Raw genomic sequence first — 57,671 nt, forward strand, 5'->3', positions numbered from 1 at the left:
GCACGGTGTGGAGTTCCCGCTCCAGATGACGATCGGCGTGACCGACGGCGGACGCGTATGGGCCTTCCGCTACTCGAGCCAGGGCCGGTCGCGGTCGTTGTTCTACAGCACCCGCGTGGACACCCTGCGCAAGCTGCACCCCGACGCCGCGTTCCTGGAACAGGTCTCCGACGACACCCGCCTCGTCGTGTCCGAACCCCTGGGCGACCTGCCCGGCGCCTGGAACGAGGTACCGGAGAGCACGTACGGCGTCATCCAGGACGGCATGGACGACCTGCACCCGTTCGTCCCGGAACCGGTGTGACGCGACGGCCGTTGCCCGTCAGCCGCTCCCGGCCCTCCTGGCGCCGGTACCGCTACGACCGGACTTGGCGGGCACGCTCTTCTTCCTCGTGGCCTTCTCGGCGGTGGCGCTTGCGGGCTTCCCCGCGGTGGGGTTCGCGGGCTTCCCCGCGGTGGGGTTCGCGGACTTCTCCGCGGTGGGGTTCGCGGACTTCTCCGCGGTGGCGCCCGGCTGCGACGGCGTGGTCCTGGGCGCCCGGCCCGATGTCGACCACTTGAACTCGATCTCCAGCTCGACCTCGCCGTCCCCCACCTCGACCTCCACCTCGGTGCGCAGGTCATCGGGAATCCGCAGACGCAGCGTCGCCCCGGAGCCGACGTCCACCTCGGCCTCCCCACCGTCTCGCAGCGCAGCGGCAAGCGCGGCCAGGCGGTCAGCCGCCTCGACACGTGACAGTGAGCTCTTCTGCTCGAACTTGAGATCCTTCACGAGCGCCTCCCATGAGGAACAAAAGCGACATAACGCCAATTCTGCTGCACCGGGCGGGATCGGACATCCTCACGGTCCCGGTGTCAGGACCAGGGCGCCGCGAGGACGAAGGAGCGGCTGGCCCGGTACGCGGCCGTGTCCTGGGCGGGGTCGAGCCACAGCTGGAGGTCGTCGCGGTGGCGCAGGTAGCGGCCCGGGTAGTTGTACGACTCCAGGGAGACCGATCCGGGCGTGGAACCGGCACGGGGGCAGAACGTGGCGTCCTTCCGGAAGAGGGCGGAGGCGTCGTAGGTGTCCAGCCGGATGCGGAAGGCGTAGTGGCGCAGGTACCTGCCCGCGGCGTCCTTGAGCGAGTAGCAGTGGGGGTCGGCCAGACCGGGCACGAAAGTGAAGGTCGCCGCCTGCCGAGCGGCCTCGGAGCTGGTGGCGCCGACCGGTCCGAGGATGCCCAGCCGGTCGGACTGGCTCGCGTAGTCCCCGGGCCGGTCGACCGACCGCAGGACATGCCGCCCCGCGAAGCGCGGCTCGGTGGTCGTCACGGAGGCCGCCTTCGGCGCGGGCGCATGCGTCCGGGGCGGTGTCGGAGCCGGGGTCGGCGTCCGTGAGGCGGAGGTGCGCGGGGACGGCCGCACGGACGAGGTGCCGGGCGACAGCGCGCCCGCGGCAGCGTGCCGTGGGCTTGGTTCGTGCGATCCGGTGGCGGCGTACCAGGCCGCTCCGGCGACCGCGAGCGTGACGGCCGTCGCGGCAACCGCCGTCACGGGCTTGGCGGCGAGCCTGCCGGTGGTCCTGGCGGCCGGCCTGCCGGTGGTCCGCGTCGTACGGCCCGCACGGGCAGCCGTCCGGGTGCCCGCACCGGCGCCCGCCCCGGTGCCCGCACCGGCCGAGCCCGCCGCCGGCATCCGGGCCAGTACCAGGCCGGCCAGACCGATGGGCACCGGCACCAGCGCGAGGCCTGCCAGCAGCCCCTCCGCCGGTATCAGGTCGGACCCGCTGCGCAGACACGTCGGACAGTCCCGGACGTGGCGCGCCAGCCGCTTGCGCCACAGCCCGGAGGGCCGCCCGTCCCAGGAGCCGAGCACAGGGGCCAGCTCCGGGCAGCGCGGCGAGGCCGTCACGGCCCGTACGACGGCGCGCGCCGTCTCCAGTCGTTCCTTGACGCGCTGGACCCGGACCGCGGCGTGGCTCGGTGTGAGGCCGCAGGCCGCCGAGAGCTCGCCGCGGGTCAGTTCACCGGCGCTCTCCATCCACCACAGCGCGAGTACCTCGCGCTCCTCGTCCTCCAGCCAGCGGGTCGCCTCGACCGCCTCGCGCCGCTGGCCCGAGAGGGCGAGCCGAAGAATCGCCAGATCGGCGAAGTCGGGCTGCGCCTCCCCCGCGTCGGCGTCCTCCAGGGGTTCCGACGTGAGCCAGGTGCGCCCGGTGCGCCACCGGTCACGTATCTGCCGCACGGTGATGGCCACGAGCCAGGACCGGAACCGGTCCGGTCGCTCGAGTCCGGGCAGACCGTCCAGGACCCGCACCATCGTCTCCTGGACCACGTCGTCGACGTCGCCGTGCCCGTGCAGCGCCCGTCCGACGATGTTGTAGACCAACGGCAGACAGTCCCCGACAAGTTGTTCCGCGGCCTGCCGGTCCCCGTCCCGGGCCGCCGCGACGACGGCGACGTCCGGCCGTTCCCGAGTGTCCCGCGAGCGCACTCCGCCCACCCGTCCCCTCGCCCTGCCGACATGTCGAGGCGACAGTGTGCCAGGAGGCCGCCGTCCGCACCGAGCCAGGTGCGCCGGCCTCCGGCCGCGCAACGCACGCTCGGCCGACCGTCAGCCCTGCGCCGCGGCCTTCTTGATCGCTTCGCGGATCCGGGAGTAGGTGCCGCAACGGCAGACGTTCTCGATGCCGTCGATGTCGGCGTCCGTCGGGTGGGACGTCTTCTTCAGCAGGGCCACCGCGGCCATGATCTGGCCGGGCTGGCAGAAGCCGCACTGCGCGACGTCACAGTCGAGCCACGCCTGCTGCACGGGGTGCAGCCGGTCGCCGTCGGCCAGGCCTTCGATCGTGGTGACCTGCCGGTCCGCGCAGTCCGCGACCCGCACGACACAGGGCTGGATCTCCTCGCCGTCGAGGTGACTCGTACAGGCACGGCAGACACCGACTCCGCAGCCGTACTTGGGTCCCGTGACGTTCAGCAGATCCCTCAGGACCCACAACAGGGGCATGTCGGACGGGGCTTCGACGGTGACCGGCTTCCCGTTGAGGAGGAAGGAGTACGACGGCATCAGCACCCTTTTCGGAGGTCGGGTTCTCGGAGACGGGGTTCTCGGAGACGGGGTTCTCGGAGACGGGGTTCTCGGAGGTCGGGCTTTCGGAGGTCGGGCTTTCGGAGGTCGGGCTTTCGGAGGTCGGGCTTTCGGAGGTCGGTCAGAAGTGGAGCGGGAAGCGGCGGGGCCTGGTCCCGGTCGCCCGGGCGTAGGCGTTGGCGACGGCGCCGGCCGCGGCCGGAACACCGAGTTCGCCCGCCCCGCCCGGTTCCCGCCGGGAGGGCATGATGTGCGCCTCGAAGCGCAGCGGGGCGTGCCGCTGGCGGGCGTAGCGGAAGTCGGCGTAGCTGCTCTCGCGGACGGCGCCCCGGTCGATGTGCAGACCGGCCGTCAGGACGGTGGAGATGCCGTCGATCGCGGTGCCCATGAGCTGGGCCTCCAGCCCGCGCGGGTTGACGGCCGTACCGACGTCGGCGGCCATCACCACCCTGGTCACCCGGGGGTTCTTCGGGTCGCCGGCGTCGATCTCGACCAGGCAGGCCACGCAGGAGCCGTACTCCTCGTGGACGGCGACGCCCTGTGCCCGGCCCGCCGGCAGGGTCCGGCCCCAGTCACCGGCGGCCGCGACCTTGTCGAGCACGGCTTTGACGGACTTGTTCCTGAGGGTGGTGCGCCGGAAGGCGACCGGATCCTTCCCCAGGCTCCTGGCGACCTCGTCGACGACGATCTCCTCCGCGGCCCGCATCGTCCCCGAGTCCACCGACCGCCAGGCGCCGAGAGGGATGGCCAGGTCGACCGATCCCGAGTCCCCGGACACCCGGCCGAAGTTGTACAGGCCGTCGTCGCTGGGCAGCGGGCCGGCCGCGGTTGCGAAGGCAGGTACCACCGCGTTGCCGGCACCCCCCTGAGCGGAAAGGAGGCTCGTCCCCTCGTAGGACTCGCTCACGGAGGCCATCACATGGCTGAACGCCACCACCCTGCCCCCCGCGTGGCTGGCCCGGATCCGGTGGTGGCTCGCAGGGCGCATCCGGCCGTGCCGGATGTCGTCGGCGCGGCTCCACATCAGCTTGACCGGCCGGCGTGCCGCCTTCGAGATCAGGGCCGCCTCGATCGCGGCGTCGTGGTTCAGCCGTCGGCCGAAGGAACCGCCGCCCCGTATGACATGGACCTTCACCTTCGCAGCGGGCAGCCCGACCGCCGAGGCGATGCTGTCCCGCGCGTCCATCGGCGTCTGCGAGGAGAACCAGATCTCGGCGCGGTCCGTGCGCACGTCCGCGACCGCCGTCAGCACCTCCATGGGGGCGTGGCTGACGAACGCGAACTCGAACTCGCCCTCCGTCTGCGTCGATCCGCGCGGCGGGGTGCCGAGCCGTGGGACGGCGGCCCGCAGCCGCGAGCGGATCTCGGCATCGGAGAGCGACGCGAGCGGACCTGGTGCCCAGGTGATCCGCAGGGCGTCCCGCGCCTGGAAGGCGTGGTGGAAGGAGTCCGCCACGACGGCGACCCCGCCGGCGGCCTTGACGACGGCGTGGACGCCGGGCATCGCGCGTGCCGCCCGGGAGTCGACCGAGACGAGCTTCCCGCCGAGCGTCGGCGGCCGGGCCACCACGGTCGGCTTCGCCCCGGCCACCGCAAGGTCCCCGGCGTACTCGGCCTTGCCGGTGACGATGTCACGGGCGTCGATCCGGGTCGTCGGTCGCCCGATCACACGGTGCCGGGATGCGGGCTTGGGTCGGCTCGACACGGTCGGCCGGGTGATCCGGGCGGCGCTCGCGGTCAGCGAACCGAAGGTGGCCGACCGCCCGTCCGGTGCGAACACCCGGGTGTTCCTCGTGTACAGGAACCGCGCGGGAAGACGCCATTGCCTGGCCGCCGCGGTCACCAGCTTGGCGCGCGCCAGGGCGGCCAGCTCACGGGCCGGACCGTACAGCGAACTCACCGAGCTCGAACCGCCCGTGAACTGGTTGCCCCGGGAACGGGCGCCGGCGAGCGGGATCTCGACGTCGGCGATCCGGGCGTCCAGCTCCTCGGCGATCATCATGGCGACCGCGGTGGTGACGCCCTGGCCGACCTCGACGCGCGGCAGTCGTACGACGACCTTGTTGGCCTCGGTGACTTCGAGGACCAGCATCTCCTCGTCGGCGCCGGTCACCAGGACGTCGGAGGAGCGGCGCGGCGACGGCGCGGTGGGCTCGGCGCCTTCCGCCGGCGCCGCGTCACAGCCGAGCGGCGCGGCGACGGTCAGCGTGGACGCGGCGAGCGAGTAGACCACGAACTTCCTGCGAGACCACTGGCGGGCCAATGAACGCTCCTCTCCGAGTATCCAGGCCGTTCGACTGGTAGGAGGGAGCAGCGCTCTTCGGGGTTGCCCGCGGGAACCGATCCGCGCGGATGCCCGCCTGCGGGAGCCGATCCGCCCGGATGCCCGCCTACGGGAGCCGATCCGCCCGGATACCCGCCTACGGCAGCACCCGCTCGCTTTCCCTGCGCGTGAGGACCCCCTCCAGCCAGGCCAGCAGGTCGGCCTCGACTTCGGCGCGGTTGGTCTCGTTGAACAGTTCGTGCCGCGCTTCGGGGTAGACCCGGTAGGTGATGTCGGTGAGCCAGGCCTGCCGGTAGCGGTCGACGACCAGATCACTCAGCGCGAGCCCGGCGTTGAGCGGGTCCCGGTCGCCGACGAGGACGAGGACGGGAAGGTGTGCCGGGATGCCCCGGGGCCGCGCGAGGGCGGCCGAAGCGGCGGCGACCTGCCGCATCCCCTCGGCGTCGAGGCTGGAGCCGCAGAGCGGGTCCGCGAGATAGGCGTCGACGGCTGCCGGGTCACGGCTGAGCCAGTCGAACGGTGTCCGGGCGGGCTCGAAGCCCTTGTTGAGGGCGACGAGCGGGTCCCCGGTGTCGGCCGCCTGGTGGGCGATCATCACGTCGACGGCGGTGGTGCCCGCCAGGGCCAGGGCGTCGATCAGGTCGGAGTGGTGCAGTACGTACTGCTGTGCGGCGAAGGAACCGAGGCTGTGGCCGAGCAGTACCAGGGGGAGGGTGTGACGACGCAGGCCGGAAGGCGCAGACTGCCTCGGCGCTCGCTGGAGGAGACCCGGGCCCTCATGCTGGAGGCGGCGACCAAACTCGTCTGCGCCGGAACCGCCGACATTAGCGAGGCCGCGGTCTCCGCGGCACTGGCCCACGTGCGGGTCAAGCAGGTGACGGAGGAGGCCACACGCATCATCCGGGACCGGCTGGGCGACACGGCGGCACCGGCGGTCACCACGGGATCGATCTACCAGATCTGGCCGGCCCAGGCCGGCTTCCAGGCAGAACTGCTGTTCCACCTCACCTCACGGCAGGCGGAACTGGTACCGGATCTGCCCGACAGCATCCGGCGCTTCCGGGAAGCCGTCGAGCAGGGCATCACCTGGCAGGAAGCCCTCAACGACGTACTGACCGACAACCACCGCAACCACCGGGTGGACCCGATCTACCGGGTGATGCTCGGTTTCTACGCCAGCGCCGCGAACCCCCGTGTGCGTGAGGCCCTCGGGCACTACGGCGCCTCGTTCACGAAGGTGGCCTGCGAGGCGTACCAGTCCCTGCTCGACACGTACGGGCTGCGCATGCGGGCGCCCTACCAGGTCGACCAACTCGCCACCAGTACCGCGTCGTTGCTGGACGGCTTCCACATGCGGTGGATCGCCGGCTACGTGGACCTGACGGACCCGCACGGCGACGAGAACTGGACCCTGGCCACCAGGACCGCCGTCATGCTCTTCGACCAGTTCACCGAACCCGCACCGGCGGACGGCACTTCCTGAGGAACCCGGCCAGGACCAGTTCGCGGCGGAGTTGCTTCAGATGTGCGTCGTCAGCCGGCGTGGCCGAGCTGGGTGAGGGCCAGGTCGAGCATGTCGGCGAAGAAGTCGGCCGCGGTGGTGTCGATGCACAGCGGTGGTTTGATCTTGAGGATGTTGAGGTGGTCTCCGGTCGGCTGGACGATCACGCCGAGGTCGAGCATGCGGTCGCAGAGTTCGGCGGTCTCCTCCGTGGCGGGTTCCAGGTCGGCACGGTCCCGGACGAGTTCGAGGCCGAGGTAGAGGCCCGAGCCGTGAACGGCGCCGATGATGCCGTGGCGGTCGGCCAGTGCCTCGAGCCGGCCTTTCAGATGGCCACCGACCCGCGCCGCGTTGCCCTGGAGGTCCTCGTCGCGCAGGGTGTCCAGGACGGTGAGGCCCACGACACTGGAGACGGGACTGCCTCCGGTGGAGGAGAAGAAGTAGCCCTGGTCGCGGTACCGGTCCGCGACCTCCTTGGACGTGATGACGGCACCGAGGGGGTGTCCGTTGCCCATGGCCTTGGCGACACAGACGATGTCGGGCACGGCCTGCTGCTGCTCGAACCCCCAGAACCAGTGTCCCAGGCGGCCGTATCCGACCTGCACCTCGTCGGCGACGGCCAGGCCGCCGTGACGCCGCACCGCCGCGTACACCTGGGCGAGATAGCCGTCGGGCAGGGCGACTCCTCCGGCGTTGCCGTAGAACGTCTCGCCGATGAACGCTCCCGCAGGGCTGCCTGCGGCGGCCAGTTCGTCGATCACCGCGACGGCCTCGGGTGCGTAGCGCACGGCGTCCGGCCCGCGCCGGCGGCCGCGGTAGGAGTTGGGCGAGTCCACGGTGTGCACCCAACTCGGCCGGGTGGCAAGGGCGTTCGGGTTGTCCTGGAGCGAGGTGGAGACCGCGTCGGAGGCGTACGTCCAGCCGTGGTAGGCCTCGCGCAGCGCGACGACGTCGTGCAGGCCGGAGGCCCCGATGGCCAGGCGAAGGCCCAGATCCACCGCCTCTGAACCGGAGTTGACGAGGAACACCGTGTCCAGAGGGTCGGGGAGGAGAGCGGCGAGGCGCTCGGTGAACTCCACCACGGAGGCGTAGTGGAAGCGCGAGTTGGTGTTGAGCCGCCGCAACTGCCGGGAGACCGCCTGCTCGACGCGGGGGTGGGCGTGGCCCAACGGCGTGACGTTGTTGACGATGTCGAGGTACGACCGGCCGTCGGTGGACAGCAGATGGTGGCGCCAGCCCCGTTCGATACGCGGAGGGTCGGCGTAGTAGTGCCCCTGCACGGTGGCGAACGCGGCGGCACGCCGGTCGAGCAGGTCCGTCTCGGGCGTACGGCCGGATTCGGCCGGGAGGCCGAGGAGCGGGGCGGGGTCGGCGGTGAGCGCGAGCCAGCCGGCGGCGTACTCGGGACGCACCAGGCGCGGGGCGGCGGGCCCGTCGGCGTCGCGCAGCGCGACATGGACCGCGGCACCGGAGGTGAGGTGGGTGAGGTCCTCGCCCGCGCGCACCGTCGCACCGGTGGCGACCACGGGCCGGACCGTGCGGGGGAAGGACAGCGACAGCACCTGCGCACCGTAGGCGAGTTCCACGTGGCCCGGCGCCGCGGCGAGGACCTTCCCCGCGGCGGGCGCCTGCACCACGACATCCCGGCCGAGCCAGAGGTCGGTTCCGGTGGGCACCGTGGCGGTGGACACCGCCGACAGCGCCGGTGTCCCGGTGAGTCGCGCACGGGCGTACCGGGTGGCGACGGCGGCCGCTCCGTCCGCGAGCGCCGAGGCCACCAGCCGGGCCTCGGTGCCGGCGTCCGTCCAGGCGCCCTGGTCCATGGAATCGGCGTCGGTGGACAGGTCGAGGAGGGTGATGTCGGCGGCGGCGAGGTCCCGCAGGAGGGGGCGCAGCGGCGCATGGGCGCCCCGCTGGAGTGGGCGTACTGGCGTGTCGGCGACCCGCCGGAGTGGGCGTACTGGCGTGTCGGCCGACGCGGTCCGGGCGGGCACGGCTGCCGTTCCGGTCGCGTCCTGGACGAGGCGGATCATCACCGGCAGGGGCAGCGAGGTGGCCTGTTCGAAGATGCGCCATTCGTGGTCGAGCGCGGCCGTGGCGTAGGCGTTGTCCCCGTCGACGGCGGCCTGGTGCCGCCCGCTGGCCACCAGGACGGCGGCGCGCAGCACCACGAGCGGCCACACCGCCTCGGCCTCCTCGGGAGAGAGCGGGCGAACGGCGTGGAAGGCCCGGACGGCCGGCAGCACATGGTGAGGCTCGATGCCGTCGTGGTGGAGCATCGAGGACAGAGACACGGCGAGTTCGCCGACCGCCCAGCTCGTGGTCACGTCACCGAAGTCGATGACCCCGTCCGGCATCGGCGGACGGCTGCCGGGCGAGCGGACCAGGTTGTCGTCGGTGAGGTCCAGGTGCACGGCCTGCGACGGCAGCGCCGCGGCGAGCTCGTGGACGTGCGCCCACGCCTCGGCGGTCGCGGTCCGGACGGCGGTGCGCCGGTCGGGTTCGTCGATGTGCCCGGCGAGCCTGGCGACGACACGGTCGGCGTGCCGCGGGTCCCACTGGAGCACGCGGTCGAGGCCCGGGTGCCGGAAGTCGCGCAGGGCGGTGCTGACCTTCCCTGCGATCGTGCCCATGGCGGCCACGGTGCCGGGTGACAGATGCCGTGGTCCCGAGAGCGTGCCGCCGGCCAGGTGGCGCAGCAGGCGCGCGACGGCCGGACCGCTCCCGGTGTCCACCGTCGTCCGCCGCGGGGAGCCGTCGGGGCGGCGCAGGACCGTGGCGATGCGCAGCTCCGGGCAGGCCGAGGCGATCAGGTCGGCTGCCGCGTCCTGGGCTTCGATCTCCACTGGGCCGAAGGCGGGGTTGGCGATCTTCAGAACGGCCGCGGGCGTCCCGTCACCGGTGTGCAGCAGGAAGTTGGCGTCCTGCTGGCTGCCCAGCGACTGCGCGCGAGCGGTGACGCCGAGGTGCTCGGCGGCGATGAGCTCGGCCTCGGCCGGCGCCACGCGGGGTACGGGAAGGGCGTCCTCGGTGAAGAAGTCGATCGTGCGGTGCTCGTCGGGCAGCATGCGGGGGTTCCTCGGCTGGTGTGAACGGACAGGGCTGGACTTCTCGGCTGCCTCAGTCGACGTGCCACAGGAAGCGGTGGGTGTGAATCCCGAAGTAGGGGAAGTTCTCCACGGACGCGACCCCCTCGACGGGCCGCACGACGTCGTTGATGAAGTCCAGCAGGTCCCGAGGCTGAGGGCACACCACTTCCGCGAACAGGTCGAAGCCGCCGGCCGTCAGGACCGTGTAGACGACTTCGTCATGCCGGGACAGCTCATCGGCGACCGCCCGGGGATCGCCGTCGATGCGCAGGCCCAGGAGTGCCATCGTCTGCCGGCCCATGGTCATCGGATCGGTCACTCCGACGACCTGGACCGCCTTGGCGTCGATCAGCCGCTGCAACCGCAGCCGCGCGGCCGAGGGCGACAACCCCACCTTCGGCCCCAGATCGGCGTAGGGAATCCGCCCGTCGACCTGTAGCTCCCGCAGGATGGCCCGGTCGATGTCGTCCATGCAGCACCTCCCACTCCTGCACGAACGGCAGGAGTCACGCGTGTTTCCAGCACGATGACCGATTTCCGCGCTCGATTCAAGTGTCAGTACGACAGAATCGAGCGAAGAGCAGGTGCGCGCCGACAGCGGCGCTCAACCGACGTGACCGCAGGTTCCAGTCCTTGAGTCCCAACTGCGTCCCTACACCGCCTCGGACGGCCGGCGACGCTGGAATGTCGGCGCCGTGCACGAAGGCACTGCACCTCCGGGCGCAGTGCGGTGTTCAGGTGGTCTGACGGCGGTGGCGATGCTGGGCGTGTTGACACTGGAAGCCGGCATCCTCAGGGGCACTGGGAGCCGCGCTGTCGGCGGTGCATCCGCCGTCATCCTGCTGGGGCCGCCTGAGCGAGGCTCTCCGTGCGGGCCGGGCCCGAAGGCTGGGTGAAATGACGGGCGGCGGCCGGCAGGAGGACCACGAGGGCGGCCGGTGCGGCGAAGGCGAGACGGAAGTGGCCGGTGGAGCCGAGGAGTCCACTGACGGCACCACCGGTGAGGACACCGACGTAGTTGAAGAGGTTCAGGCGGGCCAGGACCGCCTCCGATGCCGCGGGACGCAGCCGTGCGGCGGAGGCCAGGCACAGCGGAGCCAGGACGGACGCTCCCAGGCCCGCCGCCCCGGCCGCGAGAACGGCGAACGGCCAGCTCGGCGCGGCGGCCAGGCCTGCCAGGGCGCCTGCGGTGAGCAATGACGCGGTGCGCACGACGGCGACCGCCCCGCGCCGCCGTACGAGCCGATCGGCGCCGGCACGGCCGATGACCGTACCGGCCTGGTAGGCCGCGTAGGCCAGCGGCGCCACCGTCAGGGCCGCGGCGAGGGTCTGCCGAAGGTAGACCGCCGACCAGGCCGAGACGGTGGATTCGACCACGTAGACGACCAGGAGAACGCATCCGAACGGAATGAGCCGGACCCACACGCGGCGCCCGAGCGGCGCCTGCGGGACGGCGTCCGAGGGCCCTTGGGTGGCTGGGAGGGCGTAGGTCCGCAGACAGACGGCGAGCAGCAGGACGACGCCTGCCTGCAAGGTCAGGCCGGCGGCCACGGACCACCCCAGCCGGGCCACCCCTGCGGTGAGCAGCGCCGCGGCCACGCCACCCACGCTCCATGCCGTGTAGAACGAGCCGAAGATGCTGCGCCCGTAGGCGCGTTCGATCTCGGCGGCCCGGGTGTTGGCGCTGACATCGAGGGCTCCGACAGCGAGCCCGAAGAGGAGGTAGGCGCCGGTGACGGCGAGCTGACCAGGGGCCCAGCCGATCAGCATCAGTGCGGCGACGGCCGTCAGCATGGCGCCGCGCATGGTGGCGACGGGACCGGCGCGGCGGATCGCGGCCAGGCCCAGGAAGCTGCCGACCCCTGCCGTCAGGGCCACCGCGACCAACAGGGCGGTCGTCAGGAGCGGAGCCAGTTGCAGGTGTTCCGTCACGGCGGGGACGGTCGTGTACACGGCGGCGACACAGGCGCCCTGCGCGGCGAACACGACGGTCGCGGCCCGCCGGGCGCCGACCTTGGAGACTGGGCGCCCGAACGGCGTCTCGCATGATGCATCAAGGGACATGTGCCTTCGCGCCTTCGATCCTGTGCGTATGGAGAGGGTCGGCGGGTCAATGCGATGGGGATTTCGGAAACCGTAGCCAGGTGTGGAAGGGCGCGCGCAGGACGCCAGGGGCCGTACAGGGGACTCGGGGGGCCAGGTCCGCGACCGGTCCTGCCCGGCTGCCTACAGTGGTGGCCGAGGAGAAGGTGAGTGCGATGTCCCTTGCCCCCGACCCGGCGAGCCCGCCGGGGACCAGCCGCAGCACATCGGCGACGATCCAACCCAACATTCTGCGCCATCTCGTCGCGGTCGCCGACGCGCGCGGCATCGACCTGCGGCCCCTGCTCAAGCAGGTCGGGCTGGACGAGACCGTCATGCGCTCCGCCGCGCTGAGGGTGTCCTACCGGCAGGGCAGCGCGGTGATCCGTCGCGCGCTGGAGCTCACCCAGGACGAGCACCTTGGGCTGAAGGTCGGTGCGGCACAGCATCTGACCGCGTGGGGCCTGCTCGGCTTCGCCCTGATGGCCGACGACACTCTGCGGCACGCCATCGAGACAGGGGTGAAGTACCAGAACCTGTCCGGGGCGATGGTGGTGTGGTCTGCCGGTACGAGCAAGGAGGACGACGCCTTCGTGCTGCGCGCCGACCTCCCGGACCCGGCCATCGACCCTGCTGTCGCCGTCTTCCTGATCGAGGAGGGGCTCGCCTCCGTGATCACGCTGTCCCGGCTGTCCGTCGGCCCGGCCTTCGCGCCGAAGGTGGTGGAGTTCGCCTTCCCTCCGCCGCGCCGGAGCGACCTGCACGGTGCCCTGTTCGGCTGCCCGGTCCGTTTCGGCGCCCCGGCCAACCGCATGGTCATCGACCGCGCGTGGGCCCGGGCTCCGATGCCCGGCCGGGATCCGGTGGCCTACGCGTCGACCCTGGAGATGCTCGACGCGCAGATGGCCGCGCGCCGTGGCCTCCAGGACCTGCTGGAGGTTCTGGAGATTTCCGTCGCCCAGAGCCTCCCGGTGATCCCCTCGTTCGCCGAGCAGGCACGACGGCACGCGACGAGCGAACGGACGCTGCGTCGCCGGCTGGCCGACTGCGGCACGACGTACGAGGCACTTGTCGAGGGAGTGCGCCGGGAACGCGTCGAACAGCTGCTGCTGCGCCCCGAACTGACCTTGCGTGACATCGCCCGCCGGGCCGGGTTCTCCGACGAACGCGCACTGCGCCGCGCGGTGCACCGCTGGCACGGCACCTCGCCGGTCCATCTGCGCGAGCAGATGCGTTCGGATCGCCTCTGAGTCCCGAGTCCCCGATCCTGAGTCCTGAGTCCTGAGTCCTGAGTCCTGATGCACGCGAGAGGCCCTGGGTCAGCGGGTGCGGATCCAGACCGTCTTCTCCCGGGTCCACTGGTCGAAGGCGTTGGTGGACTTCTCCACACCGCCGAATCCGGACTGCTTCCAGCCGCCGAAGGGCGTGGTGATGTCGCCCTCGCTGTAGGCGTTCACGGAGATCACACCGGCCTCGATACCGCGTGCCAGCCGAAGCGCGCTGTCGAGGTCCCGGGTCCAGACGGACGCGGCGAGCCCGTACTCGGTGGCGTTGGCCATGCGTACCGCCTCGTCCTCCGAGGTGAAGGTCTGAACGGTGACGACGGGGCCGAACAGTTCCCTTACGAGGACGTCGCTGCCGTCGAAAGCGCCGGTGATCACGGTGGGCGGATAGTAGGCGCCGCGCGGAGGCAGCCCGTGGGGCAGTCCCCCGGTGTGGATCCGGGCCCCACCCGCCCTGGCCGCGTCCACCGCTCCCGCGACCCGGTCGAAGGCGGCACGGTTGATCAGCGGACCCAGCTGTGTGCGCGGGTCGGCCGGATCACCGATGACGAGTTCTCCCGCCGCGGCCGTGAACCGCTCCAGGACCTCCTGTGCGATGTCGCGGTGGACCAGGACACGCGAGCCGGCCGTGCAGTTCTGCCCCGTCGTCAGGAACGCGGCCTCGATCATGTTGTCGATCAGCTCGTCCCCGTGGTCGAGCGCATCGGCCATCAGCACCTGGGGGCTCTTGCCGCCCATCTCCAGTGAGACCCGCTTGAAGTTGCTCTCGGCGGCGTCCTTGAGGATGCGGCGGCCGGTCGTGGTGGACCCGGTGAAGGAGAGCGCCCCCACAAGAGGGTCACGGGCAAGGGCCGCCCCGGCTTCGCGGCCGTACCCGGGCAGGACGGTGAGCACCCCGTCGGGCAGTCCCGCCTCGGCGGCGAGCGTGGCCAGGTGCAGGGCCGAACGCGGGGTCGCCTCGGCCGGCTTGACCAGCAGACAGTTGCCCGCGGCCAGGGCGGGCCCGACCTTCCACGCGGTCATGGCCAGCGGGTAGTTCCACGGCAGGATCGCCGCGACCACCCCGACCGGCTCGCGGATCATGAGACCCAGCCCGTCCGGGCCGCTCGGCGCGACACGGCCGAAGACCTTGTCGGCCGCCTCGGCGAACCAGCGGATCGACTCGATCGCGCCCGGAACGTCCCCCGTACGGCACTCCGTGATCGGCTTGCCCGCGTCCTCACTGTCCAGACGGGCGAGGATCTCGGCTTCGCGTTCCATCAGGCCGGCCAGCCGCACCAGCACGGCACTTCGTTCGCGGGCCGGCAGCCGCGCCCACACCCCCGCGTCCCAGACCTGCCGGGCCCGCTCGGCGGCCTTGGCGACGTCGTCGGCGCTCGCGGCGGGCAGGGTGGTGACCGGCTCCCCGGTGGCGGGGTTGACGACATGCAGCATCCCGTTCGTGGTCATGCTTCCTCCACCAGCTCCCAGCGGCCGTCGGTCCGGCGGGCCAGTCCGCGGCTGCGGAGTTCCTCCAGATAGCGGGCCATGCCTCGATCACCGCGCTTGCGGAACAGCGGAAAGACCTTGGGCAGCAGGTTCGGTGCGAGCATCGCGAACCGCACCAGACGGGACTCACCGGTCCGGGGATAGGCCTCGAGGCGGGGCTTGTCCAGCAGGCTCACCACTGCTGCGACGACGTCGGCGGGCTGCTGCGGGGGATCCTGGAACTGCATGGAGTTCCCGCCGTCCACGGCCTCCTGACGCAGCATCCGGGTGTCGGTCGCCGACGGCAGCACCGAGCCGGCCAGGATGCCCTTGCCTCTGAGGTCGAGCCCGATGGCGAGCATCGCGCCGCGCAGGCCGAACTTGGAGGCCGTGTAGATCGGGGTCTCGCCGAGGGGGAAGATCCCGCCCAGGGAGACGGTGGTGACCACCCGGGCATCCGGCGAGGCCTGAAGCAGGGGGATCGCGATCCTCGTGGTGATCAGCGGGGAGGTCAGATTGAGGGTGATCTCCCGCTCGATGCTCTCGACGCTGCGGACGTCGAAGCGTTCGGCGCTGGTCATACCGACGTTGTTGACGAGGACATCGAGGCACCCGTAGTCATCGGCGACCAGCTCGAACAGCCGCTCCACCTGGGCGCGATCTATCAGATCGCAGCCGATCCCCCGGTGCCCGGCACCCGGAAGCCCGGCGGCGACCTTCTCGGCCCGGGCCTCGTCGATGTCGACGACGACGACCCGGGCGCCGCCGACGGCGAAGCGGCGGCACATTGCACTGCCGATACCACCCGCGCCGCCGGTGACCAGCATGACCTTGTCGGTGAAGTCGAACCCGCTCATGCCCTCGCCTCCGCGCGTCGCGGGGTACGTGTCGTCGACGGCGCCCGGCCCTCGGTACGCCAGCCCATCTCCCCCGCGACCTTGCCCAGGTACTTCACGAAGGCTCCGCTCTCGACGTAGCCGGTGTGGCGGGGCGATGCGACGAACTTCAGCCCGCCGGACAGATCCGGGCGGTCGGCGCGGATCATGCGGGCGAACCGCTCCGCGTTCGGCGGCCGGTGCCGCGCGTCGTGGAGGTATGCGGCGATCATCTGCGCCTGGGTGTCGAAGAGCTGGTACGCACCGGAGTTGGTCTCCACGAAGCCGACGCCGAACAGGCCCTGGTGCTCGCGCGAGAACGACGACAGGTAGAGGTCCGGGTGCTGCTCGTCTCCGAAGTACTGCTGCGCGACCGGCACTTTGTGGACGTACCCGGTGGCCAGCAGGACGAGGTCGAAGTCGTCGCTCGTGCCGTCGGTGAAGTGCACGGTCCGGCCCTCGGCGCGGGCGATGCCGGGCTTGGCCGTGATGTCCCCGTGCTGGAGGTGGTGGATCAGCATCGAGTTGATGGCCGGGTGGGTCTCGAACAGCTTGTGGTCCGGCTTCTGCAACCCCAGCCGCGTCGGATCGCCGTTGAGGACCCGCAGAAGGGCGCCGAAGACCCGCTGGGCCAGCCACATCGGCAGGTGCGGCCCACTGTCGGCGATGGTGTCCACCGGTCGGCCGAACAGGTGCTTGGGGATGAACCAGTACCCGCGCCGCATGCTGATCACCGCGTGGTCCGCGGTCCGGGCCGCATCGCACGCGATGTCACATCCGGAGTTCCCCGCCCCCACGACCAGGACTCGTTTGCCCCTCAGCTCCTCCGCGCTGCGATAGCCGACGGTGTGCCGGACCTCCCCGCTGAACTCCCCCGGCAGCTCTGGGACGTTGGGGTGCCACTGCGAGCCCGTGCACACCACGACCTGCCCGTGCACGCTCTCCCGGCCGTCGGACCGGGTGACCGTCCAGGTGCCGTCCGCGTTCTTCTCGACTCGTCCGACCTCGACGCCGAACTCGATGCGGTCCGTCAGCCCGTAGGCATCGGCGAAGGACCGCAGGTACGAGAGGATCTGCCGGTGCGGCGGGTAGTCCGCGAAGTGGCCGGGCATCGGGAACCCGCCGAATCCCGACAGGGTCCTGCTGGAGATGAAGTGGGCCGACTCGTACATCGGGCTTCCGGGATTGTCGATGTCCCAGATACCGCCGGGCCCGGTGTGCCGCTCGAGATGCGTGTACGGCAGCCCCCGCTCCGCCAGAGCCCGCGCGACCGCCAGCCCGGCAGGTCCCGCCCCGATCACACACGTGTCCAACTGGCTGTCCTTCACGGGCCCGCCTCCTCGTTCGTCCCGCTTCACGGTGCGGGTGCTGGAGGAAAACGTATGCACCCACCGTTCGACGAACACTGACTCGGGCGGCCACGAACCGGACCCCGGCGGCCGCGCCACCAGGGCATCCGTGTGCACGAGGGCTGACCTGTACGGCGTCGGCCGCCAGATCCGACGTCGAGCCGACGACGGGACGTGCTCCTGCTGGAAGAGCGGGATGCCGCGGGTGACGAGGCCGTCCCGTTCCGGCAGCGCACCCTGAAGGCGCGCCTGATCGCGATGCTTCTTGCTGCGGGCTTGGACGTACACCTCGCGCACGGCTTCCGGCTCGCCCGGGCATAGCTCGCCGACGCCGATTCCGATCGTCAGAACGCAGAAGTCGGCCCCGCGCACGCGGGAATTCCTTGTGTCCAACCTGCGTCCAGAACGCGTCCTGGGCGGACAAGTCAAGCCGGCTTCCGCGCGATCGCTCCAGCTCGGCAATGAGCGATGGACGCGCGAGCAGCGGATTCGCCTTCCACCGCGCACAGCCCGCGCCGCCCCCGAGGGGGATGTGCGGACCTGGACCGTGGACCAGGCCCGCGCCCTGCGCGTCTCGCGCCGCCGGGCTCCCGCCCGACACGCCTGGCGGGTGGTCCGGCGGAGGCGGTGCCACTCGCCCCGCCAGGCGGGCGGGTCCCCGTCGATCCGGTGGCGGCCCCGTCGGCGATCTAGCGGGGGGACCCGGTGTGCTCCCGCACAGTCGCCGTCCCGCTCGCCGTCGCCCCGGCCCCCGGCTCGGCATCCTTCTTCGCGAACCCGCGCCGGCCAGGCAGGACCGCGAGGACGATCAAAGTCCCGGCAGCCATGATGATCCCGCCGATGAGACTGGTCTGGGCGACTCCGTGGGCGAAGGCCTGGTGGACGGCGTCCACGGCGGCCCGGGCCTGCTGGGGCCCGGCAGAGGGATCCTGCGCGACCCGCTGCGCGACGGCCAGGCCGGCGCCGACCGAGTCCTTGGCGGTCTCCATCGCCTCCGCGGGGAGCCGGTTGCCCACCAGATCGGTCAGCTCGTCCCGGTAGGCCGTGCCCAGCAGCGAGCCCAGCACCGCGATGCCCAGCGCCCCGCCCAGCTCGAGCGCGGTGTCGTTGACACCGCCGCCGACGCCCAGCTCGGACTCGGGGAAGGAGCCCATGATCGTGTCGGTCGCCGGGGAGATGGCCAGTCCGAGCGCGAGGCCCAGCATCATCAGCGGCACCAGGAAGTCCCCGTACGTCGACCCCTTGTCGATCTGGGTGAGCAGGAACATGCCCGCCGTACCGATCGTCAAGCCGGTCACGGCCATCACCCTCACCCCCAGCTTCGGGGCGAGCACCCCGGTCACCGCGGACCCGAGGAACACCGCTCCGCCCAGCGGCAGCAGCCGTAGGCCTGTGTCCAGGGCGTCGTAACCGAGGACGAACTGCATGAACTGCGTCGCGTAGTAGAGCACGGCGAACATACCGAAGAAGAAGAACATCACCGTGAGCATCGAGCCGGTGAAGGGCCGCAGCGCGAACTTCCGGACGTCCAGCATCGGGTGCGGGTGCCGCAGCTCCCAGGCGACGAAGGCGACCAGACCGACACCGGCGACCACGGCGGCGGTGACGGGGCCGACGCCCCAGCCGGCGTGCGGGCCCTCGATGGCGGCATAGATCAGGGAGCCGATGGTCACGATCGACAGCAGACCACCGACGTAGTCGATCCGGCCCATGCCCTCCGCCTTGGACGGCGGTACCAGGGCGAGCGCGCCGAACACGGCGAGGACGGCGATCGGCACGTTGATCAGGAAGGTCGAGCCCCAGGCGTGGTCCTCAAGCAGCCAGCCGGAGACCAGCGGGCCGACGGCCACCGCCACCCCGGAGGTCGCGGCCCAGGCGGTGATGGCCTTGGACCGCTCGCTGCGGGGGAAGGTCGCGACCACCAGGGACAGCGTGGCCGGCATCACGACCGCGGCACCGATACCCATGATCGCGCGGGCCACGATGACCAGCGCGGTCTCGTCGACCAGGCTCCCCATCACCGAGCCGCCGGCGAAGATCAGCAGGCCCATTACCAGCGCGCCACGCCGGCTGTACTTGTCGCCGATCGCGCCCAGCACCAGCATCAGCGCCGCGTACGGAACGGTGTAGCTGTCGACGACCCATTGCAGATCACTGCTGCTCAGGCCCAGGTCGGTGGTCATGTCGGGGGCGGCGACGATCAGCGACGTGTTCGCCATCACCGTGATCAGCAGGCTCAGGCACAGCACGAGCAGCGCCCACCAGCGCCGCGCGTAAGGCCCGGTCATCTTCTCCACGGGGGTGTTCACAAGGAAGGACATCAGTAGCTCCTGAGGGGAACGGGGCGGACGCGCGGGATCACTTGACTGCCCGTGAGGCGAGCGGGCGACGGGCTGAGACCTCGGCCCTCGAAGATCACGCTGTGGCCCCTTGTCGGCGTCCCTCGGTGATCCCCCGGAGGGCGGCGTCGGTGTCGGCGATGGCCAGTTTCTTGTTGATGTCGATGCCGGCGAGTGCGCCGGCCGCTGCGGAGGCCCCGACCTGGGCGGCCGGATCGGTAACGTTGCCGGCCACCCACACACCCGGCACCTCGGTGGCGCCGTCGGCACCGGAGGCGAAAGTGCGGCCTGTGGGCAGGTCCTGCACCGGCAGGTTCAGGCCTTCCAGGCCGTGGGTGCGGGCCTGCATCTGCGGGACGACCCCGAGGACGCGGCGGGCCACGACCTGGCCGTCGGCCAGGCGCACCCCGGCGAGGGCGCCGTCCTCATCGCTGAGGACCTCGGTGACCGGGGTGTCGATGACGCGGATGCCGCGGGCGGCGAAGCGGGCGCGGCTGTCCTCGTCGAGGTCGGTGCCGTGGGTGAAGTAGGTCAGGTCCTCGGTCAGTTGACGGAACAACAACGCAGGGCCGATGGAGGCCGGGCCGGTGGCGAGGACGCCGATGGGCTCGTCGCGCACCTCCCAGCCGTGGCAGTACGGGCAGTGCACCACGCTGTGTCCCCAGTGCTCGGCGAGGCCGGGCACTTCCGGCAGCACATCCTTCACGCCGGTGGCGACCAGGATGCGGCGGGCGGTGATGCCGCGGCCGTCGGCCAGGGTGACGGTGAACCGCAGGTCCCCGTCCGCCGACGGGGCGGCAGGCTCGGCCGAGGCCACCTGGCCGTGGATGACGCGTCCGCCGTACTGGCGCACCTGCTCCCGGCCCCGTCGAAGGAGTTCGGACGGCGGGGTGCCGTCCAGTGCGAGGAGGCCGTGCACGGCCTCCGCGGGCGCGTTGCGCGGGGAGCCGCTGTCGATCACGACGACCGAGCGGCGGGAGCGGGCGAGGATCAGTGCACCGTTCAGCCCCGCGGCGCCCCCGCCGATCACCACCGCGTCGACGGTCCCCTCGGGCAGAGCGTCGCTCGCGTACGGAGGAGTCGCCGCAGCCACGGCCTCCTGCCTTTCCTGATCAGTCATGGTTCGGTCAGTCCTTCGAGTTCTGGGTGGTTGGAGGGAGGAGCCGTTCAGGAAGCGCAGGATGCGGGCGGCGACCGTCTTGGGCTGTTGTGAAGAGTCCGGCCCGGTTCGCCGGGGTCGTTCGTGATGTACAGATCCAGTACGTCGATGAACGCCGTCGCCGGGATCGCGAGGATCAGAGCGTGCTTTATCGGCCTGGAGGGCATCGCAACGCCAGGTCGGCACGCAGCCTGTCCGGTGAGCCCAGGACGTTGTGTACTAAACAGTCAGAAACCTAAGCGGTTCTGTACCGAGTTGTCAAATACGGCGGGCCAACCCTCGCCCACCATGGCGATGCCTGGAATGCCGAGAACGGACTTCTTGGTGATCGCACGCCTGGTAGGCAGCAGCAATGCGCCGACCAGGGCGGGGCACCTGCATACGCCCGCGAGCATCACGGCCTGCTGGGGCCGTGCTCGCTGCACCTCCACCAGCGCCTCTGACCAGGCCGGACAGCGTGAACTGCACACTGCACGCGGCCGGAGGCGGTCTCGTAGATCGCGGCGCGCAGCGGGGCGTACAGGATGATGCCGGGGTCGTGCCGGAACATGGTTTCCGCGATGACGTGGGGGTGCGGTCGGCGGTGTATGCCTGCACCCGTGCAAGGTCACCTGTTGCGGTCACTTCGACGAGTTCGGCGAAATCGACGGCGGGCACCGGCGATTCGTGGCGCCGGCGGACGTCGTCGAAGGAGTCGTTCGGGGTCGATGACAAGGGCGGTTGACGAGGTGGGGAACGGCCTGGGTCATGGCTCTTTCCCATGCCTGGAGGGGATGGGCGGCGGGTGCCGACAGCTGCTGGTTCAGGTCAGGCCGCGTCGAGCAGGATCCGTGCCATCTCGTCGGGGCGCTCCAAGGCGGAGAAGTGGCCGGTGCGGGGCACGGTGATGCGGTGGACGTCCGTCAGCGCGTTGGCCACACGGTCTCGTTCGGCGGGCCGGGACCAGTCGTTCTCGCTGTAGACGAGGGTGACGGGTGCCGACACGCGGGCATAGCGTTCGCGGGCCCGGTCGAATCCCTTGAGGCTGCGGAAGATTCCCCGGGCCACCTTGTCGTAGCCCTTGCGGCGGCCGCTCCTCAGCAGCTCGGTGATGAAGTCCTCGGGCAGCTTGGTCTTGTCGACGTAGCCGCCACGCAGAATCGCGCGAAAGACGGGCCGCGGCTCTTGGGTGGCGAAGAAGGGGCCCACCACGGGCATCCGCACGCTCGAGATGATGAGTCGGGCGATCCAGTTTCCCCGCTCCCCGCCCTGGGGGTAGTCGTAGCTGTTGAACGCCACGACCCGGCTGACCCGGTCCTTCAGGTCGATCGATGCCGACAGGGACAGGGCGCCCCCGAGCGATTCGCCCGACAGGGCGACGTCGTGCAGGTCCAGTCCACGGACGAACTCAACGACGGCGGCACGCAGTTGCGGCTCCTCGTACTGTGCGCCGGGGACGATGTCGGACCATCCCATCCCGGGCAGATCCAGCGCGTAGACCGTGTAGTGGTCCCACAGCAGCGGGATCACCCGCTGGAAGTAGTCGAGTTGGCCGCGCACGGTGTGCAGCAGCACGAGGGCGGGGCCGGTGCCCACCGTGTAGTAGCGAAGCCGCGAGCCATCGGACCGGGTGAAGAACCGCACCTCGCCGCGGCCGTTGCTCCAGGTTCTCGCGTACGTCGCGTCGGGAGACTCGTTGCGTTCCATGGTTCCGCCCTCTTCGGTGAGGTGAATGCCCAACTACCGGCATTCACACTGTTTGACTGGTTCGTGACGTTGATCAGGTGCAAAGCAGTGCGGTCGCCCCCTCGGTCACGAGGGCTCCTGAGCCGGGTCGGAGATGGCGTCGGGCCCGATGCCGGGGGCGGTGGCGGTGAGGGGGAGCAGCACCTGGAAGCGGGTGTCGCCGGGGACGGACTCGACTTTCAGGTCGCCGTGGTGCTTGTTGACGACGATCCGCCAGGAGATGTCCAGCCCCAGCCCGGTGCCCTCGCCGACCGGCTTGGTGGTGAAGAACGGGTCGAAGATCCGGCCGCGGACCTCGGCCGGCACTCCCGGGCCGGTGTCGCGGAACTCCACGAGCAGCCGGTCGTGTTCGAGGGCGGTCCGGACGGTCAACGTCCCTTCGCCGCCCGCGCTCTTGATGGCGAAGACCGCGTTGTCGATCAGGTTGGTCCACACCTGGTTCAGCTCGGCCGGGTAGGCCGGAATCCTCGGCACCGAACGGTCGTACTCCTTCACGACCTTGACCTGGGGACCGGTCTTGCCCGACAGCATCAGCAGCGTGCTGTCGAGGAGTTCGTGGACATCGACGACCTGGTAGGGCGCGCGGTCCAGCTGCGAGTACTGCTTGGCGGCATCGACGAGGTGCGAGATACGGGTCGTGGACTCCTCGATCTCGGACATCAACAGCTCGGTCTCGACCGTGTAGGTGAGCCACCCGATGGCACTCGGCAGGATCTCCTCCCGGTCGCATGCCGCCGCGATCTGCTCCAGCCACTCGACGTCGAGACCGCCCTGCACGAAGGTCGGCGCGATCTGCCAGCCGTCCCGGACACCGTGGTCGTCAAGCCAGTCGGCGAGTGCGTCCTCGCGGTCGGACGCTTCGAGCGGGCTCAGTGGCGGCGCCTTGGAGACCCGCTCGGCCGTACGCTCCTGGAGGTCGACCAGGGCCTTCAGGGCATCGCCGTCGTAGGGGCCCGAGGCGATGACGCCGAGCTTGTTGCGCATGTGCGCGACCCGGTCCCTGAGTGACGCGGTGGCCCGTACGGCCGCCGCGGCCGGGTTGTTGAGCTCATGAGTGAGACCCGCGGACAACGAGCCCAGCGCCAGCAGCCGTTCGCGCTGTCCGACGGCCCGCTGAAAGGTCTGCGAACCGAGGAAGAGCCCCTCCAGGAGATGGATCGCCATCGGAAACCACTCGTGCATGAAGTGCGCGAACGCTTCGGCGGGCAGGACGAAGAACCGCGACGGCTCGGTCACCCGCAGCGAGTTCATGTACCGCTGCGGTTTCCCGTCCCCGATGTACGCCATTACGGCCCCCGCGTACACCCCTGGCTGGGATGTGCGGCTCACCTCGACGTCGTCGCCGCCCACCCGGCGCGCCATGACGACCGCGCCCTCGATCATCACGTAGAAGCAGGCCGCCGGGTCACCTTCGGCGAACACCGGCCCGGGGTCGAACAGTTCGACCCGTCCCTCGCTGCACAGCCTGTCGATCTGCTCGGCGCTGAGCTTCTCGAAGAGGAACAGTGAGCTGATCTCGGCCACGTTGCAGGGCATCCGCCGCCCGCTCATGACTGCTCCAGGTATCGGTGTACGAGCATCACGGCCATGGCTCCTTCTCCGACGGCGGACGCGACCCGCTTCGCGGACTCCGCGCGCGCGTCCCCGGCGACGAACACGCCGGGGATGTTGGTCTCCAGGTGGTATGGCGGCCGGTCCAGCTCCCAGTTGGCCGGCGGTCGCCCGTCGGGGCTGAGGTCGGGCCCGGCGAGGATGAACCCGCGCTCGTCCCGCGACACCGTGCCGTCCAGCCAGTCGGTCAGCGGGGCCGCGCCGATGAACACGAACAGCCACTGCGCGTCGACCCGTTCGGTCTGCCCGCTCGTCGTGTCGCGCAACGTCAGCTGTTCCAGGTCGTTGTCGCCGTGCGCGGCCTCGACGACCGTGTGGGCCCGCACCGAGATGTTCGGCGACTCGGCGATCTGCTGGATCAGGTAGTGCGACATCGACGCGGTGAGGTCCGCTCCGCGCACCAGCAGGGTGACCGACTTGGCGCCCCGCGACAGGTACATCGCCGCCTGCCCGGCCGAGTTGGCGCCGCCGACGATGTACACGTCGTGCCCCTGGCAGGCGGCGGCCTCGGTGAGCGCGGACCCGTAGAACACCCCGCGGCCCGACAACTCGTCGGCACCCGGCGCCTGAAGCTGCCGGTACGACACACCGGTCGCCAGGATCACGCTGTGCGCCGCGATCTGCGACCCGTCCGAGAAGCGCACGGTGCGGGCCGCGCCGTTGGCCTCCAGGCCCGTCACCTCACGGGCGGAGAGGATCTCGGCGCCGAACTTCGTCGCCTGCCGACGGGCCCGGTCGGTGAGCTGGGCGCCGGACACGCCGTCGGGGAAGCCCAGGTAGTTCTCGATCCGGGAGCTCTGTCCGGCCTGCCCGCCGGTCGCCGAGCGCTCCACGAGCACGGTCCGCAGCCCCTCCGAGCCGCCGCGGCCAGCAGCCGCCGCCCCTCGGGCTCGTCCGTCGAGTACCAGCGGTACGGCACCTGGTTGCGGGCCAGGAACTCCCGTACCTCCGACGAGCGCGCCGACCACCGGTGACCGACGACCTTCGTGCTCGGCACCGGCCGGAAGTCACTGCACCGCCACGCCTCCAGCAGGTCGTCGATCACCGGGTACAGCTTCTCCTCCGGCGGGTCCCACGGCTTGAGGAGGTAGTGGTCGAGGTCGACGACGTTGATCGCGTCGATCGCCGCGTTCGAGTCCGCGTACGCCGTCAGCAGCACGCGCCGGGCCCCCGGATACACGTCCAGGGCCTGTTCGAGGAACTCGATGCCGTTCATCTGCGGCATCCGGTAGTCGGCCAGGATCACCGCCACCAGATCACCGCGCAGCTTCAGCTCCCGCAGCGCCTCCAGCGCGGACTCGCCGGACTCCGCGCGCACGATCCGGTACGAGGCGCCGTAGCGCCGCCGCAGGTCACGGGCGACGGCACGGGACACCCCGGGATCGTCGTCCACGGTCAGGATGACGGTCCGCGCAGCATCCAAGGGCGGTCTGACGAGAGATGCTGACACCGACTGCGGTGTCTCTGGTTCGGACATGTGCGTCTCCTCGGGCGCCGCCCCGTACTGCGGGGTCAGCCGGCCAGTCGGTTGAGCTTGCGGATCTGTCCGTCGAAGGCGCGCGAGGGCACGATCCGGCGCAGGAGGCTGACACGTCTGGCCATCGGGCCGGCGGTGTACCGGAGCTTAGGTCTGGAATCGGTGGCGGCCGCGACGATCACCTTCGCTACGACGTCCGGGCCGTCGGCGTTGCGAACGGCCGTGGCCAGCACGTCCCGGGAGACCTCCCGCTGCGCGGCGTAGACCGGCAGGGGCGAGTCGGGTGCCATGCTGCTCGCCTCGAAACTCGTGCTCGTGTAGGCGGGCTCGACCAGCAGCATCCGGACGCCGTGCTCGCGCAGTTCGTGGTCGACGGACTCGGAGTAGCCCTCGACCGCATGCTTGGTGGCCGCGTAGACGGCCATGAAGGGGGCCGGGATCAGACCGAGCACCGAGGAGACGTTGACCACGCGGCCACCGCCCTGGGCGCGCATGAGGGGCAGCACTGCGTTGGCCATCCGCATCACGCCGAAGACGTTGACGTCGAAGACCTCCGTGGCCTGGTGGATCGAGCTCTCCTCGCCGGCTCCGACCGCGCCCACGCCCGCGTTGTTGACCAGGACGTCGATCCGACCGAACCGATCGATCACCTCCCCGACCAGCGAGCGGACCGACTTGTCGTCGGCCACGTCGAGATCGAGGAACGTCACGCCGGCGATCGGCTCGGCGTTCGCCGCGTTGCGGCTCGTGCCGACCACCGCGAAGCCGGCGCCCACCAGGGCGAGCGCCGCCGCCCTCCCGATCCCGGAGGAGGCGCCCGTCACGAGGGCTACTCGGTTAGCTGTCTGCATGGTGGTTCCTCGGGTTGTGGGCATGGCTTCGTCGGGCACCATCCGGCGAGCTCAGGACGGTTGTTTACTGAACAGTCCGAAACCTAGGCAGTTCTGTACTGAGTTGTCAAGAAGGGTGGGTCGGCTTTACGGTCTTTGTATGGCGAGACCACGAAGCTTCGACCGCGACCACGTCCTCCATGCTGCCGAACGGCAGTTCCGCACCTCGGGCTACAACGGCACGAGCGTCGACGACATCAGCGCCGCCACCGGCCTGGGCCGCGGCAGCCTCTACGGCGCGTTCGACGGCAAGCACGGCGTGCTGCTGGAAGCGATGTCCGGCTACTTCGGCCGGCTGGCGCAGGGTCCGCGGAAGATGCTCGACGGACCGGACGAGGGCGCCCTCGAACGACTGCACCAGTACTTGCTCCGCGCCGTCCACGGGGTACCACTCGCCCCCGACGTACCCCCCGCCTCCGACCGGGCGGGGGCGGCCTGCTTCGCCGCCAAGATGGCCCTGGAGATCGGCGCCTCCGACCCCGAGGTGAAACGCCTGGCCAACGAGTGCTTCTCCGTGGTCCGGTCGGCGGTGGCCGAGTGCGTGCGAGCGGCGCAGCGCAACGGCGACATCGACCCCGACGCGGATCCCGACGACCTCGCGTACCTACTGCTGACGATCATCCGCGGGAGCGATGTGGTGGGCGCGTACGGCCACGGCCCCGACCGCCTGACCTCGATAGCGGAGAGCGCGTTCGCCTTGCTGCCTCGCCCGCGCCACCCCTGAGAAGGGCGCGGCCTGCCTCGTTGCACGGACATCTGCCGTGAGCGTGGCAGCAGGCTCCTGACCAACGCAGGGGTCGGCCGCGGGACGACCGGTGCGGGCGGCGACAAAGCAGGTCCTCGGGCGATGGCTGGGTGCCCATCGGCCCGCGGGGCCACTGCTCCCACCCTGCGCCAGGACGTCACGTTCCCGGGGGTTGCCAGAGGCCGGGCCCGGTACCGAGGCCGTGGCGGAGGTTGAGCCAGTCCGCCGGCCATGCCGAGAAGCCGACCACGCAGATCACCTCCGGGGACATGATGGACCAAGCGCCATAACTCGGCATGAGCCTGACGGAATTCTCCGAGCGGCACTGCTCGCCGACGGCGCGGCATGCGGCAGGCGCAGACGGCGGTGGACCTCGTCACGGACGACCGAGTCGGAGGCCAGTCACCGGCAAGCACCCGCGACCGCTTCGGCCGCCCGGTCCGCGAACAGGGCCGGGCCGGCACGACAGGTTCCGTAGAGCACCCCGCCGGAGACCGGTGGCACTGACACGTGGCCATGATCGTGAGGCTCGACGGCCGCCTCGCCGTCTCACAGCGGCGCACGCACCCCGGCATGAGACAGCGCACTGGACCGTTCCCGGTACGGGCCGTTTTCCGCGCGATCACCTGAGCCACCGCACGGCACTTGCGATTCCTCGTGACCAGCCGGCGTCCGGAACCGGGCGTCCAACCCCTCGGAAACGTCGGCCATGGAGGCGTGCCCAACACTCAAGCCATCACATCAGCACAGGTCAGAGCCATTCGAACTAACGCCCCCAACCGCAGACTTGAAGTCACGCGCAGCGGATTCGACCCGTTCAGGCGAAGTTGACGATCCGACAGGGCAAATTGAACGTTTCCGCAGGTCAGAAGCCTGCACAAGTGGGGCGGGTGGGACTCGAACCCACGGCCGACGGATTATGAGTCCTTTGGGGATCTTGGCGGTCCTTGCCGATCAACGCTCATTCTTGACGTTTTCACAGCTCAGATGCGGTTATCCGTGTTTGGGCTAGTCAGCCCTTGTCAGTCTGTTCCTGTCCTTGCGGCCTCAACTCGGCCTCAATGAGGCCCGACAGGGTCGCGCCGAAGGCATAGAGGACGATCGCGCCAGCTCAAAAACGGGAATCGAACCCGCGCGCAGCGGATTCCGCTTCCAACGCGCAGAGGCTCCGCCCCGGGCGCCGGGGCGGAGCCTCTATGGCAGTGACCATAGGTCAAACGGCAACGCCGAGCCTAGCCGAGTTCCATTGCGGCCAACCGTTAGGCCGCCCGCTTCAGTCCTTGAAGGCCAGACAGAGGAAGGCGTGCGCCGATCACCTCAAGGCGTTGCTGAGTGCGCATGTGGCTGGCGATGACATCGGGACCTTCAGCAGGACTGCGGGGCGCGGATCACGGGCGGTACGCGCCCGAACGATGTCGACTGCGAACTGAAGCCTCGTGTGACCAGCACCGGGATGCCGAGGGCGGCGAGCCAGTCGGTGGCGCAGGGCGCCCCAAGGGCGTTCGAAGGGGAGGTACGGAGCTCTGCTGACGGGCCAGTGGCCCTAAAGCCCCGTGACCGGACGGGGGATGACATACAGGACCAGACGTCTCCACTTCCCCGCGTGTTGTCCTGGCACAGGAGGCCGGTTCTTTGCGCGGGCCAGGCAGATGTGCCGGCAGTTGTCTTGGCCAGTCACATGCCGAGCACACGTCGCGTCTCGGCGGCGATCTGCTGTGTCTCGCCGGTTGCGACCACGAGGACCGGGACACCGCTCCCCGCCTGATCGATGCGTCGGAGGCCTTCCCGCATCAAATCTTCCAGTTCGGGGACGAGTAGCCCGCCTCGTATACCGAGAACAGTCATGCCCGAGCAGATCTCTTCGCGTACCTCGGGTTGGTCTTCGCCGATCTCCCCGGTGAAGACCAGCGCGTCCAGCCGGTCCAGCGAAGCGGCCATCGAGGCGATGCCCCTGCGGCAGCTGAGTGTGAACGTCGCCAGCGCCAACGCGGCCGCGGCATCACCCTCCGCGCGGGCACGCACCAGGTCCCGGGTGTCTCCCGATGTACCGGAGAGGCCGAGCAGACCGGAATGCCGGTGGAGTGCGGCATCCAATTCGTCCGCGCTCAGACCGTGCCGCCGCTGCAGCCACAGCAGGGCGCCGGGGTCGAGGCTGCCGCTGCGCCGGCTCATCACCAGGCCTTCCAGCGGCGTAAGGCCCATGGTGGTGTCCACGCTGCGTCCGTTCCGGACGGCGCAGGCCGAGCAGCCGCCGCCCAGGTGCACCAGCACGACCTGCAAGTTGCCGACGGGTCGGTCCAGGGCCTGCGCCGTCCTCTGCAGTGCCCACGCGTAGGAAAGCCCGTGGAAGCCGTACCGGCGCAGCCCGTATTCGGCTCGCCATCTCTCCGGCACGGCGTACGTGCGCGCCTCTGCTGGCAGGTCCTTGTGAAAGACAGTGTCGAAGCAGGCGACATGAGGAACGTCAGGCAGGAGTTCTCGTGCGGCATCAACGACAGGCAGGGCAGGGGTCACGTGCAGCGGTGCGAGGTCGGCGACATCCGCCAGCAGAGCCCGTACGCGTGCGTCGATCAGCGTATGTCGGGGCAGGTGCGGGCCGCCGTGGACGATTCGGTGACCGACCGACGCAGGAGCGGGCGCTTCCCTGAGGAAGTTCCGCAGTTCAACCACCGAAGCAGGCCCCGGGGACTCCGAGGCGTCTCGAGCCGCCACCATTTCACCGTCCGCCGCGAACAGAGCGATGTGCAGGCTCGAAGAGCCGGCTGCGAGGACCAGTACATGACCACCAGAGCTCTCGTGGGAGCGGTCGGCACTCATCGCACACCTCCAGTGCTCACGTCCTCCGGCCCGCTGCGCCCGCCACTCAGCAACGGGCCCGGCACGGGCCCCGCCATCCCTTCACGCCGCTGCGGCAAGGCCGCAGGTTCCTGCGGTTCGTATCGCGTCGGGCTGCCTCATAACGCCTGTCCTGCCGCCGGTAGGCCTCGGTGATGTCGCGCATCGCCGCTTCCTCAGGCTGCCACCCCGAAGAGGGGTCCGCTCGTCCACCCCGTTCGCCCGCACACGCCGCGCGACAGGCAGGGGCACCCCTGGCATGCCGACACACCAACCGGAGAGCAGCCCTGCCAGGCCCGAGCAGTTCGACGCCCCAGTGCAACCCATCTCACGGTACGTATGGCGGTGCTCGACGCCGTCGGGAGACCACTAGCCGCTCCAGGAGGTGCGGCGCTCCCCGTGGCCTGAACCGTCACCCACAGCGGTGCGCGGGTCCCGATCCGTCACCTTCAGCCACGGCCGCCCGCACCCGTTGCTCCTCGCGAGCGGAGCCGATGTCCCGTTCCAGGGGTGTGCGGCTCACGGCTGTCGTGAGGTCCTCCAGGGCCCGCTTCTGTAGTTCCGCCCCGCGCCGTAGCACCGGGTTCCGCTCCCCGGATGCGGCTCCGTCCCACGCATCGAGCGCTTCCTCCACTCGCCCCCAGTCCGGATTCCTGTGCTCCCGCACGTCGACTGCCGCCTGCGCTGTGTCCGCCTCCAAGGCCTCTGCGACCCGCTCCGCCTCGGGGGTGGAACGGCTGTCGGCCTGTGGGACATGGCTCTCCATGAGCATCGCCGCCCGGTCGAGTTCCTCGAGTGCGTCCTGCGCCTGCTCCGCCTCGCGCGATGTCAGACCTCTGGGGCGGACCGGTTCCTGCTTTGCCTGGTCGTACGCCTCCTGCCAGGCGGCACGTGCCTCCCTGCTGGCCAGCAGGGCCCTGCGCATGTCGGCGAGATGCTCCCGGGTCGGTTCGGCGTGGCTGCGGAGCACTGCGGCCGCGTAGCGGCCGTCGGCGGCGAGCCAGTCCGCGAGCCGGCCCGGCAGCCGGGGGGTCTCCCATGCGGGGAACACCAGGTACGCCAGCATGGCCAAGGCCCCGCCGAGCAGGGTGAGCACGACCCGCTCCGGGACCGTCTGCTCCCATGCCTGGCCGCCCATGCCGAGCAGGAAGACGACGTACGCGGCAGTGAAGCACTGGGAGTAGGCGTAGCCGGTACGGTTCAGCGTGTACGACAAGCCTACCGAGACGACCGCCAGCGCGCCGAACACATGGGCGTCCGGGCCCAGGGCCCGCACCATCGCGGTGGCGAGCGCCACCCCCACCAGGGTCCCGGCGAAGCGGCCCACCGCGCGCGCATACGTCCGGTGGAAGTCGGGCCGCATCACCATCACCGAGGCGATGGGCGCCCAGTAGCCGTGGCCCACGGGCAGCCGGGAAGCGATGAGATAGCCGAGCGTGGCCACCGCCGCCAGGCGGACGGCGTGCCGGAACACGGGCGAGTCCCGGCGGAGCTCACGGCGGACGGCCCGGACGACGACCGGGAGCAACCGGAACATCGTCGGGCGCACCCGGAAGTGGGCGCCCGCGGTGCCGGACGGCGTAGGCGCCCTGTCGCGCGCGCCGCCGCTCCCGGCGATCTCCAACGCCTCGGCGAGCAGTTCCACGAGCCGTTCGGCGGCCTGCCGGGCGGGCCCCTCCAGCACTTCGTGCTCCTCGTCGACGCGCAGGACGTCCGCGCTCCCGGGCGGCACCTCGGCGGGAGTGCCGCGGCGGATCGAACGGGCTGCCGCGTCCAGTACGTCTGCGGCCGTGCCGAGCAGCTCTCGCGCGCGGTCCCGCTCGGGTCCCTCCGCCGGGGCGCCGACGTCCGGGTCGGCGAGCGCGGCGAGGACCGGCAGAATGCGCTCGGCGAGGCCCCGGGGGCCGTGGAGGACGGGGGGACGGGTGCGGGCCTGTGAAGGCGTCACGGCGGCCGCGTCCCGGGCCGTCATCAAGGGCACCGGGTCGAACGGGGCGGCCGGGTCCTGCCGCAGCCGGCGGGCGTAGTCCGCCACGGCGGCCAGGGCGTCGGCGAGCGCGTCACGATGCGCCCCCCAACGGCGGATCGGGAACAGCAGGATCAGCACGGCCTGCGTCACGCCTCCGAGCGCGATGACCCCGGCGTGTTCCAGGGCTCGTCCGACGCTCGTCGGCAGGGTGATGGTCACCAGCATGCTGCCGACCGTCGTCGCTGCGACGATGCCGGCGGTCGAGCCGAGGGCCCATGCCATCCCCGCGGCAAAGGCCCATACGGCCAGCAGCGGGAGGAACGTCACGAGGCGCCCCGCCGTCAGATAGCCCACGAAGGTGCTGAGTGCCAGACCCGCGCCCGCACCGAGCGCGATCACCTTGCGCGGACGCCAGGTCCGCTGGAAGGTGGCCCCACCCGCGGAGTAGGCACCGAGGGCGGCGGACGCGGCGTACGCAGGGGAAACCAGCCACAGCGCCAGCCCGATGACGATCGCCACCCCCGCAGCCGTGCGGAGCGCGAGCAGGGGCTCCAGCCGCGTCTCCTCGATCGTGAGCCCGGATCGCACGACCTCCCTGAAGGTCCGCAGCCACCTCACCCCTGTGAGCCTAGCCCGAACGCCCTGCCGGGGCCCGTCGGCCGCTCCGCCGCCTCCTGACGGCCCCGCGCTCCGACGCCTCGCTGCTCGTCGTGCCGGTAGTCGGTTCATTTCGAGGGCGGATCATCGTGATCTTGGAGCATGCGGCGACGTTCCTGTTCGCGCTTCGAGTAGGCGGCTGCCCGGATCGCGTCGTCGCTTTCCAAGCCTGATCCCAGCGCGCCGCCCACGGTGGCGACCGAAGCGACGAACCAGGACAGCGTCACGTACTCGTCGGCGTGCAGGGGGGTTCGTGTCACGGAAGCGAACAGTTGGTCGTTGAGGATGAACAGCGCCCACAGCCAGTTGATGACCATCAGACCCACGTAGCAGACGAGCACACCGATCCCCACGGTCACGACCGTCGAGGCGTTGTAGAGCCGCGCCCTCTGCCTCGCCTCCGGCGAGCTCTCCGGTGGGCGATGCCACAGCTCCGCGTCCACGATCAGCCAGCCGATCATGAGCGCGACAGATCCGACCGTGGCGATCACGAGGCGTGGCGTGCTGAGGGACGCGGCCAGGCTCCAGACGGTGGAGTTCACGGTGGCCACTGCTCCCGTGGCGAGTGCGGCCGCCAGGGCTTTCGACAAGCCCGGCACCAACCGCCACGGCCGGTTGGCGCGGACCATACCGACGAGCACCCGCAGGTAACCGCGCGGCCCGTTGACGACGTACCGAAGATCGTCGGTCTCCTTCTCACCGGGTGGGCCCGGATGAACAGGCGCGAGACGATGGACGAAGGGCCCCGGACGCGGCTGACTTCGCGGAGGTCCTTCCGCCCCGGTGGTCCGTGGAGCCGCCAAGCGGAGCACGGCTTCTTCGACGGCCCGACGGGCCCTCACCGGCAGCCGCAGGCCTCCCAGTGAAGGCAGAGAGAGCAACGCCAAGCCGTGTTCGTGATTCAGGTTCACAGCGAGCCTGCGCCCGTGCGCGTGCAGCGGAAGGTCGGTGAGGGCCACGACGATGTCCCAGTTCTCCGCACTCCCGCGGTCCATGATCCGGCGCATCAAGGTGGGCGGGTCCTCGGTCCCCGACGTGAAGGGCTCACTGACCACCTCGACGTCGAACCGTCGCCCCTGGCCCGACTTGTCGGCGAGCCGAGCCGGAAGGGTCCGGGCCATGCGCTGCGCGATCTCCGTCGGCGCGTCCGGATCCGCCAGGAGAGCCACGACCGTAACGTCCTGCGACGACTCCCGCATGGCTGGACCCTCCTCGTCGGCTGTCCCGCGATCCCAAGTGCCCACAGACGCCGCCCAGGTAACGTCGACGCCGCGTGACACACCGGGCCCCGCCGGCAGGTGCAGGCCGTACGGCCAGATCACAGGGCCTGTTCCCAGCGCCGGGCCACAATCGCGTCCCCCACCGCGAAGACCCGCTCGGGCAGCACCCCGGCACCGTGTCCGCCCGGGAGCCGGAGTCCGGCAAAGAGCTGCGACACCCATGGGTGGGATGGGCCGCGTCAACCAGCCCTGGCTGCCGTTCACCGGCCTCTCCCGAGCGCTCTCGGCCCCGCTGTCGGCCGCACGCCCGTCCGACCACCCGGACAGTCGAACGCATGGGCCTGGCAGGGCAATGCAGGGAGGCTAATTGGGCCCCACATGCGCATGCGTTCACGCGCCCCCGTCGGCCAGGCTGGCTGGGAAGCCCAGGGGCCGGGAGCCACCCGGCTCCCGCAGCCGGAGGTTGCCGTCATGACCGTGATGTCCATCGCCAGATTCGAGAAGTTCTTTCGCGCGGCCGCAGGTCTGAACGTCGACAAGAACGATCTCAAGCGCTACAGCGACTTCGTCGACGCCAAGCTCTACGATCTGCTGACCGTCGCCCAGGCCACCGCCAAGGCCAACGGGCGCGACATCATCCAGACCTGTGACCTGCCGATCACGAAAGGCCTGCAGGAAAGCATTCACCACTTCAGGAAGATCGACCAGGAAGTGGAACTCAAGCCGATCCTGGAACAGCTCGCCACCCATCCCGCTCTGGACCGCACTCCCGATGAGGAGACCGAGGCGGCCTATCCGGACATCATCGGCGGACTCAGCCTGGCCCTTGCCCAGAGCTTCAAGATCCTCCACCCCGACCTGAAGAACCCTCAGACCCAGCACTGGGACGAGGCTCGAGCCGTCTTCGACCTCCTGCTGTGAGGGGGCTGCCCCTGGCCGAAGGCCTTGGCAGGGGCTCAGTCCGCGAGGTCGGCCTTGCCGAACAGGGCCGCGTAGCTGGAGGGGAGTTGGCTGATGACCTGATTCAGCTCACCGCCGGTCACCGCGTCGGCAACGGTGGTCAGGACCGCGCTGGCGTCCCACTGCGCCGTGCGCGGCCGGGCAGGGGTGCGCTCGGCGACCCGGCGGTAGAACTCCTCGATCCCGAAGCTCTGCGCCTGCTGGGGCGTTGCCTGGTTCAGAACCTGTCCCAGCGGGCCGGGCAGCTGGGATGCGAGGTCCCTGACCTCTCCCGGGCTGATCCGTTGGGCCAGCACCTCCAGTACGGCGTTGGTGACGTTCGCGGCTTCGTCCTGGTCGTTGTATTCGCCTCGCTCGCGTACATGGGCGAGGAATCCGTCGTATTTCATCGCTGCCTCCTTCTGTGCCGGTCGCCGCTGTCATGGGGGTCACCCGGGACTACCGCTCGAACTCACTGAGCCCACGGCGGAAGCGGCCGGGGCAGCCGGAATCCCTCCCTACGGGATGACGTCGCGCCGCCGTACGGCGAGCCTCGCCGGCCCGGCCGCGGTGCCGGACGGGCGTCCGGAACCGCGGCGCTCGCCTCTCAGCCGCTGCTCCCGGTGCTTTCACCCGTCTCGCTGATCTCGATGTGCCGGGGCTTCGCGACCTCGGCCTTGGGGACGGTGACGGTGAGCACCCCGTCCGAGATCTGCGCATTGATCTTCTCGGTGTCGACCTCTCCGGGCAGCCGCAGCCGGAACTCGAACGCTCCGGTGCGGCGGGTGCTCCGGCGCAGGACGCCTTTGCGTTCCTTCTCCTTGATCTCTCCGGTGACCACCAGCTCCTGGCCGTTCGCTTCGACGTTGATGTCCTTGCTCTTGACGCCGGGCAGTTCGATCCCGACGTGGAAGGCGTCGTCCGTCTCCGTGACATCCGCCAGGGGTGTCCACACGACTGCGGGAGCGGCACCTCCCACCGTGGACTCGATCAGTCCGCTCATCTCGCTGAGCAGTTGGTCGAACTCTGTCAGCGGATTGCGTGCCCAGCCAAGGGGCCTGTCCTGCAAGGCGCCACCGCGGTGGCGTCGGACGGGTGTGGCCATTCCCCTGCCTCCTTCTCCTTCTCGTGATGTCGTCGCCCGCTGGGTGTCATGCGAGCCAAGCGGACTCCTTGGGACGGGTGTTCGGGGAGCTGTCGGTGCCGCCGGGTGCGGCCGTCTGGCCCAGGTAGCGGTGCACGAAGTGGATGCTCATCGCGCCTTCGCCGACCGCGGAGGCCACGCGCTTCACCGAGCCGCTGCGGACGTCGCCAGCCGCGAACACGCCGGGCAGGCTGGTCTCCAACGTCAGGCAGTCGCGGCCCTGGCTCTGCCACAGCTCGGGAACGGAGCAGGCCTGCGCCTCCGCGCCGGTGAGAACGTAGCCCCGCGCGTCGAGGGCGAGCGCGCCGGACAGCCAATCGGTGTGAGGGTCCGCGCCGGTGAAGACGAACAGGGCCCGCACTTCGAGGTGGCGGTGCTCGCCCGTACGGTGGTCGACCACGGTGACCGCCTCCAGCTCCTTGTCGCCGAGTGCCTCGGTCACCTCGGTGCGCAGCAGGACGCGCACCCGCGGGTGGCGCTCGATCTGATCGATCAGGTACCGGGACATGTGAGCCTCGAGGCTCGGCCCACGGACGAGCAGATACACCTGTGGTGTGTACCCGGCCAGGAACAACACGGCCTGGCCCGCGGAGTTGCCGCCGCCGACCACCGCCACCGGGTCGGTACGGCACTGCTGGGCCTCGTAGACGGTCGCCGAGTAGTGGACGCTCGCGCCCTCCAACGGCTCGATGCCGGGCACTTGGAGGCGGCGGTAGCGGGCGCCGGTGGCCAGGACGACGGTACGGGCGGTGATCTCGCTGCCGTCTGCGAACCCGACGGCGTAGTGGCCGTCCCGCCGTTCGAGCCGGGCCGCCTCCGCAGGGAGGCTGATCCGGGCGCCGAACTTGTCCGCCTGGAGCACGGCGCGTTCGGTGAGTTCGGCGCCGGAGATGCCGGAGGGGAAGCCGAGCAGATTCTCGATGCGGGACGACGTGCCGGCCTGGCCGCCGGTGGCCATCGCCTCGACCACGGTCGTGCCGAGGCCCTCCGAGGCGGCGTTCACCGCGGCGGCGAGACCGGCCGGACCGGAGCCGACGATCAGGACATCGCCGCGGCCGTTGCCCGATCCCAGGGACGGCAGGCCGATCAGCCGGGCCAGTTCGGCGTTGCTCGGATTGCGCAGCAGGGTGGTGTCCCGCCAGATCACCAGCGGCGTCTGATCCGGACCGACCCCGAAGCGGCGCAGCAGAGCCTCGGCCTCCTGGTCCGTCTCCAGATCGATCCAGCGGTGCGGCAGCCGGTTGCGGGCGGCGAACTCGCGCAGCCGACGGGTGTCGGGCGAATAGCGCGAACCGATGATGCGGAAACCGGCTCCCTGCCCGACGAGCAGAGCGCGGCGGCCCAGGCAGGCGCGCAGCACCACGTCACCGAGCGTGGAGTCCCGGGTCACCAGGTCACGCAGCTGATCCATGGACAGGGCGAGGATCTCGCCGGGGTCCCTGACCACGGCGGTGTAGAAGGCCATCTGGCCGTTCAGGAGGCCGAGTTCGCCGATGAAGCGGCCAGGACCGTGCACACGCAGCAGACGTTCGCCGGGTGTGCCGTAGCCCTCGACGATGGCGATCGAGCCACTGAGGACGACGTAGAACATCTCGCACCGTTCGCCCTCCCGGATCAGCACGTCACCTGCCTCGGCGGCGCGCCGCCGGCCGTGCTGCGCCAGGCGCGCCGTCTGGTCGTCCGACAGGCGGGGATAGGCGCCGTGGATGTCGGGAGTCTCGAAGGGGACGCTCTCCTCCGCCTCGTCCGGCACCGGCGCCGCGCCCGGCCGCGTCTCGTCGCCGGACATCACACGAACGCCTCGTGGACGAAGCACCACCGCCAGTCCTCGCCGGGCTCCAGCGACGCCGCGATCGGGTGGCCGTCGGCGGCGGCGTGGCGGCGGGCGTGCCGGTTCGGCGAGGAATCGCAGCAGCCGACGTGGCCGCAGGTCAGGCAGAGCCTGAGGTGGACCCACGGGGAGCCGAGCTGCAGACACCCCTGACACCCTTCGGGGGTCAGTGGTCGGACCGGCCGGACGAGCGCGAGGTGGGGGTCGGTTCGTAGGGTCATGGCTGATCACCCTTTCCCGGCCGGTTCGCGGCCCGCGATCGACTGCTCCACCCACCGCCGCAGGACAGGGGCAGGTGCGGCACCCGCCTGCCGGGCGATGGTCTGTCCTTTGTCGAGGACCAGCAGCGTCGGTACCGCCTGGACCTCGAAGCGCTGCGCCAGGCGCGGGTTCTTGTCGATGTCGACCTTGACGAGCTTGATCTTTCCCGCGAGGTCGGTGGCGACCTTCTCCAGTGCGGGGCTGACCATGCGGCAGGGGCCGCACCAGGTGGCCCACAGGTCGACGACGACGGGCACGGTGGCCTGCTCGACGACCTCGGTGAAGTCGTCGTCGCCCGCGTCGGCCATCCACGGCAGTGGCTGCTTGCAGTTGCCGCACGTGGGGCGGCCCTCGGCGGCCACGGGTACCCGGTTGGTGCGCCCGCAGTGCGGGCAGGTGACGTTGGTGGCTTGCACGGTACTCATGCCGCCCTCGCTCCCTTCACGTCCTCGGGCTGGTCGTAGGTGACCACCAGCTCTCCGTGCTGGGCGTCGACGCGTACCTTCGCGCCGTCCTGTACGTCGCCGCGCAGCAGGGCGCGCCCGACCAGCGTCTCGACCTCGTGGGAGATGTAACGCCGCAGCGGCCGGGCCCCGTAGACCGGGTCGTAGCCCTGGTGGGCTATCAACTCCCGTGCCGCATCGGTGAGTTCGACGGCGATGCGGCGTTCGGCGAGGCGGCGGCGCAGTTCGTCGAACTGCAGCTCCACGATCCGCTCGATCTGGCGCTCACCGAGCGGCTTGAACAGCACGATGTCGTCGACACGGTTGAGGAACTCCGGGCGGAAGTGCCCGCGCAGTTCGCCCATCACCAGGGCGCGGGCGTCCGGCTTGATCTCACCCTCGGCGGTGGCGCCGTCGAGAAGGTGCTCGGAGCCGATGTTGGACGTCATGATGATCACGGTGTTGCGGAAGTCGACCGTGCGGCCCTGAGCATCGGTGATGCGTCCGTCGTCGAGGACCTGCAGCAGGGTGTTGAAGACATCGGTGTGCGCCTTCTCGACCTCGTCGAACAGCACGACCGAGTACGGCTTGCGGCGTACCGCCTCGGTGAGCTGGCCGCCTTCCTCGTAGCCGACGTATCCGGGCGGTGCGCCCACGAGCCGGCTGACGGTGTGCCGCTCCTGGTACTCGCTCATGTCGAGGCGGACCATGTTCTCCTCGGAGTCGAACAGGGCCCGGGCGAGGGTCTTGGCCAGCTCTGTCTTCCCGACGCCGGTGGGGCCGAGGAAGATGAACGAGCCGATGGGGCGGCGGGGGTCGCGGATGCCGGAGCGGGCACGGATGATGGCGTCGGCGACGAGCTTGACGGCCTCGTCCTGGCCGATGACGCGCTCGCGCAGGATGTCGTCGAGGCGCAGCAGTTTCTCGCGTTCGCCCTCCTGGAGACGGGAGACGGGGATGCCGGTCCAGGCGGCGACGATCTCGGCGATCTCCTCCTCGGTGACGACCTCGCGCAGCAGCCGGTTCTGCCCTTGTTTGGAGGCCAGTTGTTCCTCCTCCGCGGCGAGCCGGCGCTCCAGCTCCTGGAGGCGGCCGTAGCGGAGTTCGGCGGCGCGGTTGAGGTCGTAGGTGCGTTCGGCCTCCTCCGCCTCGTGGCGGACCTGCTCCAGTTCCTGGCGCAGCTCCTGCACGCGGCGGATCGCCTGCCGTTCGGCCTCCCACTGGGCGTGTTTGGCGTCGGCCTCGCCGCGCAGGTCGGCCAGTTCCCTGCGCAGTTCCTCCAGGCGGGCTTTGCTCGCGGGGTCGGTCTCCTTGGACAGGGCGGCGTCCTCGATCTCCAGGCGGGTCACCCGGCGGGTGATCTCGTCGAGTTCGGCGGGCATGGAGTCGATCTCGGTGCGCAGCCGGGCGCATGCCTCGTCGACGAGGTCGATGGCCTTGTCGGGCAGGAAACGGTCGGTGATGTAGCGGTGGCTGAGGGTGGCGGCCGCGACCAGTGAGGTGTCCTGGATCTTGACGCCGTGGAAGACCTCGAGGCGTTCGCGCAGGCCGCGCAGGATGGAGATGGTGTCCTCCACGCTGGGTTCTTCGACCAGGACCTGCTGGAAGCGGCGTTCGAGGGCGGCGTCCTTCTCGATGTGCTTGCGGTACTCGTCCAGGGTGGTCGCGCCGATCATGTGGAGTTCGCCGCGTGCCAGCATGGGCTTGAGCATGTTGCCCGCGTCCATGGCTCCTTCGGCGGCCCCCGCGCCGACGACCGTGTGCAACTCGTCGACGAAGAGCAGGATCCGCCCGGCGGCGGCCTTGACCTCGCTCAGCACGGCCTTGAGGCGCTCCTCGAACTCGCCGCGGTACTTGGCGCCCGCCACGAGCGAGCCCATGTCGAGGGCGAACACCGTCCTGTCGCGCAGTCCTTCGGGCACGTCACCGCGCACGATGCGCTGGGCCAGACCCTCCACGATGGCGGTCTTGCCGACGCCGGGATCGCCGATCAGGACGGGGTTGTTCTTGCTCTTGCGGCTGAGGATCTGGGTGACGCGGCGGATCTCGGCGTCCCGTCCGATGACGGGGTCGAGCCGCCCGGCCCTGGCCTCGGAGACCAGGTCACGGCCGTACTTCTCCAGGGCCTCGTAGGCCACCTCGGGGTTGGCGGAGGTCACGCGCTGGTTGCCGCGGATCTGGGTGAGCGCGCCGAGGAAGGAGTCCCGGGTCACGCCGTGCTCCTTCAGCAGGCGCCCGGCGGCGGTCGCCGAGCCCTCCTCGGTCAGCGCCAGCAGCAGGTGCTCCACGGACACGTACTCGTCCTTGAGGCGTTTGGCCTCCCGCTCCGCCTCGTCCAGCAGCCGGGCCAGGCGCTGGGTGACGAAGACCTGGCCCGGCGCCGCGCCCGGGCCGGTCACCTTGGGCCGGCGCGAGAGCTCCTCGCGTACGGCCGCGCGCAACCCCTCCGGATCGGTGCCCGACTGCTGCAGCAGCCGCGGGATCAGCCCCTCCTCCTGGTCCAGGAGGGCGAGCAGCAGGTGTTCGCCGTCGACCTCGGTGTGGCCCAGGCGGCCGGCGGCGCTCTGGGCCTCCTGCAGGGCTTCCTGTGACTTCTGGGTCAGTCGGTTCATGTCCATGGTGGTAGATCACTCCTCATGCCTGCTCGCCGCAGCGCGGCTTCGAGCAGGCTGATGCGGTCGAGCAGGTCGAGCACCAGACCGAGGGACGCGTAGTTCAGGCACAGCCCGGTACGCAGCCGCTGAACGCGGGCCAGGGCGGCCGGGGCCGTGGGGGCGAACATCAGCCGTCCGGAGGCGTCAGGACCGGCGTCCACCAGTCCGAGGGCGACGAACCGGCGGATCAGGTCGGGATGGAGGCCTGAGCGGCGGGCCACGGTCTCCAGGGAGAGCATGGGCACGGGCACGATCGCGTACTGCACGCCCGCCTCGGCCGTTCGTGCGTGGGGCGGGCGGGCCTTGGCCGGTCGGTCGGTCATCAGGTCCTCCTGGGGTCGAACGAGGAGACAGCGGCAAGTTCCTCCAGCAGCTCGCGCTCCCGGTCGCTCAGCCGGGGCGGCACCATGATCCGCAGCTCCGCGTACAGGTCTCCGTCAGCGCCGCGCGGGCTCGGCATGCCCTCGCCGCGCAGCCGCAGGCGCCGTCCGCTGGAGGACCCCGCGGGCACGGTCACCTTCGCCGTGGCACCGCTCGGAGTGCGCACCGGCACGGTCGCGCCCAGCGCGGCCTCCCACGGGGTGACCGGAAGCTTCACGTGGACGTCCCGGCCCTCGAGGCGGAACTCGGGGTGCGGCTGGATCCGCACCCTCAGGTACAGGTCCCCGGAGGGAGCGTCGTCGCCGCTCCCGCGCCCGCCCTCCCCGGCCAGCCGGATGCGCTGCCCGTCGGTGGTGCCGGGCGGTACGTCGACCTGGTAGCGCCGCGGCCCGGCCGGTCCGGCGAGGGTGACCGTACGGCGGCCGCCCCGATAGGCCTCCTCGACGGTGAGCGGCAGTTCGGCCTCCTGGTCGGCGCCGGGCACGCGCATCCGCCCGGCACCGCCGAACAGCGAGCCGAACAGATCCTCGACGTCGACCCCCTCGCCCCCGAAGCCCGACGTGGAGTACCGCACCCGGGGACCGCCGCCGGTGCTCCACCGGGAACCACCGCCGGCGCCGGCGGCGACCTGCTCCTCCCAGTCCTCTGGGATCTTCCGGAAGTCCTCGCCGAAGCGGTCGTAGCGGGCTCGCTGATCCGGATCGGACAGGACGCTGAAGGCCTCGTTGATCTCCTTGAACCGCTCCTCCGCCTGAGGGTCCTTGTTGACGTCGGGGTGGTACCTGCGGGCCAGGGTGCGGTAGGCCCGCTGGATCTCGTCCCGGTCGGCGGTGCGCGGAACGCCGAGCACCTCGTAGAAGTCGCGTGCCATGGACGGTCACTCCCGCTTGGCGACGGTCACGGCGGCAGGCCGCAGCTGCCGCTCGGCCTCCCCGTAACCGGGTCGCAGCACTTGGACCACGGTGTTCGGATCGGCGTCGGGATCCTGGACCACTCCGACCACCTCGTGCCGGGCCGGGTCGAACTGCACACCTTTCTCCGCGTGGCGCGGGTAGCCCAGCCGCTCCAGGACGTTCACGGCCTGGTCACGCACGGCCCGGACACCCTCGACGATCGCACCGGGGTCGGCGGCCCCCGCGTGGCTGAGGGCGAGTTCCAGGTTGTCGATGACGGGCAGGAAGGCCGCAGCCGTACGGGCACGTTCGGCCGCGGCCACCCGCTCCAGCTCCCTGGCATGGCGTTTGCGCAGGTTGTCGAGGTCGGCCAGGGCGCGCCGCCAGTTGTCCTCGGCCTCGCGCAACGCTGCCGCGTACTCGTCGTCGGGTGCGGCGGTGCCGGTTGCGGCGTCGGGCCCTGGCTCGGCCTCCTCGGTCCGCGGTCCAGGCTGCTGGAGGTCCCCGCGCGGCGGCTGTACGGCGCCTTCCGGCGGCGGGTCGGGCACTTGGCTCCGGGGTGGGATGGGCATGGCGGGCACCTCAGCCCTTGTCGAACTCGGCGTCGATCACATCGTCGTCGCCCCCGGCTCCGTCCGGTGTGGCCCCGCCGGGGCCGGCTCCGTCCGGCGAGCCGGTGCCCGCGGGACCGTCCGCGGCGGCTCCTGCCTGGTGGGCCGCGAGGCCCGCGAAGACCTGCTGGAGTTCGGAGGCCAACGGCCGGACCTTGTCCACCCCGGCCTCGTTCTTGACCGCGTCGCGGGCCTCGGCCACCAGCATCTCGGCTCGGGCCTTCTCGTGTGCGGGCGCGGCGTCGCCGAGCTCCCCGAGGCGCTTTTCGACCTGGTAGGCGATAGCGTCCAGTTCGTTGCGCGCGTCGACTGCCTCGCGCAGGGCCTGGTCCTGTCCGCGGTTGCGTTCGGCCTCCTGGATCATCCGCTCGACTTCGCTGCCGTCGAGGTTGGAGCTCTCGCTGATGGTGATGCTCTGTTCCTTTCCGGTGTCCTTGTCCCGCGCGGTGACGTTGAGGATGCCGTTGGCGTCGACGTCGAAGATGACCTCGATCTGCGGCTCGCCGCGCGGCGCGGGGCGGATGTCGGTGAGCTGGAAGCGGCCCAGGACCCGGTTGTCGGCAGCCAGCTCACGCTCGCCCTGCAGGACGACGACGTCGACGGCAGGCTGGTTGTCCTCGGCGGTGGAGAAGGTCTCGGTGCGGCGCACCGGGATGGTGGTGTTCCGCTCGATGATCTTCGTCATCACTCCGCCGCGTGTCTCGACGCCCAGCGACAGCGGGGTGACGTCGAGCAGCAGGACATCCTTGACCTCGCCCTTGAGGACCCCGGCCTGGATCGCGGCGCCCTTCGCCACGACCTCGTCGGGGTTGACGCTCATGTTGGGGTCCTTGCCGCCGGTCAGCCTGCGCACCAGGGTCTGGACGGCGGGGATGCGGGTCGAGCCGCCGACGAGGATGACCTCGTCGATGTCGTTGTCACTGACCTTGGCGTCGTCCATTGCCTGCCGCACCGGGCCGAGACAGCGCTCCACCAGGTCGCCGGTGATCTGTTCGAACGTGGATCGCATGATCGTCTCGGTCAGATGCTTGGGCCCGGAGGCGTCGGCCGTGATGAACGGCAGGCTGACCTGCGTCTGGGTCACCGAGCTGAGCTCGGTCTTGGCCTTCTCCGCGGCCTCGAACAGCCGTTGCAGCGCCTGCGGGTCCTTGCGCAGGTCGATGCCGTTCTCCTTCTGGAACCCGTCGGCGAGCTGGTCGACCAGCCGGCGGTCGAAGTCGTCGCCGCCCAGATGGCTGTCGCCCGCCGTGGACCGTACCTCCACCACGCCGTCGCCGACGTCGAGGATGCTGACGTCGAAGGTGCCGCCGCCCAGGTCGAAGACGAGCACCGTCTCGTGCTGCTTCTTGTCCATGCCGTAGGCGAGGGCGGCCGCGGTCGGCTCGTTGATGATCCGCAGTACTTCCAGGCCGGCGATCCGTCCGGCGTCCTTGGTGGCGGTGCGCTGGGCGTCGTTGAAGTAGGCGGGCACCGTGATGACCGCCTCGGTGACCTTCTCGCCCAGCTGTTTGGAGGCGTCGTCGGCGAGTTTGCGCAACACCTGTGCGCTGATCTCCTCGGGAGCGTAGAGCTTGTCGCGCACCTTGAAACGGGCGGCGCCGCCGTCTCCCTCGACCACGTCGTACGTGACGGCCTTGGCCTCTTCGGAGATCTCGTCGAAGTGCCGGCCGATGAACCGTTTGGCCGAATAGATGGTGCCCTTGGGGTTGAGGATCGCCTGGCGGCGGGCCAGCTGGCCCACCAGGCGCTCGCCGGTGTCGGTGAAGGCCACCACGGACGGTGTCGTGCGGTTGCCCTCGCTGTTGGGTACGACCGACGACTCGCCGCCCTCCCAGACGGCGATCACCGAGTTCGTGGTGCCCAGGTCGATGCCTACTGCCTTGGCCATGAGGAACTCCTTTCGCGACGGGCGGCCCGCTCGTCCTCGGAGACGCGCCCGGCTTTCCGCACTCGCTCAGGTGACGGCGGGGCCGCTCCGCGGGCGGCCGCTCTTCCAGGCCCCGCTGCCGGTGCTGGTGCCGGTCCCGGTGGGCAGTTCGGCCAGCAGCCGCACCGCCTCCTCGGCGACCGCTTCGTCGGCGACGACGTCGTACTGGCTGGGCTGCATGTAACTCACCGAGGCGAAGTCCCGGCGGCCACGCTGGGCCGCGTGCACCACCAGGCCGAGCAGAGCACCGACGAGGGCTCCGAAAACCAGCCCGTACAGGGCGAGCAGCAGTCCCGACACGACCGGGTCCAGCCAGTTCAGCAGCCCGAAGATCCACCCGATCAGTGCTCCGGCCAGGGCGCCGCTCGCCGCGCCGTGCAGCGCGGCCCCGCCAGGTCCCATGCGGCCCGTCACCTGCTCGACCAGGCGCACGTCCTGCCCGATGACGGCCACCCTCTCCACGGGAAAACCCCGATCGGAAAGGTGATCGACGGCGCGTTCCGCCTCCTGGTAGGTCGTGTACGAGGCGATGGTCCTGCGGGCCTGCTCGTTCATCAGCCAGTCCTCCCTGCCAGGCCACCGGTGCGCCCGGCGATCCCCGACAAGTCCAGAGTGGCAAGAGAGCAGCGCGCTCCGCCTGCACCCGACAGGTCAGAAATCGACGCAGTCGGTCGGTCCAGGAGAGCAAGGCCAAAATCCAGACAAGTCGGATGACGTTGCCTAGGCTGGGCGCGCAGGGCTCGCCCAGTCGTGGATCCCACGACTCCCTCGATCGCCTCCGATGACCGGAGGGGAACGGGAGTGATCTATGGCCTGCCATCCGTCACGGAGGCTGCCCCCTGACGTGTCCGACCAGCAAGGGAACCGCCAACCGAGCGACACCGCGGGCACCGGACGGCACGACCCGAGCCCGCTCGCGGCGCTGGACCCGCACGGGCTGCTGGTGCTGTCCCACACCCTGTTCGCCTGCGCCGAGCAGAGTGAGATCGTGCGGTTGGCCATGGGGCACGTCAGTGCCCTTGGTCCCTACCACGCCGAGGCCGGATATCTCGTGACGAGCGACGGTCTGGCCCGCGTCCCAGGCCACGACGCGGGAGCGCCGAAGGCCAACGACGCACGGATGACGGACCTGGGCGAGGCCGACGGCTCCGTATCCCTTCCGGAACGGTCCTGGACCTGGGCGTTCGGCCTGCGCGGGGCCGGCGGTCTGCTCGGCTACATCCTGGTCTCCTCCCGCTCCGGGCCCGACGAACAGGGGCGCTTCCTCCTCTCGACCCTCGTGGGGCTCGCATCGGCGGCCCTGTCACTGACGGTCACGCGTGCCGCGCAGCACGACAAGGCCGGTGAACTCAGCCAAGTCCGCACCGAACGGGACACCGCGCTCGTGCAGCTGGCTGCCATGCGCTCCGAACTGCACCTGCAGAAGACCGTGCACGAGACCCTCGCCCGTGTCGCTGCCCGGGGCGGCGGCGAGGACGCCATCACCCAGGCGCTGTACGAACTCACCGGGCTGTCGGCGCTCGTCGAGGACCGGTTCGGCAACCTGAGGTCCTGGGCGGGTCCCGACCGCCCCGATCCCTATCCGGTGCGCTCCTCGACCCACCAGGAAGGGATGCTGCGGCAGGTCGCGCGCGAGCCGGGCCCGGTCAGAGTCAAGGACCGGCTGATCGCCCTGGTCCGCCCGCGCGGCGACGTCCTCGGCGTACTCGCCCTCGAGGACCCCGAGGCGACGGCCGACGAGCACACCCGGTTCGCCCTGGATCACGCACAGCGGTCGCTCGCCCAGGAGCTCATGCACGCACGCGAACTCGCCGAGGTCGAACTGCGACTGCGCCGCCAGCTGATCGACGACCTGTTGGAGGGCACTGACGAGACGAGCGCCTACGCCCGGGCCGAAGCCGTCGGCCACGACCTGCAACGCACCCATTACGTGGTCGTGGTGCACTGGCCGGGCAACGCCCCTGACGACTCCTTCACCCGAGCAGTCGAGCAGGCGACAGCCATCTCGGCGACCCGTCCGCTGATCACCCGTCGCGGCGACCGGATGGTCCTGCTGACCGAAGCGAGGCCCGACGACGATGCCGTCTACACGGCGCTGGCCCATGAGCTGGGAACGCCCGGCGGAGCGATCGGGGTGAGCGCCCGCTGCGACTCCCTGGACGACATTCCCCGCTGTTACCAGGAGGCATCGCGGGCCCTGGATGTGCGGCAGAACTCCCGCCAGCGCAGTGGGACGACGTTCTTCGACGACCTCGGGCTGTACCGGATCCTGGGGCCCGGAAACGATCTCCGGGAGCTCGAAGACTTCGTGCGCGAGTGGCTCGGCGAGCTGATCGACTACGACGCGGAGCACGACACCGAGTTGGTGGAGACGCTCTCGCGCTACTTCGACTGCGGAGGCAACTACGACGATGCGGCCGCCGCGCTGACGGTCCACCGCAGCACCCTGCGCTACCGGCTGCAGCGTATCCGTGAGATCAGCGACCGCGACCTGGCGGACGTGGACACCCGGCTCAATCTGCAGGTGGCAACGCGTGTCTGGAAGATCATCCTGGGCGGACGACGCTGACCGCGGGCGCCTGGAGAGCCGGCGCTGCGGGTCAGCCCGGCACTCGAACAGGTCGCCGGTGAGGCAAAGTCGATGTTGCGACCTGATCGCCTGTGGCACAGCCCCTCCGAGCTGCGACAACTGCCAGCTCTTTCACGAGCGGGTAGATCTTTTTCCCGGGAGATTCGCCTGCGACAGGTAGGCGGCGGCCCGACGCAGGACCTCGTTCTCCTGCTCCAACAGCTTGATCTGCCGACGTGCTTCGCGTAGTTCCGCACTTTCCTGGCTGGACGTTCCGGGCTTGGTTCCGTCGTCGATGTCCGCCCGGCGCATCCACTTCCACAGCGTCATCGCGTGCACTCCGAAGTCGGCAGCCACCTGCTCGACCGTCACGCCCGGACCGCGGTTCCTCGCTACCCGTACAACATCCTCGCGGAACTCTTCCGGATAAGGCTTGGGTACAGCGACATCCTTCCCGCCCTCCCCACAGGGCAAGCCAGTTCAGTTGACCTGCCCCACCATTTGGGCTCCAGGATCGGTGGCCAACCGGCAGCTGGGATGGTGTCGTTCTCGGAGGCTCCCCGAACTGTACGACGGATGGTCTGGCTGGCCTGGCTCGACCTCGCCGCCTCGCGATCTCGAGCCATGAGTAGGTCCGATGACGTCCCAGACCAGCCTCACGGCGGTACACCGGAGGTCGAGTGCCCTTCAGGGGCCGTCTTCTGTTGGGGCCTTGGCTCCTTGAGGCCTCAGCCGGACGCACTCCTCGCAGAGCTAAGAACACCGGACGATCGCCACGTGAAACGCCCCGCGCAACACGCAGACGACTCGTCGAACAACGCCTCCGCGGCACTCCCCCGTACCTCCGGCCTCAGGATGGCCTCAATACATGACCCTGTCGCAACGGAGCCGAGCGGAACACGCCTCCGTGGCAACACATCGGTACGCGTCCATGCAGGTCAGAAGGCCATCATGCAAAGCAGCGCCCCTCAGGCGTCAAACTCACGAGCAGCGGATTCAGTCCGTTCAGGCAAAGTTGACGCCCCGACACCCGAAAACGAACGTTTCCGCAGGTCAGTGACCTGCACGGTGGGGCGGGTGGGACTCGAACCCACGGCCGACGGATTATGAGTCCGCTGCTCTAACCGGCTGAGCTACCGCCCCATAGCGGCGTGTCGCGTACATGTGTGCGCGCCGTCTGCCGCAGCATAGCCGCTCATACGATCTCCTGCTCCGCAGGGGCGACTTCGCATGCCCTCCAGGACTCCGCCGTGACCTGCACGGTTCCCCCGCACATGAAAAAGGACCCCATCGGGGTCCTCCTTCGTCCTGCCTGAATTCCTGCTTCCCTGCTCTCCCGACTGGACTCGAACCAGTAACCTGCCGGTTAACAGCCGGCTGCTCTGCCAATTGAGCTACGGAAGATCGAAGCTCCCCCGACTGGACTCGAACCAGTAACCTGCCGGTTAACAGCCGGCTGCTCTGCCAATTGAGCTACGGAGGATCGCCTCGGTGCATCGAACGTTGCTCCTTGGGTATTCGCCAGGGGGCGGGCGCTCGCTGCGACACATACATTAGCGCAAGCAGGGGGGTGCTCCGCCAATCGGTTCCCCCGGCACCGACGTCGCACCGGAGACCACGCGAGAGAGAGGGCGGCCACCATGCGTTACAAGCTCACGTTCGTTGTCGGACTGACACTGGGTTACGTGCTGGGCACCCGTGCCGGACGCGAGCGCTACGAACAGCTGAAGAAGTCGGCCCGCCAGGTCGCCCAGAACCCCGCGGTCCGCAACACCGCCGAGACCGCCGCCCAGCAGGGCCGCCAGTTCGCCGGCAAGGCCTACCACGTGGTCAGCGACAAGGTGGGCGACCGGGTCCCGGAGTCGGTGACCCAGCGGGTGCGTTCCCTGCGCGACCGCAATCACAACGGCGCCCCGGAGGACGACTGGGGCACCAGCAACACCTGAACGACGGGGCACGGGCACCGGAGCACCTGAAGGGCGGCCCCACAGGCCACCGCCGGCGCGTGAACGGCGGACCACGGGGCACCGGCAGCACGTGAACGACAGGGTGACGAAAACTACCCTGGAGCGCGGCGGACGGCGCGACCTGCCAGGACGATTCCGCGGCCGCCGTCGCCGCGCACCGTCCGCGACGCTACGCCCATAGAATTCGCGCCATGGGGATAGTCGCCGGGTTGGACAGCTCGCCCGAATTCACTCGCATCGTGGTCTGCGACGCGGACACGGGAGCCGTGCTCAAACAGGGGTACGCGCCGCACCCGGTCGAGGGTCGGCCGTCCGACGTCGACCCCCAGGCCTGGCTGCTCTCCCTCGGTGAGGCCGCCGGCGGGGGCCTCCTCGAAGGTGTCCAGGCCATCGGCGTGTCGGCCCAGCAGAACGCCGTCGTGCCCCTCGACGCCCAGGGCAACACCGTCCGCCCGGCCCTGGTCGGCGGCGACAAGCGCGCCCAGGTCGCCGCCGCCGACCTCGTCGACGCACTCGGCGGACGCGAGGCGTGGGCGCAGGCGGTGGGCTGTGTCCCGCAGGCCGCCCAGCCCGTCACCAAGCTGCGCTGGCTGAACAAGACCGAACCCGACGCCGCCCTGCGCACCGCCGTCCTGCTCCAGGCGCACGACTGGCTGGTCTGGCAGCTGCTCGGGCGACCGGTCAGGAGAACCACCGACCGCGGTGGTGCCTCCGGCACCGGCTACTGGTCCGCCGCCACCGGCTCCTACCGTTCCGACCTCGTCGAGCTGGCTCTCGGCCACCAGGTGATGCTCCCCGAGGTGATCGGCCCGGCGGAAGCGGCCGGTACGACGCCGGAGGGGCTGCTGATCTCCGCCGGGACCGGCGAGACCATGGCCGCCGCCTTCGGGCTCGGGATCGGGCTCGGGGACGCCGTCGTCTCGCTGGGCGCCTCCGGGTCCGTGATGGCCGTGCACCCCGAGGCTCTCGTCGACAGCACCGGGATGATCACCTCCCTGGCCGACGCGACCGGCATGCACCTGCCCGTCGTCACCACCCTGAACGCCGTACGGACCCTGCGCGGGGCCGTCGAGATGCTCGGGCTGAGCGACCTGGAGAGCCTGTCCGACCTGGCGATGAAGTCGACGCCGGGCTCCCACGGGCTCGTCCTGCTGCCCTATCTGGAAGGGGAGCGGACACCGAACCTGCCGCACACGGCGGGAACCCTCAGCGGGCTGCGGCGGGAGTCGATGAAGCCGGAGCACCTGGCGCGCGCCGCGTTCGAGGGCATGCTGTGCGGCCTCGCCGACGCGCTCGACGTGCTGCGCGGCCGGGGTGTCGAGGTGCGGCGGGTCTTCCTGCTGGGGGCCGCCGCCGAGCTGTCCGCCGTACAGGCCGCCGCGCCCGCGCTGTTCGGGGCGCAGGTCGTGGTGCCGCAGCCGGCGGACTACGCGGCGATCGGTGCCGCCCGCCAGGCGGCCTGGGCCCTCGGCGTCTCCCAGGGCACCCTCGACCCGCGCACCCCGCCGATGTGGCAGGGGCCGGCCGCGCAGGTGCTGGAGCCGGGCGAGGAACTGGCGGTGGGGCAGGCGGTGCGGCAGCAGTTCGTGGCGGTACGGGAGCAGATGTATCCCGGGGCCTTCCGCTAGACCCCGGAGGCCCGCGGACGCGCCCGGGGGCGTTCCGCCAGGCAAGCCGCGGAAGGTAAGAGTCCGGTAGGAGTCCGGCGCGCGCGAGGACCCGTAAGGCCGCAAGAAGCACTGCTGTCGGCTTAATCGGTTGAGGTAACGCGGGTGGAGTGTCCGACGATAGGGGCCAGGGGCAACCAACCGCCCGTCGCCGACTCCGAGAGACGTAGCGTGCTCATACGACTTCTACGGACCTATCTCAGGCCCTACAAGAAACCCATCAGCATCCTGGTGCTGCTCCAGTTCCTCCAGACCTGCGCCACCCTCTACCTGCCCACGCTCAACGCCGACATCATCGACAACGGCGTGGTGAACGGGGACACCGGCTACATCCTCGGCTACGGCGCCCTCATGATCGGCATCTCGCTGGCGCAGGTGGTGTGCAACATCGGGGCCGTGTTCTACGGCGCCCGGACCGCGGCCGCGCTCGGCCGGGACCTGCGGGCGTCGGTGTTCGACCGGGTGCAGTCGTTCTCGGCGCGCGAGGTGGGCCACTTCGGTGCGCCCACGCTGATCACCCGTACGACCAACGACGTGCAGCAGGTCCAGATGCTGGCCCTGATGACGTTCACCCTGCTGGTGTCGGCGCCCATCATGTGCGTGGGCGGCATCGTGCTCGCGCTCGGCCTGGACGTGCCGCTGTCCGCCGTGCTGGTGGCCGTGGTGCCGACGCTGGGCATCTGCGTGACGTTGATCGTACGGCGGCTGCGGCCGCTGTTCCGGTCCATGCAGGTGCGCCTCGACACCGTGAACCGGGTGCTGCGCGAGCAGATCACCGGCAACCGGGTCATCCGGGCCTTCGTGCGGGACACGTACGAGGAGGAGCGCTTCCGGAAGGCGAACACCGACCTCACCGAGATCTCGCTGAAGACCGGCAACCTGCTCGCGCTGATGTTCCCCGTGGTCATGACGACAGTGAACCTGTCGTCGATCGCGGTGGTCTGGTTCGGCGCCCACCGGATCGACAGCGGCGGGATGCAGATCGGCGACCTGACCGCGTTCCTCGCCTATCTGATGCAGATCGTCATGTCCGTGATGATGGCCACCTTCATGTTCATGATGGTGCCGCGCGCCGAGGTGTGCGCCGAGCGCATCCAGGAGGTCCTGGGCACCTCGTCGAGCGTGGTCCCGCCGACGGCGCCCGTCACCGAACTGCGGCGGCACGGGCATCTGGAGATCCGGGCGGCGGGCTTCCGCTATCCGGGTGCCGAGGAGCCCGTGCTCAGGGCGATCGACCTGGTGGCCCGGCCCGGCGAGGTGACGGCCGTGATCGGGTCGACCGGCAGCGGCAAGTCCACGCTGCTGGGCCTGGTCCCCCGGCTGTTCGACGCGACCGACGGAGAGGTCCTCGTCGACGGCACCGACGTGTCGACCATCGACCCGAAGCTGCTCGCGAAGACCGTCGGGCTGGTGCCGCAGAAGCCGTACCTCTTCGCGGGCACGGTCGCCACCAACCTCCGCTACGGCAATCCGGACGCCACCGACGAGGAGTTGTGGCACGCGCTGGAGGTGGCGCAGGCCAAGGACTTCGTCGAGCGGCTGGAGAACGGGCTCGACTCCCCCGTCGCGCAGGGCGGCACCAATGTCTCCGGCGGTCAGCGGCAGCGGCTCGCCATCGCGCGCACGCTGGTGCAGCGGCCGGAGATCTACCTCTTCGACGACTCCTTCTCCGCCCTCGACTACGCGACCGACGCGGCACTGCGCGCGGCGCTCGCCGAGGAGACCGCGGAGGCGACCGTCGTGATCGTGGCCCAGCGGGTGGCGACCATCCGCGACGCCGACCGGATCGTCGTCCTCGACGAGGGGCGGGTCGTCGGCACCGGCACCCACCGCGAGCTGATGGCGGTCAACGAGACCTACCGGGAGATCGTGCTCTCCCAGCTCACGGAAGCGGAGGCTGCCTGATGGCCGGGCCCATGGGGCGCATGATGGCCGGCGGCGGCCCCGAGAACCGTTCGCTGGACTTCAAGGTGTCCGGCAGGCGGCTGCTAGCCCAGTTCAAGCCGGAGCGGCTGACCCTCTACGCCATGCTGGCCTGCGTGGTGGTGAGCGTCGGCCTCAACGTGGTCGGGCCGAAGATCCTCGGCCAGGCCACCGACCTGGTCTTCGCGGGCATCATCGGACGGCAGATGCCGGCCGGGGCGAGCAAGGAGGAAGTCCTCGCGGGGATGCGGCAACGCGGCGAGGGCCAGGTCGCCGACATGCTCCGCAGCACCGACTTCACCCCCGGCGAGGGCATCGACTTCACCGCCGTGGGGCACGTCCTGCTGCTCGCGGTCGGGGTGTTCCTGATCGCCGGGCTGCTGATGGCGGTGGCGACGCGGCTGGTCAACCGCACCGTCAACCGCACGATGTTCCGGATGCGCGAGGACGTCCAGACGAAGCTGTCGCGGCTTCCGCTGTCGTACTTCGACAAGCGCCAGCGCGGCGAGGTGCTGTCCCGGGCCACGAACGACATCGACAACATCGGGCAGACCCTCCAGCAGTCGATGGGCCAGCTCATCAACTCGCTGCTCACCATCATCGGCGTGCTCGCCATGATGTTCTGGGTGTCCTGGCTGCTGGCGCTGGTCGCGCTGGTCACCGTGCCGCTGTCGTTCGTCGTCGCCACCCGCGTGGGCAAGCGCTCGCAGCCGCACTTCGTGCAGCAGTGGCGCACCACCGGCAAGCTCAACGCCCACATCGAGGAGATGTACACCGGACACACCCTGGTGAAGGTGTTCGGGCGTCAGGACGAGTCGGCGGCGCAGTTCGCCGAGCAGAACGAGGCGCTGTACGAGGCCGGGTTCAAGGCGCAGTTCAACAGCGGGGTCATGCAGCCGCTGATGATGTTCGTGTCGAACATCAACTACGTGCTGGTGGCGGTCGTGGGCGGGCTGCGGGTCGCCTCCGGTGCGCTGTCCATCGGTGACGTGCAGGCGTTCATCCAGTACTCCCGGCAGTTCTCGATGCCGCTGACGCAGGTCGCGTCGATGGCGAACCTCGTGCAGTCGGGCGTCGCCTCAGCCGAGCGGGTCTTCGAACTCCTGGACGCGGAGGAGCAGGAGGCGGATCCCGAGGTCGCCGAGCGGCCCGCGGAACTGCGCGGGCGGGTCGCCCTGGAGCACGTGTCCTTCCGCTACGACCCCGAGAAGCCGCTCATCGAGGACCTCTCCCTGAAGGTCGAACCGGGTCACACCGTCGCGATCGTCGGCCCGACCGGCGCCGGCAAGACGACCCTGGTCAACCTGCTGATGCGGTTCTACGACGTCTCGGGCGGCCGGATCACCCTCGACGGCGTGGACATCGCCCGGATGACCCGCGACGAACTGCGCGCCGGGATCGGCATGGTCCTCCAGGACACCTGGCTGTTCGGCGGCACGATCGCGGAGAACATCGCGTACGGCGCCTCGCGCGAGGTCACCCGGGGCGAGATCGAGGAGGCGGCCAGGGCGGCGCACGCGGACCGGTTCGTCCGCACGCTGCCCGACGGCTACGACACCGTGATCGACGACGAGGGCAGCGGGGTGAGCGCGGGCGAGAAGCAGCTCATCACCATCGCCCGGGCGTTCCTGTCGGACCCGGTGATCCTGGTGCTCGACGAGGCGACCAGCTCGGTCGACACCCGCACCGAGGTCCTGATCCAGAAGGCGATGGCCAAACTGGCCCACGGGCGCACGTCGTTCGTGATCGCCCACCGCCTTTCCACGATCCGGGACGCGGACACCATCCTGGTGATGGAAAACGGCTCGATCGTCGAACAGGGCACCCACACGGACCTGTTGGAGGCACAGGGCGCCTACGCCCGCCTGTACAAGGCGCAGTTCGCACAGGCGGTGGCGGAGGTGGACTGATGGACGGTGGGGGCTGGTCCGACCTGAAGGGGCGCGGGGAACTGCGCGACCAGCCCCCACCGGCCCGCAGACGGCATCAGTCCAGGTAACCCCTCAACTGATCCGCAAAAGCATGGTCCCGCAGCTTGTTGAGCGTCTTGGACTCGATCTGCCGTATCCGCTCCCGGGTCACCCCGAAGATCCGCCCGATCTCCTCCAACGTGCGAGGACGGCCGTCAGCCAGCCCGTACCGGAGCTGCACGACCTTCCTCTCCCGCTCCCCCAGCGTCGACAGCACCGCCTCCAGGTGCTCCCGGAGCAGCAGGAACGCCGCCGACTCGACGGGAGACGTCGCGTCGCCGTCCTCGATCAGGTCACCGAGGGCGACGTCGTCCTCCTCGCCCACCGGCGCGTGCAACGACACCGGTTCCTGGGCGAGTCGGAGGACCTCACTGACCCTTTCCGGGGCGAGATCCAAGTGCGCGGCCACTTCCTCCGGCGTCGGCTCGTACCCGCGTTCCTGAAGCATCCGCCGCTGCACCCGGACGACCCGGTTGATCAGCTCGACGACATGGACCGGGACCCGGATCGTCCGGGCCTGGTCGGCGAGGGCCCGGGACATGGCCTGGCGGATCCACCAGGTGGCGTAGGTCGAGAACTTGTAGCCGCGGGCGTAGTCGAACTTCTCGACCGCCCGGATGAGGCCGAGGTTGCCCTCCTGGACCAGGTCGAGCATGGTCAGGCCACGGCCGACGTACCGCTTGGCGACCGAGACGACCAGGCGCAGGTTGGCCTCGATGAGGCGGCGCTTGGCCATCCGGCCCATCACCACCAGCCGGTCCAGGTCGAGCGCCAACTGGCTGTCCAGGGACGGGGTGTTGCTCAGCTTCTCCTCGGCGAACAGGCCGGCCTCGACCCGGCGGGCGAGTTCGACCTCCTCGGCCGCGGTGAGCAGCGGGATACGGCCGATCTCGCGCAGGTACTGGCGGAACAGGTCCGAGGAGGGGCCACCGGTGTCGGTGGCACGGCCGCGGGGTGGTTCGGGCGGCTCGACGGGTTCGGTCTCCACGGCGTCGAGCGCTTCGGCGGGCGGGGCGTCCGGCTCCGCCTCGGGGTGGTGCACGACACGGCTCTGCGGGGGCACCGCGACGAGCACCTCGGTCTCGGCGTCCGGTTCTGCCGTGTCGTCCGCACTGTTCTCGGTCTGTGTGAGGGTCTGGGTCTGCACGGGGGCGACCTCCAGGATGATCGCTGCCAAGGAGTACGGCAGCGGCGCTTCGGGGGCGGAGTCGGCGGCCTCGCCGCTGTCCGTCCCGTACGCGATGAGCGGAACCGCGGGGGTGTGGGACCCGTTGGGGACGGATCGGCCGCGCTCCGAGGACTCAGGCACCGGACCCAGTGTGGAGTACGACACATCGCCGCCACGAGGGGCGTGCGGTGACTTTTTGCAATCGGCCCGTGACCCCGCGGTTACCCCGCCGTAGGGTTTCTCAGAGGGCGGCGGCCCCGTGCTCGCGGAGTGCCTGGCCGTACTGCTGGAGGACCCACAGTTCGTTCTGCACGGCGGCCAGGTGGGCGGGGTCGCCGCCGGTGCCCAGTCGGATCAGGGTGCCCTGGACCTCCTGGATGCGGCGGTCGACGGCACGGCGGCGGACCCAGACGAGCTGTTCGCCCGCGTAGTTCTCGTCGACCGCGCGCCGCATGATCGCCTCCACGGCCAGCTCGGTGACCATGGCGCGGACCGCGTCGTCGGGGGCGGCCTCGCGGACCCGGACCAGGTAGTCCTGGGAGTCCTGGACGCCGTACTCGGCGCCGCCCGCGTCCATGATGGCCTGGCGTACGGCGGCGTAGGGCGGGGCGGTGAACTCGTCGACGCCGTACGCGTCGAAGGCCGGGGAGACCAGCTCGGGGCGCTGGAGGGCGAGCTTGAGCAGCTCGCGCTCGGTGGCGTAGACGGGGTTGCGCAGGGTCAGGGCGGGACCTGAGACGGCGGGGCGGTGCGTCCCGTCGTACGACGGTTGTTGCTGGCCGCGTCCCTGCGGGGCCGGGCCCTTGCCGCCGCGGTCGCGGGCCCAACGGGCCAGCTGGGCCACCCGCTTGACCACGAACTGGGTGTCGAGGATGCCGAGCATGCCGGCCAGCTGGACGGCGACCTCGTGCTGGGCGCCGCTGTTCTTGATGCGGGCCACGATGGGGGCCGCTTCGTCGAGGGCGGCGGCCCGGCCCGCCGGGGTGTCGAGGTCGTAGCGGACGACGATCTGGCGCAGCGCGAACTCGAAGAGCGGGGTGCGGGGTTCGACGAGGTCGGCGACCGCGTCGTCGCCCTTGGCGAGGCGCAGGTCGCAGGGGTCCATGCCGTCGGGGGCGATGGCGATGTAGGTCTCGGCGGCGAACTTCTGGTCGTCCTCGAAGGCGCGCAGGGCCGCCTTCTGGCCGGCCGCGTCGCCGTCGAAGGTGAAGATCACGCGGGCCGAGCCGTTGTCCATGAGGAGCCGGCGGAGGATCTTGATGTGGTCGCTGCCGAAGGCCGTGCCGCAGGTCGCGATCGCCGTCGTCACGCCGGCGAGGTGGCAGGCCATGACGTCGGTGTAGCCCTCGACGACGACCGCGCGGGACGCCTTGGCGATGTCCTTCTTCGCGAGGTCGATGCCGTAGAGGACCTGGGACTTCTTGTAGATCGCGGTGTCGGGCGTGTTGAGGTACTTCGGGCCGTTGTCCGCCTCGTAGAGCTTGCGCGCGCCGAAGCCGACGACGTCTCCGCCGATGTCGCGGATGGGCCACATCAGGCGGCCCCGGAAGCGGTCGATGGGGCCGCGGCGGCCCTCCTGGGCGAGACCGGAGAGCAGGATCTCCTTGTCGCTGAAGCCCTTGCCGCGCAGGAAGCGGGTGAGGTGGTCCCAGCCCTGGGGGCTGTACCCGACGGAGAAGTGCGCGGCCGCGGCCTGG

At 70.4% G+C, this 57,671-nt stretch carries 44 protein-coding genes, 3 tRNA genes and 1 pseudogene (2 of these 48 only partly in view); 11 read left to right on the forward strand and 37 right to left on the reverse strand.

Annotation, left to right across the window (positions count from 1 at the left end):
- Nucleotides 1-304, forward strand: the 3' portion of a protein-coding gene (locus IF54_RS0128155) for a class II glutamine amidotransferase (RefSeq protein ID WP_030323648.1). 533 nt of this gene lie to the left of the window's left edge; 304 of the gene's 837 nt are visible here — the last part of the coding sequence; the start codon falls outside the window, past its left edge; its stop codon occupies nt 302-304.
- An 18-nt stretch (nt 305-322) separates the two neighbouring features.
- Here IF54_RS0128155 and IF54_RS0128160 read toward each other — a convergent pair whose 3' ends face one another.
- The 5 genes from IF54_RS0128160 to IF54_RS0128180 all read right to left on the reverse strand — a co-directional run bounded on the left by IF54_RS0128160 (nt 323) and on the right by IF54_RS0128180 (nt 6,053).
- A complete protein-coding gene (locus tag IF54_RS0128160; protein ID WP_030323651.1) occupies nt 323-772 on the reverse strand; it encodes an amphi-Trp domain-containing protein in 450 nt (149 codons plus the stop codon).
- An 83-nt stretch (nt 773-855) separates the two neighbouring features.
- Nucleotides 856-2,472, reverse strand: coding sequence for a sigma-70 family RNA polymerase sigma factor (locus IF54_RS0128165; RefSeq protein WP_030323653.1), 1,617 nt, complete (start codon nt 2,470-2,472; stop codon nt 856-858).
- A 120-nt stretch (nt 2,473-2,592) separates the two neighbouring features.
- A complete protein-coding gene (locus IF54_RS0128170; protein WP_030323655.1) occupies nt 2,593-3,048 on the reverse strand; it encodes a (2Fe-2S)-binding protein in 456 nt (151 codons plus the stop codon).
- Between the two features lie 142 nt (nt 3,049-3,190).
- On the reverse strand, nt 3,191-5,302 hold the full coding sequence (locus IF54_RS0128175) for a xanthine dehydrogenase family protein molybdopterin-binding subunit (RefSeq protein ID WP_030323657.1): 2,112 nt from the start codon (nt 5,300-5,302) through the stop codon (nt 3,191-3,193).
- A 187-nt stretch (nt 5,303-5,489) separates the two neighbouring features.
- A complete protein-coding gene (locus tag IF54_RS0128180) occupies nt 5,490-6,053 on the reverse strand; it encodes an alpha/beta fold hydrolase (RefSeq protein ID WP_234439080.1) in 564 nt (187 codons plus the stop codon).
- Here IF54_RS0128180 and IF54_RS0128185 point away from each other — a divergent pair.
- Complete coding sequence (locus IF54_RS0128185) at nt 5,937-6,836, forward strand: hypothetical protein (RefSeq protein WP_234439073.1); 900 nt, start codon at nt 5,937-5,939, stop codon at nt 6,834-6,836. The genes IF54_RS0128180 and IF54_RS0128185 overlap by 117 nt on opposite strands.
- A gap of 50 nt (nt 6,837-6,886) precedes the next feature.
- On the opposite strand, the gene IF54_RS0128190 is transcribed toward IF54_RS0128185, so the two are convergent.
- The 3 genes from IF54_RS0128190 to IF54_RS0128200 form a co-directional block, all read right to left on the reverse strand.
- Nucleotides 6,887-9,922, reverse strand: coding sequence for an aminotransferase (locus IF54_RS0128190; protein WP_030323661.1), 3,036 nt, complete (start codon nt 9,920-9,922; stop codon nt 6,887-6,889).
- Nucleotides 9,923-9,974: 52 nt separating this feature from the next.
- Nucleotides 9,975-10,415, reverse strand: a complete 441-nt coding sequence (locus tag IF54_RS0128195; RefSeq protein WP_030323663.1) for an Lrp/AsnC family transcriptional regulator — start codon at nt 10,413-10,415, stop codon at nt 9,975-9,977.
- A gap of 362 nt (nt 10,416-10,777) precedes the next feature.
- Nucleotides 10,778-12,007, reverse strand: coding sequence for an MFS transporter (locus IF54_RS0128200; RefSeq protein WP_234439074.1), 1,230 nt, complete (start codon nt 12,005-12,007; stop codon nt 10,778-10,780).
- 194 nt (nt 12,008-12,201) lie between these two features.
- Here IF54_RS0128200 and IF54_RS0128205 point away from each other — a divergent pair, with 194 nt between their 5' ends.
- Nucleotides 12,202-13,275, forward strand: coding sequence for an AraC family transcriptional regulator (locus IF54_RS0128205; protein WP_030323665.1), 1,074 nt, complete (start codon nt 12,202-12,204; stop codon nt 13,273-13,275).
- A 69-nt stretch (nt 13,276-13,344) separates the two neighbouring features.
- Here IF54_RS0128205 and IF54_RS0128210 read toward each other — a convergent pair whose 3' ends face one another.
- From IF54_RS0128210 to IF54_RS0128220, 3 genes are read right to left on the reverse strand one after another with little or no spacing between them, the layout of a single operon-like run.
- Entirely contained in the window at nt 13,345-14,757 is a 1,413-nt protein-coding gene (locus IF54_RS0128210) for an aldehyde dehydrogenase family protein (protein WP_051735565.1), read from the reverse strand.
- The gene (locus IF54_RS0128215; RefSeq protein ID WP_030323669.1) at nt 14,754-15,632 is read right to left on the reverse strand and encodes an SDR family NAD(P)-dependent oxidoreductase; all 879 of its coding nucleotides are present in this window, start codon (nt 15,630-15,632) and stop codon (nt 14,754-14,756) included. The genes IF54_RS0128210 and IF54_RS0128215 overlap by 4 nt, the downstream gene beginning before the upstream one ends.
- The gene (locus IF54_RS0128220) at nt 15,629-16,978 is read right to left on the reverse strand and encodes a flavin-containing monooxygenase (protein ID WP_030323671.1); all 1,350 of its coding nucleotides are present in this window, start codon (nt 16,976-16,978) and stop codon (nt 15,629-15,631) included. Before IF54_RS0128220 ends, IF54_RS0128215 begins: the two co-directional genes overlap by 4 nt.
- Before the next feature lie 195 nt (nt 16,979-17,173).
- Between IF54_RS0128220 and IF54_RS42785 the strand changes: the two genes are divergently transcribed.
- Nucleotides 17,174-17,320 carry a hypothetical protein gene (locus IF54_RS42785; RefSeq protein ID WP_159002223.1) on the forward strand — a complete coding sequence of 49 codons (147 nt, stop codon included), beginning with the start codon at nt 17,174-17,176 and terminating at the stop codon, nt 17,318-17,320.
- Nucleotides 17,321-17,688: 368 nt separating this feature from the next.
- On the opposite strand, the gene IF54_RS0128230 is transcribed toward IF54_RS42785, so the two are convergent.
- From IF54_RS0128230 to IF54_RS0128260, 6 genes and pseudogenes are all read right to left on the reverse strand, one after another.
- Nucleotides 17,689-19,320 carry an MFS transporter gene (locus IF54_RS0128230; RefSeq protein WP_030323676.1) on the reverse strand — a complete coding sequence of 544 codons (1,632 nt, stop codon included), beginning with the start codon at nt 19,318-19,320 and terminating at the stop codon, nt 17,689-17,691.
- A 94-nt stretch (nt 19,321-19,414) separates the two neighbouring features.
- The gene (locus IF54_RS0128235; RefSeq protein ID WP_234439075.1) at nt 19,415-20,458 is read right to left on the reverse strand and encodes an NAD(P)/FAD-dependent oxidoreductase; all 1,044 of its coding nucleotides are present in this window, start codon (nt 20,456-20,458) and stop codon (nt 19,415-19,417) included.
- Between the two features lie 846 nt (nt 20,459-21,304).
- Nucleotides 21,305-22,183 carry an alpha/beta fold hydrolase gene (locus tag IF54_RS0128245; RefSeq protein WP_030323679.1) on the reverse strand — a complete coding sequence of 293 codons (879 nt, stop codon included), beginning with the start codon at nt 22,181-22,183 and terminating at the stop codon, nt 21,305-21,307.
- 105 nt (nt 22,184-22,288) lie between these two features.
- Nucleotides 22,289-23,773, reverse strand: coding sequence for an ATP-binding protein (locus IF54_RS0128250; RefSeq protein WP_030323681.1), 1,485 nt, complete (start codon nt 23,771-23,773; stop codon nt 22,289-22,291).
- Nucleotides 23,770-25,310, reverse strand: a pseudogene (locus tag IF54_RS39830) (FAD-dependent oxidoreductase). Before IF54_RS39830 ends, IF54_RS0128250 begins: the two are co-directional and overlap by 4 nt.
- Before the next feature lie 35 nt (nt 25,311-25,345).
- The gene (locus IF54_RS0128260; RefSeq protein WP_030323682.1) at nt 25,346-26,161 is read right to left on the reverse strand and encodes an oxidoreductase; all 816 of its coding nucleotides are present in this window, start codon (nt 26,159-26,161) and stop codon (nt 25,346-25,348) included.
- 139 nt (nt 26,162-26,300) lie between these two features.
- Here IF54_RS0128260 and IF54_RS0128265 point away from each other — a divergent pair, with 139 nt between their 5' ends.
- On the forward strand, nt 26,301-26,924 hold the full coding sequence (locus IF54_RS0128265; protein ID WP_030323684.1) for a TetR/AcrR family transcriptional regulator: 624 nt from the start codon (nt 26,301-26,303) through the stop codon (nt 26,922-26,924).
- 1,695 nt (nt 26,925-28,619) lie between these two features.
- On the opposite strand, the gene IF54_RS0128275 is transcribed toward IF54_RS0128265, so the two are convergent.
- The 3 genes from IF54_RS0128275 to IF54_RS0128285 form a co-directional block, all read right to left on the reverse strand.
- On the reverse strand, nt 28,620-29,762 hold the full coding sequence (locus IF54_RS0128275) for an acetate/propionate family kinase (protein WP_030323686.1): 1,143 nt from the start codon (nt 29,760-29,762) through the stop codon (nt 28,620-28,622).
- 430 nt (nt 29,763-30,192) lie between these two features.
- Complete coding sequence (locus tag IF54_RS0128280) at nt 30,193-32,367, reverse strand: FUSC family protein (protein WP_030323688.1); 2,175 nt, start codon at nt 32,365-32,367, stop codon at nt 30,193-30,195.
- Nucleotides 32,368-32,474: 107 nt separating this feature from the next.
- Nucleotides 32,475-33,686, reverse strand: coding sequence for a hypothetical protein (locus IF54_RS0128285; RefSeq protein WP_234439076.1), 1,212 nt, complete (start codon nt 33,684-33,686; stop codon nt 32,475-32,477).
- A 411-nt stretch (nt 33,687-34,097) separates the two neighbouring features.
- Between IF54_RS0128285 and IF54_RS0128290 the strand changes: the two genes are divergently transcribed.
- Complete coding sequence (locus IF54_RS0128290; protein ID WP_030323692.1) at nt 34,098-34,547, forward strand: DUF1931 family protein; 450 nt, start codon at nt 34,098-34,100, stop codon at nt 34,545-34,547.
- Nucleotides 34,548-34,582: 35 nt separating this feature from the next.
- Here IF54_RS0128290 and IF54_RS0128295 read toward each other — a convergent pair whose 3' ends face one another.
- From IF54_RS0128295 to IF54_RS0128345, 11 genes are all read right to left on the reverse strand, one after another.
- Nucleotides 34,583-34,975, reverse strand: a complete 393-nt coding sequence (locus IF54_RS0128295) for a DUF2267 domain-containing protein (protein ID WP_030323694.1) — start codon at nt 34,973-34,975, stop codon at nt 34,583-34,585.
- Between the two features lie 197 nt (nt 34,976-35,172).
- On the reverse strand, nt 35,173-35,670 hold the full coding sequence (locus tag IF54_RS0128300) for an Hsp20/alpha crystallin family protein (RefSeq protein ID WP_030323698.1): 498 nt from the start codon (nt 35,668-35,670) through the stop codon (nt 35,173-35,175).
- A 46-nt stretch (nt 35,671-35,716) separates the two neighbouring features.
- The gene (locus IF54_RS0128305) at nt 35,717-37,498 is read right to left on the reverse strand and encodes an FAD-dependent oxidoreductase (protein WP_030323700.1); all 1,782 of its coding nucleotides are present in this window, start codon (nt 37,496-37,498) and stop codon (nt 35,717-35,719) included.
- Complete coding sequence (locus IF54_RS0128310; protein WP_030323702.1) at nt 37,498-37,761, reverse strand: UBP-type zinc finger domain-containing protein; 264 nt, start codon at nt 37,759-37,761, stop codon at nt 37,498-37,500. Before IF54_RS0128310 ends, IF54_RS0128305 begins: the two co-directional genes overlap by 1 nt.
- A gap of 6 nt (nt 37,762-37,767) precedes the next feature.
- Nucleotides 37,768-38,226 carry a thioredoxin gene (gene trxA / locus IF54_RS0128315; RefSeq protein WP_030323703.1) on the reverse strand — a complete coding sequence of 153 codons (459 nt, stop codon included), beginning with the start codon at nt 38,224-38,226 and terminating at the stop codon, nt 37,768-37,770.
- Nucleotides 38,223-40,862 (reverse strand): ATP-dependent chaperone ClpB, encoded by a 2,640-nt coding sequence (clpB, locus tag IF54_RS0128320; protein ID WP_030323707.1) that lies wholly within the window; start codon nt 40,860-40,862, stop codon nt 38,223-38,225. The genes trxA and clpB overlap by 4 nt, the downstream gene beginning before the upstream one ends.
- Nucleotides 40,853-41,221, reverse strand: coding sequence for a chaperone modulator CbpM (locus IF54_RS0128325; protein WP_030323709.1), 369 nt, complete (start codon nt 41,219-41,221; stop codon nt 40,853-40,855). Before IF54_RS0128325 ends, clpB begins: the two co-directional genes overlap by 10 nt.
- Complete coding sequence (locus IF54_RS0128330) at nt 41,221-42,150, reverse strand: DnaJ C-terminal domain-containing protein (RefSeq protein ID WP_030323711.1); 930 nt, start codon at nt 42,148-42,150, stop codon at nt 41,221-41,223. The genes IF54_RS0128325 and IF54_RS0128330 overlap by 1 nt, the downstream gene beginning before the upstream one ends.
- A gap of 6 nt (nt 42,151-42,156) precedes the next feature.
- Nucleotides 42,157-42,744 carry a nucleotide exchange factor GrpE gene (gene grpE / locus IF54_RS0128335; protein ID WP_030323714.1) on the reverse strand — a complete coding sequence of 196 codons (588 nt, stop codon included), beginning with the start codon at nt 42,742-42,744 and terminating at the stop codon, nt 42,157-42,159.
- A gap of 10 nt (nt 42,745-42,754) precedes the next feature.
- Nucleotides 42,755-44,671 (reverse strand): molecular chaperone DnaK, encoded by a 1,917-nt coding sequence (gene dnaK, locus IF54_RS0128340; RefSeq protein WP_030323716.1) that lies wholly within the window; start codon nt 44,669-44,671, stop codon nt 42,755-42,757.
- Nucleotides 44,672-44,737: 66 nt separating this feature from the next.
- A complete protein-coding gene (locus IF54_RS0128345) occupies nt 44,738-45,265 on the reverse strand; it encodes a general stress protein (protein WP_030323718.1) in 528 nt (175 codons plus the stop codon).
- A 253-nt stretch (nt 45,266-45,518) separates the two neighbouring features.
- Between IF54_RS0128345 and IF54_RS0128350 the strand changes: the two genes are divergently transcribed.
- The gene (locus IF54_RS0128350) at nt 45,519-47,279 is read left to right on the forward strand and encodes a helix-turn-helix domain-containing protein (protein ID WP_030323721.1); all 1,761 of its coding nucleotides are present in this window, start codon (nt 45,519-45,521) and stop codon (nt 47,277-47,279) included.
- Nucleotides 47,280-47,411: 132 nt separating this feature from the next.
- Here IF54_RS0128350 and IF54_RS43100 read toward each other — a convergent pair whose 3' ends face one another.
- From IF54_RS43100 to IF54_RS0128375, 4 genes are all read right to left on the reverse strand, one after another.
- The gene (locus IF54_RS43100; RefSeq protein ID WP_030323725.1) at nt 47,412-47,753 is read right to left on the reverse strand and encodes an IS3 family transposase; all 342 of its coding nucleotides are present in this window, start codon (nt 47,751-47,753) and stop codon (nt 47,412-47,414) included.
- Between the two features lie 595 nt (nt 47,754-48,348).
- Nucleotides 48,349-48,422: transfer RNA gene (locus tag IF54_RS0128360), tRNA-Ile, on the reverse strand.
- A gap of 188 nt (nt 48,423-48,610) precedes the next feature.
- A tRNA-Asn gene (locus IF54_RS0128370) sits at nt 48,611-48,683 on the reverse strand.
- A gap of 6 nt (nt 48,684-48,689) precedes the next feature.
- Nucleotides 48,690-48,762: transfer RNA gene (locus tag IF54_RS0128375), tRNA-Asn, on the reverse strand.
- Between the two features lie 157 nt (nt 48,763-48,919).
- On the opposite strand from IF54_RS0128375, the gene IF54_RS0128380 reads away from it, so the two are divergent.
- From IF54_RS0128380 to IF54_RS0128395, 4 genes are all read left to right on the forward strand, one after another.
- Complete coding sequence (locus tag IF54_RS0128380; protein WP_020136332.1) at nt 48,920-49,225, forward strand: hypothetical protein; 306 nt, start codon at nt 48,920-48,922, stop codon at nt 49,223-49,225.
- Between the two features lie 212 nt (nt 49,226-49,437).
- Nucleotides 49,438-50,874 carry an FGGY family carbohydrate kinase gene (locus IF54_RS0128385; protein WP_030323728.1) on the forward strand — a complete coding sequence of 479 codons (1,437 nt, stop codon included), beginning with the start codon at nt 49,438-49,440 and terminating at the stop codon, nt 50,872-50,874.
- A 210-nt stretch (nt 50,875-51,084) separates the two neighbouring features.
- Nucleotides 51,085-52,818, forward strand: coding sequence for an ABC transporter ATP-binding protein (locus IF54_RS0128390; protein ID WP_030323729.1), 1,734 nt, complete (start codon nt 51,085-51,087; stop codon nt 52,816-52,818).
- A complete protein-coding gene (locus tag IF54_RS0128395; protein ID WP_030323731.1) occupies nt 52,818-54,746 on the forward strand; it encodes an ABC transporter ATP-binding protein in 1,929 nt (642 codons plus the stop codon). Before IF54_RS0128390 ends, IF54_RS0128395 begins: the two co-directional genes overlap by 1 nt.
- Before the next feature lie 76 nt (nt 54,747-54,822).
- Here the strand turns inward: IF54_RS0128395 and IF54_RS0128400 are convergent, their stop codons facing one another.
- Both IF54_RS0128400 and dnaG read right to left on the reverse strand, forming a co-directional pair.
- Complete coding sequence (locus IF54_RS0128400; protein ID WP_030323733.1) at nt 54,823-56,115, reverse strand: RNA polymerase sigma factor; 1,293 nt, start codon at nt 56,113-56,115, stop codon at nt 54,823-54,825.
- Between the two features lie 100 nt (nt 56,116-56,215).
- Nucleotides 56,216-57,671: the 3' portion of a DNA primase gene (gene dnaG / locus IF54_RS0128405; RefSeq protein ID WP_030323735.1), read on the reverse strand. The gene runs 452 nt beyond the window's last position; only the last 1,456 of its 1,908 coding nucleotides appear in the window; its start codon lies beyond the right edge, outside the window; it ends in the stop codon at nt 56,216-56,218.

Source organism: Streptomyces sp. NRRL B-3229 (genome assembly GCF_000719505.1).
Taxonomy (GTDB): Bacteria; Actinomycetota; Actinomycetes; order Streptomycetales; family Streptomycetaceae; genus Streptomyces; species Streptomyces griseorubiginosus.

Excerpts from the sequence above, each read along its gene's own strand:
- IF54_RS0128170 (WP_030323655.1), bottom strand. The coding sequence starts at position 3,048 with ATGCCGTCGTACTCCTTCCTCCTCAACGGGAAGCCGGTCACCGTCGAA.
- IF54_RS0128190 (WP_030323661.1), bottom strand. The coding sequence starts at position 9,922 with ATGCTGCCCGACGAGCACCGCACGATCGACTTCTTCACCGAGGACGCC.
- IF54_RS0128195 (WP_030323663.1), bottom strand. The coding sequence starts at position 10,415 with ATGGACGACATCGACCGGGCCATCCTGCGGGAGCTACAGGTCGACGGG.
- IF54_RS0128200 (WP_234439074.1), bottom strand. The coding sequence starts at position 12,007 with ATGTCCCTTGATGCATCATGCGAGACGCCGTTCGGGCGCCCAGTCTCC.
- IF54_RS0128205 (WP_030323665.1), top strand. The coding sequence starts at position 12,202 with ATGTCCCTTGCCCCCGACCCGGCGAGCCCGCCGGGGACCAGCCGCAGC.
- IF54_RS0128210 (WP_051735565.1), bottom strand. The coding sequence starts at position 14,757 with ATGACCACGAACGGGATGCTGCATGTCGTCAACCCCGCCACCGGGGAG.
- IF54_RS0128215 (WP_030323669.1), bottom strand. The coding sequence starts at position 15,632 with ATGAGCGGGTTCGACTTCACCGACAAGGTCATGCTGGTCACCGGCGGC.
- IF54_RS0128230 (WP_030323676.1), bottom strand. The coding sequence starts at position 19,320 with ATGTCCTTCCTTGTGAACACCCCCGTGGAGAAGATGACCGGGCCTTAC.
- IF54_RS0128235 (WP_234439075.1), bottom strand. The coding sequence starts at position 20,458 with ATGACTGATCAGGAAAGGCAGGAGGCCGTGGCTGCGGCGACTCCTCCG.
- IF54_RS0128245 (WP_030323679.1), bottom strand. The coding sequence starts at position 22,183 with ATGGAACGCAACGAGTCTCCCGACGCGACGTACGCGAGAACCTGGAGC.
- IF54_RS0128250 (WP_030323681.1), bottom strand. The coding sequence starts at position 23,773 with ATGAGCGGGCGGCGGATGCCCTGCAACGTGGCCGAGATCAGCTCACTG.
- IF54_RS0128260 (WP_030323682.1), bottom strand. The coding sequence starts at position 26,161 with ATGCAGACAGCTAACCGAGTAGCCCTCGTGACGGGCGCCTCCTCCGGG.
- IF54_RS0128265 (WP_030323684.1), top strand. The coding sequence starts at position 26,301 with ATGGCGAGACCACGAAGCTTCGACCGCGACCACGTCCTCCATGCTGCC.
- IF54_RS0128275 (WP_030323686.1), bottom strand. The coding sequence starts at position 29,762 with ATGAGTGCCGACCGCTCCCACGAGAGCTCTGGTGGTCATGTACTGGTC.
- IF54_RS0128290 (WP_030323692.1), top strand. The coding sequence starts at position 34,098 with ATGACCGTGATGTCCATCGCCAGATTCGAGAAGTTCTTTCGCGCGGCC.
- IF54_RS0128295 (WP_030323694.1), bottom strand. The coding sequence starts at position 34,975 with ATGAAATACGACGGATTCCTCGCCCATGTACGCGAGCGAGGCGAATAC.
- IF54_RS0128300 (WP_030323698.1), bottom strand. The coding sequence starts at position 35,670 with ATGGCCACACCCGTCCGACGCCACCGCGGTGGCGCCTTGCAGGACAGG.
- IF54_RS0128305 (WP_030323700.1), bottom strand. The coding sequence starts at position 37,498 with ATGTCCGGCGACGAGACGCGGCCGGGCGCGGCGCCGGTGCCGGACGAG.
- IF54_RS0128310 (WP_030323702.1), bottom strand. The coding sequence starts at position 37,761 with ATGACCCTACGAACCGACCCCCACCTCGCGCTCGTCCGGCCGGTCCGA.
- trxA (WP_030323703.1), bottom strand. The coding sequence starts at position 38,226 with ATGAGTACCGTGCAAGCCACCAACGTCACCTGCCCGCACTGCGGGCGC.
- clpB (WP_030323707.1), bottom strand. The coding sequence starts at position 40,862 with ATGGACATGAACCGACTGACCCAGAAGTCACAGGAAGCCCTGCAGGAG.
- IF54_RS0128325 (WP_030323709.1), bottom strand. The coding sequence starts at position 41,221 with ATGACCGACCGACCGGCCAAGGCCCGCCCGCCCCACGCACGAACGGCC.
- IF54_RS0128330 (WP_030323711.1), bottom strand. The coding sequence starts at position 42,150 with ATGGCACGCGACTTCTACGAGGTGCTCGGCGTTCCGCGCACCGCCGAC.
- grpE (WP_030323714.1), bottom strand. The coding sequence starts at position 42,744 with ATGCCCATCCCACCCCGGAGCCAAGTGCCCGACCCGCCGCCGGAAGGC.
- dnaK (WP_030323716.1), bottom strand. The coding sequence starts at position 44,671 with ATGGCCAAGGCAGTAGGCATCGACCTGGGCACCACGAACTCGGTGATC.
- IF54_RS0128345 (WP_030323718.1), bottom strand. The coding sequence starts at position 45,265 with ATGAACGAGCAGGCCCGCAGGACCATCGCCTCGTACACGACCTACCAG.
- IF54_RS0128350 (WP_030323721.1), top strand. The coding sequence starts at position 45,519 with ATGGCCTGCCATCCGTCACGGAGGCTGCCCCCTGACGTGTCCGACCAG.
- IF54_RS0128380 (WP_020136332.1), top strand. The coding sequence starts at position 48,920 with ATGCGTTACAAGCTCACGTTCGTTGTCGGACTGACACTGGGTTACGTG.
- IF54_RS0128385 (WP_030323728.1), top strand. The coding sequence starts at position 49,438 with ATGGGGATAGTCGCCGGGTTGGACAGCTCGCCCGAATTCACTCGCATC.
- IF54_RS0128395 (WP_030323731.1), top strand. The coding sequence starts at position 52,818 with ATGGCCGGGCCCATGGGGCGCATGATGGCCGGCGGCGGCCCCGAGAAC.